We start from the raw sequence: 57,671 nt of genomic DNA on the forward strand, positions 1-57,671 counted from the left end.
ATGCCTTCACGACATCCTCGACCTGCACCTCCAGCATGACGTTCATACCGCCCTTGAGGTCCAGACCCAGGTTCAGCTCCTTCTCCTTACACTCCTTGTAGGTGAATTTGCGGAAACCCAGGTTGTAAACCGGCAGGTTCTGCACCGAATCGAGGTAATGCTGCTCCGCATCGGCCCGCTGGTCGATGGGGAACTGCGCGGCATAAGCAGCCGCCTTCTTCTCTACGCCACGTGTTTTGAACGTAAACGAGAGTTGATAAACACAAGCGAGAGCCAGCAGGACCGCAATGAGTTTAATGAAACCTTTACTTTGCATTTGAGTAAAAAATAGTTGTTATTATTTGTTGTAATTGTTGTCATTACGCACAATAGCACGCAAAGATAGAAAAAAAGAATTAAATAATAGGGCCCGCAAGGGAGGAAAATGGCGTCAAACGGCAAAAAATCCGTATTTTTGGAGCCGCATGACAAAATACACGGAATACAAATACCACATTGCGGCGCTGTTCACGGTGACAGTGTGGGGCGCGACGTTCGTTTCGACGAAGGTCCTCATCGCCAATTCGCTGACCCCGGCGGAGATCTTCTTCCTGCGCTTCGCCATGGCCTACGTCTGCATCTGGCCCTTCGCCCGCAAGCGCCTGTGGGCCGCGAACCTGCGCGACGAACTGTTGCTGGCAGCCGCAGGACTGAGCGGCGGATCGCTCTATTTCCTGACCGAAAACATCGCCCTGGAATACGCCCCGGCCTCGAACGTCTCGCTGATCGTCTGCACGGCTCCGGTATGGACCGCCGTACTGCTGAGCCTGCTCTACCGCAGCGAACGGATGACGCGGCGGCAAATCGCAGGGTCGGCGCTGGCATTCGCAGGCATGGTGCTCGTGGTGTTGAACGGCCACTTCGTGTTGCGCCTCTCGCCGCGGGGCGATATGCTGGCGCTCTCGGCGGCGTTGCTGTGGATGGTCTATTCGCTGGTAATCAAACGCATCGGCGGCCGCTACCCCGCTATTTTCATCACCCGGAAAGTCTTTTTTTACGGACTTCTGACGATCCTTCCGGTCTTTGCTTTCCAGCCTTTCGACGTGAGCCGGGAGGTGCTGTCGCGCCCCCTCGTATGGGGCAACCTGCTCTTCCTGGGCGTCGTCGCATCGATGCTCTGCTATGTGCTCTGGAACGCCGCGATGCACAAGCTGGGAGCCGTGCGGACAACCAACTATATCTACATCAATCCGCTGGTAACGATCGTCGTGGCGGCACTCTGCATCGGCGAGCGGATTACCCTCGCGGCACTGGCCGGCGCGGCGCTGATCCTCTACGGAATGTGGCGGGCGGAACGAGCCTAGTGCACCATCTTCAGGCCGACGATGCCGATGAAGACCAGCGACAGGAAAAACATCCGCCAGAAGGTCACGGCATCGTGGAAAAAGACGATCCCGAGGATCACGGTCCCCACGCCGCCGATACCCGTCCAGATCATATAGGCCGTACCCATCGGAATCGTCTTCTGGGCCAAGTACAGCAGCCAGCCGCTTATGCCCATCGAAACGACCGAAACGGCCAGGAACAGAAAATGGTAACGCGGATTGAGGTCCGCCAATTTAAAGCCGAGGGGCCATCCCATCTCGAAAAGCCCCGCAAAAATCAGATACAACCAAGCCATCGGAATCAATTTTTGAAGGCGAATATAGCGATTTTTACCTCCCCGGCAAAAAAAGAGCGCAGTCCCGTTTCCGGAACCGCGCTCTTCGCGTTATGATTGGCGGGGTGTTGCCCCGGAGGTTTTACTTAACCTCTTCGAACTCCACGTCCTCGGGCTGGCCGTCGTTGCCGCCGCCCTGCTGGCCGGCATTGTGCGCCTCGTGGCCTGCGTCGGCTCCGGGCTGTGCACCCTGCTGGGCCTGCTGCTGGGCGTAGATGTCCTGCGAAGCTGCCTGCCATGCGGCGTTCAGCTCGGCCATGGCGGTATCAATAGCGGCTACGTCAGCATTCTTGTGCGCCTCCTTCAGCTTGGCCAGAGCGCCCTCGATGGCGGCCTTCTTGTCGGCGGGCAGTTTCTCGCCGTACTCCTTGAGCTGCTTCTCGGTGGTGAAGATATTCGAGTCGGCGGCGTTGACCTTGTCGATACGCTCCTTCTCGGCCTTGTCCTTCTCCTCGTTGGCCTTGGCCTCGTCGCGCATGCGCTGGATCTCCTGCTCGGTAAGGCCCGAAGAAGCCTCGATGCGGATCTTCTGCTCCTTGCCCGTGCCCTTGTCCTTGGCCGAAACGTTCAGGATACCGTTGGCGTCGATGTCGAACGTGACTTCGATCTGCGGCACACCGCGCGGTGCGGCGGGAATGCCGTCGAGGTGGAAGCGGCCGATCGACTTGTTGTCGCGGGCCAGCGGACGCTCGCCCTGGCAAACATTGATCTCCACCGAAGGCTGGTTGTCGGCAGCCGTCGAGAAAACCTCCGACTTGCGGGTCGGGATGGTGGTGTTGGCGTCGATGAGCTTCGTCATCACACCGCCCAGGGTCTCGATACCCAGCGACAGCGGCGTAACGTCGAGAAGCAGCACGTCCTTCACCTCGCCCGTCAGGACACCGCCCTGGATAGCCGCACCGATAGCCACGACTTCGTCGGGGTTCACCGAGCGGTTCGGAGTCTTACCGAAGAACTCCTCGACGATCTTCTGGATCGCGGGAATACGGGTCGAACCACCCACGAGAATCACTTCGTTGATCTGCGAGGCATCCAGGCCTGCATCGCGCAGCGCCAGCTTGCAAGGTTCGATGGTCTTGCGGATCAGGTGGTCGCACAACTGCTCGAACTTGGCGCGGGTAAGCGACATCACGAGGTGCTGCGGAATGCCGTTGACGGGCATGATATACGGAAGGTTGATCTCCGTCGTAGTCGAGGACGAAAGTTCGATCTTCGCCTTCTCGGCAGCCTCCTTCAGACGTTGCAGGGCCATCGGGTCCTGGCGCAGGTCGATCTGGTGCTCGGCCTTGAACGCCTCGGCCATGTAGTCGATCAGCACGTGGTCGAAGTCGTCGCCGCCCAGGTGCGTGTCACCGTTGGTCGACTTCACCTCGAAGACGCCGTCGCCCAGTTCGAGGATCGAAATATCGAACGTACCGCCGCCGAGGTCATACACGGCGATCTTCTGGTCGTTCGACTTCTTGTCCAGACCGTAGGCCAGTGCGGCGGCCGTCGGCTCGTTGATGATACGGCGGACCTTCAGGCCGGCGATCTCACCCGCCTCCTTCGTAGCCTGACGCTGCGAGTCGGAGAAATAAGCCGGAACCGTGATGACGGCTTCCGTAACCTCCTGACCCAGGTAGTCCTCGGCCGTCTTCTTCATCTTCTGCAGGATGATGGCCGAAATCTCCTGCGGAGTGTACTGGCGGCCGTCGATGTCGACACGCGGGGTGTTGTTGTCACCCTTGACGATCGCATAGGGAGCGCGTGCGATGTCGGAGGTCACCTTGTCGTAAGCCTCGCCCATGAAACGCTTGATCGAGAAGACCGTACGCTTGGGGTTGGTGATAGCCTGACGCTTTGCGGGGTCTCCGACCTTACGCTCGCCGTCGGCGGTGAACGCCACGACCGACGGGGTCGTGCGGTGTCCCTCGGAGTTGGGGATTACAACGGGCTCGTTGCCCTCCATCACTGCTACGCAGGAGTTCGTGGTTCCTAAGTCAATACCAATAATCTTTGCCATAATAATAAATATGTTTTAATTGTTTATTTTTCGGTTTCGTATTCGGCAGGCCCGGGCTTCTTCGGACTCCGGCTGCCGGTTACGCCCTTAAATCGAACAAAGGTCGTACCAATCGGCAATCTCTGCCAAATTGTCAGCCGGATGGCAGAAAGAATGCCATGCAGCGGGTTGTCGCACGGCATTTTGACAGCCCGCTTAAGAAGCAGGGTTCAGGCGAGCAGGAGAATTGAAAACAAAAAGGCCTGCTCAACGCAGGCCCTTACCGGCAGATGCCGGACAAATAAATCGTATAGCTGTTACTGCTCGCTCAGGATGCGCATCGCAACGTCGAGAATCGTCGTATCGTCCAACGTGACAACACCGCCGTCCGGCCCCGCTTCGAAGTGCACACCGACGCATTCCTTTGCCTCATGCTTGCCTCCGAAGTAGTTGCGGACTGTGTCTACATCGATTCCTAACTCATCTGCAATGCGCTGCGAGCTGCCGCTGGGCAACCGGTCCTTGATACGGCGCAACTCGTTAAATGTGATAATCATATCCGTTGAATTTTTGGTTGATAGTTCTGCACAACTAAGTTAATACAATTTTGCGGAACTGCAAAATTTCTGCCTGAAAAAGTGCAATAAATATAGCCGCAGAACGAAAAAAAGCGGAAGTCCCACAGTTACAAAACAAAAGCCCCTGCCGAAGCAGGAGCTTTTTATTTTCCCGGGGCACGGAAAACTTTCCGCAGCCGGCAGAAGATTTATTCCTCGGGCTCGATGTAGAACTGGAAAATCATCGGCGTGAAGGGCGGAATATCCGTATACACTTCGGTCGTGGTCGTAGTCTCGCCCGAATCGTAGTAATCGCCGTAACCGCCGTAATAACCGCCGCCGTAACCATAGCCGCCCAGACCGCCGTAACCGTAATAATCGCCGTAATAACCGCCGTAATAGCCGTTATTGCCGTAATAGCTCTGCGAATAGTTCAGGTAGTTCAGGTAATCGTAGTAGCTCGACGTATAACCGCCCGAAGTGGACGTATTCGTACCGCCGCTTTTGCCGGTCGTACCGTAGGCATTGGTCGACGTGGTGATAAACGCCGCCCACTGGCCGTATTTGAGGTTGGGAACGGTATAATAGAATGCGGTTATCAGATCGGGATTCTGCACGTCGTACGAGTGCGCCGAACCGGTTGAGCGCACCTCGCCGTAGATAATCTGCTTCACCTCGTCGATATTCGTATCGAAGATGAAACCGTCGAGGAAGCGGCCGATATACCAGATCTTGGCCGTGCCTTCCATTCCGACAGAGTCGGCTTCGAGGTCCGCAACGCCCTTATAGGCTTCGTAGTCGTCGCCCTCGCCGTGGAACCGTTTTACGAGCGCCTCAGCGATCTTCTTTTCCAAGTCGGAACCGTTGTAAGGCTCGAAGCCTACGTTGTACGGCTCATTGCGTTTCGTTCCGACGGGGAACGAGAAGGAAAACTTATCGCCGGCAATCTCCTTGGACGGATCGTAGCGGACATCGACATAGAGCTGTGCCACGGTGTCGCAGGCGCTTACCCAGCGCTCGGCGCGTTTGTAGGGATGCTTTTCATCGTCGGGATCGGTCGGGCGCTTCTCCGAATCGTCCTCGCCGTCCTTGGTGAACATCACGACCCCGCCGTTGGCCTCGCAGAATGCGTCGACCACCGTACCCTCGGCTTCCAGCGGATTCTTGACCGTATCGCAAATCTCCATTTCGACGATGAACGGACGCTTGGAGCTGAGCGTAAACTGGCCCTCATAGCCGCCGTCGCCCTCCACGCCGCCGGAACCGACGATGCGCGAAGGCATGTAAAGCCGGATCTTGGAGCCTTCACGCAGCAGGAACTCGGGATCGACCCCCTTCGAAGCGGCATAGCCCGGATCGAGGTGCAGCGTATTGCGCATGGCGAGGTAAGTCCCCTCCATCAGGCTCGTATTCTCCGTACCGCAATAGCGGTAGAAAGGTACGTAGTGGGTATATTTGGTGAACGTTCCGACCTGGTAGGCCTCGCCGGCACGGCGCGTGAGAACGATATTGCCGCTCAGGTCGCGGCCCGAGAAATCGAATTTCACCCAGCAGGCGGTATCGTTTACCGGGGCAGCCTGCGCATCTCCGGCCTCAAGGACTTCGACGTAGTAACCGCCTTCGGATTGGTAGTTCTTCAGCAGGTCCTTGCGGTGCTGCGTCATCCACGCCTCGAGGGCCTGGTTCTCGAATTTGTCGTACGACTCGGTCTGCTCTTTGGCGCAGGATGTCAGCAGCATGATGCCGGCTGCCGAGAGGTAGAGAAAACGGGTGATCAACTTCATATCTTGTTCTGCAATTCTATATATTCGGTGTTCTGTTTATTCGTCGTATTCCACTTGGCTGATCTCGAAAAACCAGGCAATAGGGCTCTCTTTCGGAATTACACTCACATATTTGTCCCCGAAAGCCATGTTATAAGTCATGTAAGCTTCGACCTGGTCATTCTCGCGACAACCAAGTAACGCATGCCGGAGACCGTTTAGTATGTCGCCGCGCATATCGAGTGTAATCGGTTCGAACGACCACGCTCCGGGCGTCAGCCCCGCATCCTCCAGGGCCTTCTGCCAGTTCGGATCGTTCGTGTAGAAAGGCGCGGTGGTATCGGAGATAGTCGCATAGTTGAAAATGTAGGCCCGAAAGGTAATGGTCACCTTCGCCGAGGCGGTAACCTCCGGATTGCTGTCCCGGTTTTCCCGGTAGAAATTATCGATATACCTGTATACCGTATTGCCTGAAACCGTGTAGAATGCCTGCGTGCTGCCCTCTTCAAGCTGCGAATCCGGAATCAGCGTCGGCGCATGGCTCTTTTCGAGGAACGACACGATCTTCGTACGCTGTTCGGGAAGGATGTCCTCCTCCTCCGAGCAACCGCAAAACAGCAGGGGCAGGGCGCAAAAAAGTGTAGTGAGTATTCGTTTCATCAGCATACAATCGTGCAAATTTACAAAAACAATCCGATTTACGAAGAAGAAACGTAAAAAATCGCCCGCTTTGCATGCGGGCGTGTCGAAAAAAGAGGAAAAATCGGTTATTCCTTTTTCCTGTAATAATCCTTACGCGGGTTGGTAAGTCGCTGCAACTTGCGCTGCTTCCACGCAATAGCAATGATAGTCAACACAATAGCAACGGCAAAGAAGCCGAGCAGGATAAAAATAAATCCAAACGGAATCCCTTCCATAGAAATTAAAGAGGCTTATTTTGTTAGGCGTCGCAAAGATAAGACAAAATCCAGCCAAAACAAAGTTAAGTCAGACTTTCGGAGGGTTATTTTCGAATAAATTAAATTTACAACTACACAAATGGTATTTTTTTCGGCTATCCGGGCTTTTTTTAAAGATTTTTGAGCGCCATGCGGATCAGCTCCTCGACCGAAGCGGAGGGCGAAGAGCGCAGGACCGAACGCAGCACCTTTTCGGCCGAGGCGCGGGCGAAGCCCAGCATGACCAGCGCGGCGAGGGCCTCGTCGAAGTTGCCGCCGACAGCGGGCAGCGCCTCGCCGGCATCGGCCCCCAGCGCCACGAGCTTGCCGCTCAGTTCGACGATGATCTTCTGCGCCGTCTTGAGGCCCAGCCCCTTGACATTCTTCAGCAGCACGGCATTGCCCGCCGTGATGATCCCCTGCAACTCGCGCGGCGAGTAGGTCGAGAGGATCATGCGGGCCGTATTGCCGCCTACGCCCGAAACGCTGATCAAAAGGCGGAACAACTCGCGTTCGGCCTTCGTCGAGAAGCCGTAGAGCAGCTGCGCATCCTCGCGCACGACATAATGGACGTAGAGTTTGGTCTCGGTATCGTGTTCGATCGCGGCGTAGGTTTCGAGCGAAATATGGAGGTAGTAGCCTACCCCGCCGGCGTCGATAACTGCGTATGCGGGAGCCACTTCGGCGACTGAGCCTTTGATGTATTCGTACATGGATTTCAAATTTTATTGCGGGTTGGGCAAAAGTAAAGATTTTTTTTTACCTTTGTGTCTCAAATGCTGAATAATTAACTAACAAACAAAAATTCAATATGAAAAGAACTCTCTTTCCGGCGCTGGCTGTAGCCCTTGTCCTCGCGGCCTGCGGCACGAAGACCACGGAGCAGGCCGAAGCTGCGGCTGAAACCGCGGCGCAGCAGGTTGTTTCGAGCGACATAGCTTATGTCCAGGTCGAAGCCGTGCTGGCTCAGTGCGATCTTTACAAAAACGAAGGCGTAGCGCTCCAGGAAAAGACCGAAAAGGCACAGAAGAGCTGGGCCCAGCGCGAACAGGGCCTCCAGGCCGAAGCCGCCCAGTTGCAGCAGAAATACGAGAAGGGGCTGATTACCTCGCGTGACGCACAGGCACAGCAGGAACGTCTCCAGCAGCGCGCCGCGTCCTACCAGACGAACGCCCAGAAGGAAGCCCAGACGCTCGACGAGGAGAACTATGTATTCACCAACCGCGCACAGGACCTGCTGCACCGCGCCGTGCAGGAGATCAACAGCGGCAAGCAGTACAAGCTGATCATCAACGCCTCGGCGCTGATCGACGCCGACTCGACGCTCAACATCACGCCTACCGTGCTGGCTAAGGTCAACGAGCTGTACGCAGCCGACAAAAATGCCCCGAAAAAGTAGCCCCGCCCACGGAGAATAAAAACCGGCTTCCCCATAAGGTGGAAGTCGGTATTTTTTTAGTACATTTGCAAAGATAAAACGCTGCCCGGGCAGACGCACCCGGCAACGCCCGAATAAATTTGGCATTGCAGCAGGCAAGCATTATCTTTGTACGATAACTGAAACCTGATAAATTTTCTGACACACGATGGGATTCGTTCCGTTTACATTCGTCGACCTGATAGACATCATCCTGGTGGCTGTGATCATGTACTGGATATACCGCATGACCAAAGGAACCAATGCGCCGTATATCCTTTCGGGGATCATCGCCGTCTACCTGCTGTGGGTAGTCGTACGGGCCCTGAACATGGAACTGCTGTCGACGATCCTCGGGCAGTTGATTTCGGTGGGAGCCATTGCGCTGATCATCGTCTTCCAGCCCGAACTGCGGCGGTTCCTCCAGATGATCGGCATGCGCCAGAAACATTTCAACTTCATCACCCGCATCTTCTCGACGGGCGAGGACACCGTGCAGACCAATGTCGTGCCGATCGTCACGGCCTGCCGCGAGATGTCGGACACGAAAACCGGAGCGCTGATCGTCATCGGCCAGCAAAGCGACCTGCGGCTGATCGCCGAAGGCGGCATCGCCATCGACGCCAAGGTTTCGACGGCGCTGCTCAAGAACATTTTCTTCAAAAACGCCCCGCTGCACGACGGTGCGGTGCTGATCGAAGGCGACCGGATCGTGGCGGCGAAGTGCATCCTTCCGGTGACGCAGAGCGACGTGCCCAAGTCGTTCGGCACGCGCCACCGCGCAGCGATCGGCATGAGCGAAATTTCGGACGCCATCATCGTCGTCGTCTCGGAGGAGACGGGCGAAATATCCATCGCCCAGGCCGGTGAAATACGCCAGCGGATCGACCCCGTCCGGTTGCAGCAGACCCTGCAACGCTACCTGACCATCAATTCGCGCAAACGCTCGAAAAAGGAGGTCGCCGAGTAACCGGAGCAAAGCGCCGGATTTCAGGGGAGAGGCAATGAAGCAACACGGTTTCGGTCTCGCTCCGCAGGCATAAGGCGCCGGATTCGACAGACGACAGAACGACATAAGACCGATCCGCCCTACACCGCTTAACCAAAATACCGATCGGCAATATAACGACAAAACAGGGATTATCCGGTTCATGTTCCGCCGTTTTACCAGAAGGACAGGAGGTTCCGAAAAATACGCAACGATGTTATTCCCACCCAAAACGCCCCGCCTCGCGCTGCGCGCATGGCGGGAGAAAGACCTGCCCGAATTTGCTGCCATGAACGCCGACGAGCGCGTCATGGAGTTTTTTCCCGCACCGCTCACCCCCGAAGAATCGGCACAAATGCTCGACCGCATCCGCGACGAATTTTCGACCGAAGGATTCGGAGTATACGCCGTCGAACGCCTTTCGGACGGTGAACTGCTGGGATTTACGGGCCTGCACCGGATCACGTTTTCCGGCGGCCTGGAGGGGCAGATCGAAATCCTCTGGCGCCTGCGCTACGACGCCTGGGGACAGGGCTACGCCACAGAGGCCGCCCGGGCCTGCGTGGCCTTCGCCGCGAAACTCGGCATTCCGGAACTGAGCGCCTTCGCCTACGTCGGGAACGAACGTTCCCGGCGCGTGATGCAGAAGATCGGCATGGAGTGCGTCGGGGAGTTCAACCACCCCGCACTGCCCGAGGGGCATCCCCTGCGGCGACACGCCTTGTATTACATTCTTACGGAATAAAAGAAGTCCGCGGCCCCGAAGGGTCGCGGACTTTTCATTCGAGCCTGCCGGCTATTTCAGTTCAAACCCGGCCGTGCCGCGGATATCGTCCGAAGCGACGCCGACATAGGCCGTGAAGGCTCCCGGTTCGCAAACCCACGCACCCTTCGTGTCGTCGTAGTACTGCAACATATCGGGTGTAATCTCGAAAGTCACCGTCTGCGTCTCGCCGGGGTTCAGCGATACCTTTTCAAAGCCTTTCAACTCTTTCACCGGACGCGGCAGCGACGACTCCTCGTCGCCGATATAAAGCTGGACGACCTCTGCACCGGCACGGTCGCCCGTGTTGGTCACCTCGGCCGAAACCCGGATGCGGCCGTTCGCCGCAAGCGTCGCGCGGTCGGCTTTCACGTTGCCGACGGAGAAAGTGGTATAGCTCAGACCGTGGCCGAAGGCAAACAGCGGCTTGAGCGCCTGTTTGTCGTGCCAGCGGTAGCCGACGAAAATGCTCTCGTTATACCGCACCGAATCCGTACCGGGATATTCGCCCAGCGCATGCGCGCTGTTGTCCTCCAGCCGCACGGGGAACGTGAAGGGCAGCTTCCCCGAGGGATTCACCGCACCGAACACCACGTCGGCCAACGCATTGCCCGTCTCCGAGCCCGAGAACCAGGCCTCCAGCACCGCCGGAACGCGTTCGATCCACGGCATCGCCACGGCATTGCCCGAAATGACCACTACCGCCAGGTTGGGATTCGCGTCGGCAAGCGCCTCGATCACCCGGTCCTGTGCATAGGGAAGGCCGTACTGGGTACGGTCGTCGCCCTCGCTGTCCTGGTGGCCGCTCTTGTTCAGACCGCCGATGAAAAGCACGACATCGGCTTTGCGGGCCGCAGCTACGGCATCGGCGATCAGCGCCTCCTCGGAACGTTTCTCCGAAAGGTCCTGACCCGTTTTCACGCCGTTGTAGTCGCCCGTCACGTCACCGACGTAACCGCGCTCGTAAATCACTTCGGCCTTATCGCCCACAGCGGCACGGATGCCCTCGAGCGGCGTATATTCGTGGCGGACCTTGAGCGACGAGGAACCTCCCCCGACGGTCATCATCTTGACGGCGTTCTCACCCACGACGGCGATCGTTTTTACGCTGGCAAGGTCGATGGGAAGCACTTTATTGTCGTTTTTCAGCAACACCATACCCTCGCCGGCGATGCGGCGCGCAGCGGCCGTGTGTTCGGGCGAATTGAGCGATCCGAAGGGTTTGCGCGAATTCATCGCCGTGCGGAAAATCAGGCGCAACACGCGGCGGGCCTTGTCGTCGAGCACGTCGGCCGAAGCCTCGCCCTTGCGAAGCAGGTCGAGGTAGGGATTGGCGAGGTAATAATTATCGTAGGCGTTGCTGGCTCCCCAGTTCAGGCCGTTGGTCCACGACCCGAACTCCATGTCGAGACCGTTCTCGACAGCCTGTTTCGTATCGTGCACACCGCCCCAGTCGGAAATAACCACGCCGTCGAAGGCCCAGTCGCGTTTCAGGATGTCGTTCAGCAGGTACTGGTTGTGGCAGCAATGCTGGCCCTTATATTTATTGTAAGCGCCCATAATGGCCCACGTGCCGCCCTCTTCGACCGCGGCTTTGAACGCCGGAAGGTAGATTTCGTTGAGCGCACGGTCGTCGACGATAACGTCGATGCCGTGGCGGTGCACCTCCTGGTTGTTCAGTGCGAAATGCTTGACGCAGGCGGCCACGCCGTTCTGCTGCACGCCCTGGACATAGGGAACGACCATGCGCGACGAGAGATAGGGATCTTCACCCATATATTCGAAATTGCGGCCGTTGAGCGGCGTGCGGTAGATGTTCACGCCCGGGCCCAGCAGGACATCTTTTTCGCGGTAGCGGGCCTCTTCGCCGATGGATTTGCCGTAAAGGGCCGACATGGAGGGATTCCACGTCGCGGCCAGACACGTCAGGGCGGGAAAAGCCGTACACGAGTCGTTGGTCCAGCCGGCCTGGTCCCACTCGTCCCACAGCACTTCGGGACGGATTCCGTGGGGGCCGTCGGTGCACCACACCTCGGGAATGCCCAGCCGCTGAACGCCTGCCGACGAAAATTTCGACTGGGCGTGGAGCAGGCCGACTTTCTCTTCGAGCGTCATGCGCGCGAGGGCGTCCTCGACCCGTTTTTCGATGGGCTGCGACTCGTCGAGGTAAACCGCAACGCCGCTCTGCGCCTGCTGTCCGCCGCCGCAGGCGACGGCCGTAAAGGCACAAAGCGCAGCAAGGCCCTTTATCAATGTTCTGTTCTTCATTTTGGGAAAAAGATTATGTGTTTGCAAACGGAGTGCGCAGTCGAGAGGCTGCGCACTCCGTGATGCAAAATTAGTAATTATTTCTTAACCATCGACAGAACGGGCTTGTCATTTCCGGCCGTCACGTCGAGCGTCAGGCAGTAGGTCGCACCCTCGTCGAGCGTAACTCCCGAAGCGATCTCGATATTTCCGTCCCCGGCGATCGACAGGAAAGCCTCCGTGCCCGGCGCCAGCGAGAACGTACCCAAGCCGTCCCAGCCGCGGTTCTTGAAGAACTTGCCGCTCCAGCCGCTTACGCGGAAGCGCTGACCGAGGGTCGTACTGCCCTCCAGTCCTGCCTGCGCCGTCATCTTATAGATACCGGGTGCGGATTCGGGCACGCAAACACCCTTCTCCGTAGTCCAGCCGGGCTGGTCGGCCGCCGCGGGCGAACCGATGCCGTAACCGATGAAATAGACCGCTCCGTGGCCGTCGTCGCCCAACGTGGCAAGCCCCGAACCGTCGGCTTTGAGCACCAGTGCGTCGATCACCTTGGTCGCAAGATTGGCCGTGATACGGTACTTGCCTGCGACGGGAACCAGTTTGACGCTCGTCGCGGAAACCGCTTCGAAGAAATCGGGATTAATCCACGCCGGGGTGAAAGCGTCGCCGCCGCCCAGCGTCAGCGTCTGGCCCTGCGTCAGGTCGAGTTCCAGTTGGTAGTTATCCACATCGATCTGGGTCATCTGCGTCCCGTTGACGGTGATGTCGGCAGGCGGAAGCTGCTGCTCACCCACCTTCTCGACGGTCAGCACAGCAGCCGTATTGCCGCCCGTAACGTCCACCGTGAAGCGGTAGATGCCGCCCAGGTCGAGCGTCTTGCCTTCGACAAGACCCAGGTTGCCCGAATCGCTGATTTTCACGATGTCGCTCGCGGTCGTAATGTCCTTGCCGCCGAACTCGCCGCCCCAGGTCTTCTGGTGGAAGAACTTGAAATCGAACGACGAAGCGTTGATCGAGATACCCGCGACGAGCGTCAACTGGTACTTCTTGTCGGCGACGCGCGCCAGACACATGCCGCCGTCCTCAGGACTCCAGCCATACGCATTTTTCAGCGTCGGTTTACCGACCTCCGTACCACCAATGGCCCAGATAGCCCCCGAGCCGTCGTCGTTGAGCGTAGCGAGTTCGGTTGCCGACTTCATGGCCTCGATCTTCAGGTAGCTGTGCTTGAAGTTGGCCGTCACCTTGTACATGCCCGTCATCGGCAGGAAGCTCAGTTCTTCGGGGTTCGAAGCGTTCTTGCGCTCGAAGAAGTCGAGGTCGACGTTCCAGTCGGCGAAATCCGCAACACCCGTCAGCGTGTAGGCCTGGTTCTGCGTCAGCGTGGTAACGATGTAATAATTGTCGTTATCGAGCATCGTCATCTCCGTGCCGTCGAAGAGCAGTTTGATAAAGGGCGAGCCTTCGAAGGTCTTCAGGTTGAAGGTGATCGTAAACTCCCCGGCGTTGGAATTGGCGTAAGGAATCGGGTCGGTCGAGTCTGCCACGATGCCGGCGGTCTCCGTATCGTAACCGAAAGTCACCACCGAACCCGCGTCGTCGAGTTCCGGCGTCGAAATATAACCCTGCGGCTTCTGCGGGAAATCGTCCGTCACGGCGTACTCGTAGTCGTTGCACGTAGGCTCCATGCGGTACTCCACGTCGTTGAGAACAAAATTCAGGTAAGCAGGTTTGGGACGCGACACGGCGAGCGGGCGCTCGACGGTCGTCTGTCCGAAGCGGATGTTCTGACCCACGAGGCGCAGCGTGGCCTCGCCGTCGGGAATATTCTTATAGAAGGGAAGCGTCACGGCTCCTTTATAGGTTCCGTCGGTCTTGGTGCGGATCACCTCCTCGGCGACCATTTCGTCGTCGAAGAAAATCTGCGCCTTGAGCGTCGAAAGCGGATAACGGTCGGTCATCGCCACCTCGAAGTCGACCTTGCCGCCGTAGACGCCCGACGCATCGACCGAAACGACGGTCATCTCGGGACCGATGTCGGTGGTTTGCAGTTCGGGATCGTCCTTGCACGCCGTCGTGCTGGCCGCAACGAGCAGCGACAAGGCAATGTATTTCAGCGTTTTCATGTTCTGCGAATTTTAAAGGTTAGTTTTCGGCCCCTGCTCCCCAGCGGAACGAGGCGATCGACTTGGCCGGGATGGTGTATTTGAACGAGCGGTCGGCGGTTTCGTATACGGCGACGGTCTGCTCGGCCGTGCCCTTGTTGAGCGCGATGAAAGCCTTCGAGCCGTCGGGATTGCTGAATGCCAGGTAGCTCAGTCCCGAAGCCGCATAGCCCGATGCACCGATACGTACGGCCCCCGGCTGAATGACTTTGGCGCATTGCGCCAGGTCGTAGTAGTGGCTGTTGTACTTGAGCGTCTTGTAGTCCGACGAGCTGATCTCGATAGCGCCGTAGCAGGTCGTGCAGCCTCCGGGGCGGTTGGGCGCGCCCTTGTCGTCGAGCATAAGGTTCCACAGCAGCACGCCCTTGCCCATGCGGCTCAGCGTCCCCATGAAGATCGACTCGAAATCGTCAATCACGCAGCTTTCGAAATTGTAGTTCCACGTGCCGATCGAAGCCTCGGTGAAGTAAATCGTCTTGTCGGGAGCCGCCCGCAGGATGTTGTCCAGTTCGGAGACGCTGCCGCCATAGTTGTGCCATGCCGAACCGTCGATCCACTGTGAAGCATCGCCGTCGGCGTAGATGTTGAGCGGATAGTTCTCCTGACCCGAAACGCCGTCGTAGTTATAGTTGTGGTCGTAGCAAAGTATCTTGGTCCCGATGCCTGCCTTTTGGAATGCGGGGCCGAGCTTCCTGACGAAATCCCGCTGGTCTTCCCACGGCATGTAGAGCGACATCGAATTGCCCTTGTTCAGCGGTTCGTTCTGCATCGTGACGGCGTAGATCGGGAAGCCGTTTTCTTCCATCTCGGTCACCCACTGCACGAAGTACTCGGCATAGTCGTCGTAATAGGCGGGATTCAGGCGACCGCTGGTCCACGCGTTGTAGGGCTTCGAAGGATCGGTGAGCGTGCCTTTCATCCACCGGGGACACGACCAGGGCGAACCCATGATCTTAACGTCGGGGTTGATGGCCAGAATCTCTTTCAGGACGGGGAAGATACCCTCCTTCTCAACGGCGGGAATGGCGAAGAACTCGATGCCTTCCTGGTCGCAGCAGGTGTATTCACCCATCGAGAAGTCCGAGCCGCCGATATGTACGCGGATGAAACTGAATCCGGCGCCGGTCTCGGGATCGAAGCATTTTTTGAGAATCGCCGTGCGGTCGGCCTGCGACATCTTCATCAGGTTGTAGCACGTGGCGCCGGTGATGGCCGGACCGAACCCGTCGACGGTCTGGTAGGTCGTCGAAGGATCGAGCGTCACCCGGTAGGGCGACATCGAGACCTTCGAATAGTCGAGCCTCTCCTCCGTGAAAAGGCGGTTACCGTTGGCCGAAGTGACATAGGAGTAAACGTCGGACCCAGCGGGTACGGGATCGGGTCCCGGCGTAGGGTCGTCGCCGTTTCCGCTGGAGCAGCAGACCGCTCCGGCAAGCAACAGCGAACAGGTCAGCAGGCGCAGGTTGTTATTGATCGTGAATTTCATGGTTGAATCGTATTTTTAAGGTTAATAGCCCAGGTTTTGCTCGATGTTGGTATTGTCCTCCAACACCGAAGTCGGAACCGGCATCAGCACGCGGTTGTCGTTCATCGCACGGCGGGGCTGGAAATAAGAGTCATAGGAAGCGGAACCCTTGATGTTGACGCCATCGCAGATTTCGAACAACTTCGAATAATTGTCGCCGTAGCGCATCAGGTCGAACCAGCGGAAGCCCTCCATGGCCAGCTCCAGGCGGCGTTCGTGCAGCACGGCTGCGCGCATCAGGTCGGCCGAAGCGCGCTGCGACGCGGTCAGTTTGTCGATACCGGCGCGGTCGCGAATCTCGTCCACGATGTCGGCGGCGCCGCCCGGATCGTCCGTGTTGGCCAGCGCTTCGGCGTGCAGCAGTTTGATCTCGGCCAGACGCATCACATAAACCGGCGTCACGTTGGTCGGGAATTTGTGCATGAAGGCATACGCATCGCTGGGATACCGGTATGACCAGCCGCATTCGTCGTAGATAACCGAAGCGTCCTTGCGCTCGGTGTCGCCCTCGGCATCGTAGGCCTTCGTCAGGTTACGCGACGGCGTACTCCACTTGCCCCACGAGAAACTGTCGCTCGGAACGTAGGCGTTGCGGTGGAACATCATCCACATCCACGAACCCGAAGTCTGGCTGGTCCACTGCACTTCGAAAATCGACTCGCGGGTGTTTATGGCCGCCATACCCGTATCGCCGGTGGTGTAGGCCCACAGGTCGCCGTACTTGTCGCAGAGGCTGTACCCCATGCCCTCGACCGCCTGGCAGGCCGTGATCACCTTCGACCAGTCGCGGAACTCGCGCATGGAGTAGAAGCGGGCCATCAGGCCGTAGGCGAAGCCCTTGGTAATCCTGAATTTGTTCGAGGCGTCCATGTCCGGGGCATACTTGCAGGCATACTCCTCGATGTCCTTGACGATCTGCTCGCCGACAGTCTCTTTCGACACGCGTGCAGGAAAATAGAGCGGATAGACCTCCTCGATGTTCCCGGCGTTGATGGCGGGCGGAATCTCGGTCAGCATCGGAATTTCGCCGAAGAGCTGCATCATGTTCATCCAGATATAAGCGCGCCAGCAGAGCGCTTCGGAGAGCCACTCCTGGTACTCCTTCTCGGTGAGCGACGGATCGTTCTCCTTCACCACGTCGATGTTGCAGATAACCTGGTTGGCATAGTCCACGGCATTCATCGAATAGTTCCACAGGTTCGAGGCGAATTCGTTGTCGCTGTCGATCAGGTTCTGTTCGATCGTCATGGTCTTGGCTTCGTTCGCCGCTCCGTAAGCATTGTCGGCACGGCTTTCGGCCAACGTGATCAGCTGATACCAGTAGGTCTGAAGGTCGCCCTTCATGTAGTTGTACATGGCCGTAAGCTGGCCTTCGAGCAGTTCGCGGGTGTTGATGGCCGTCTCGGCATCACCCGTACCGGACGTATTGTTCTCGGCATACATCGTATCGGGGAATTTCTCAAGGCTGCACGACGTGGTGGCAACCCCCAGCGAGAGACCCGCGACAATTAAAAATATCTTTTTCATAATCGGTTCTGTTTTCTGTGGTTAGAAAGTGAGGTTCAGGCCCACGACGACCGTGCGCACGTTGGGATAGGTTCCCCAGTCGATGCCCATCTGCGTCGCGCTTTCCGACTGGCTCACCTCGGGGTCGTAACCCGAGTAGCCGGTCCAGGTAATGAAGTTCTGGAGCGAAATGTAGGGCTGGATACGCGTGATATTGATGCGCTTGAGCTTGGGCGAGGTGATGTCGTAGGACAGGGTGATGTTCTTCACCTTGAGATAGGAGCCGTCCTCGACCCAGTAGGTCGAGTTCTTCACGTTCCACGAAGGGTTGTTCGAGCGGAACACGTCGGTCTGCTGTCCCGGAATACGCCAGCGGCGCAGCACGGTGGTCGTCTGGTTGTTGCCCGAAGCCATGCCCTCGGTCTCGATGCGCGAGGCATTGAAGATGTCGTTGCCATAGGAACCCGTGATCAGGATGTTCAGGTTGATGCCCTTCCACGAGAAGTTGTTGGTCATGCCGAACGTGAACTTGGGATTGGCGTTGCCGATCCAGGTCTTGTCGAGCGGCGTAATCTCGCCGTCGCCGTTGCGGTCCTCGTAAACGAGGTCGCCCGTTTCGGGATCGACACCCTTGGAGACGTAGCCCCAGAACTTCGAAAGCGACTGGCCCGGCGTCATACGCACGACATTGTCGTTGGTGGCGTCGGAGGTCGTAGCGTAGTAGTAAACCTGCTTCAGTCCGAGTTTTTCGAGTTTGTTGCGGTTGACCGAAACGTTCAGGTCGGTCGACCAGTTGAAATCCTTCTTGGCGATGTTGACCGACGAAAGCGTGATCTCGAAACCCTGGTTCGACATCTCGCCGTCGTTGCGCATGATGTTCGGATAGGGCGACGGCAGGGGCACGCTCATCAGCATATCCTTGGTATACTTGTAATAATAGTCGAGCGAAAGGCTCAGCCGGTTATTCAGCAGGGCGAAATCGACGCCGATGTTCGTCTGCGAAGAGGTCTCCCACGTAAGGTCCTCGTTTTTGATGTTGCTACGTCCGCCGACGGTCGGCACGGCCTGGGCGTTCTCGGTCAGCGTCCAGTCGTAGTAGTTGGTTCCGTACTGCTGCATCCAGCCGTACTCCGTAAGGCCTGCCTGGTTACCCGTCTGGCCCCAGCCGGCGCGCAGTTTCAGGTCGTTGATCCAGCTTACGTCGCGCAGGAACTTCTCGCCCGAAATGCGCCATGCGGCCGAGAACGAGGGAAAATAACCCCAGCGGTGGCCGGGAGCCAGTTTCGAGGAACCGTCCGCACGGAAGTTGGCCGTCACGAGGTACTTGCTGTCGTAGTTGTACGACACACGGGCCAGGTACGACATGATCGACCACTCCGACTTGCCGTAGCCCTGGCCGCGGACGCCGCCGTTGTTACCGCCGTTCAGGTTGGGAATGGCGTTGTTGTTGGTCGACGAGAAATAGGTGCGCGAACCGCTCAACTGCTCCCACACCGAAGTCGTGGCCGACGTACCGGCCATCACTTCGAGGTTGTGGCGGTCGAAGGTCTTGTTCCAGGTGAGAATGTTGTCGTAGATCATGCGCATGTCGTCGGAACGGGTATCCGAAGCCGTGCCGTGCAGCGTGCGGCCGTAGGTCGTACGGATCGGGTCGAGGAACGACGACGAGTGCACCCAGCGGCGGTCCATCGAGACCGTCGATTTGAAGGTCAGGTTCTTGGCCAGGTAGAACGTCAGGCCGCCGGAGAGCAGCAGGCGGTCGGTGACATCCTGGTTATAGTCCGTACGGGCCATATTTTCGAGCGGCGAAGTGAGGTTGGCGCCGTAAAAATTGTTGTAGTACTGCTGGGGATTCTCGGAGTCCCAGATCGGCGCATAGGTCGGCGTGGTGATGGCCGAAACCACGACGCCTGCGCGGTTGGCGCCCTGCCCCGAGATGATCGAACCCTTGGAAGTGTAGTGCGAAAAGGTCGTCGAAGCGTTGGCCGAAATCCATTTGAATATCTTCTTCTCGAAGCTGGCTTTCACGTTGTAACGCTCCGAAGAGGTGGTGTTGATAATACCCGTTTCGTCGGTGTAGCCACCGCCCAGGTAGTAGGACGAATTTTCATCGCCGTTGGAGATCGAGAACTGGTAGTTCTGGTTGACACCCGTCGAGTAGGTCTCGTCGAACCAGTCGGTCACGTCGGTCAGCGTGGCCGGAAGTCCCGCCACGGCGCCATTCTCCTCCATCAGGTCGCGGTACTGCCGGGCGTTGAGCACGTCGTAGCTCTTGGTCACCTTCGATACGCCGACGAAGGTCGAGAACGAAATCTCGGGGCCTTTTTTCCGGCTGCCCTGCTTGGTGGTGATGAGCACTACGCCGTTGGCGGCGCGTGAACCGTAGATGGCGGCCGACGAGGCGTCCTTGAGCACCTGCATCGACTCGATCTCGTTGGGAGAGAGGTAGGCGATGGCGTAGTTGCCTTCGCCTACGGGAACGCCGTCGACCACATAGAGCGGGTCGTTGCTCGACGTGATGGACGAAGCGCCGCGGACGCGGACTACCATGCCCTGGCCGGGCGCACCGTTGGGCTGGATGACCTGCACGCCGGCCGCTTTGCCCTGGAGGGCTCCCGAAGCCGAGGTGATCGGACGCCGCGCGAGGTCGTCGGTCTTAACGATCGACACGGCCGTCGTAAGGTCCTTCTGCTTGACCGTACCGTAACCGATGGCTACCACGGCATCGAGCGCCACGGCATCCTCGGCGAGTTTTACGTCGATCTTCGTGCGGCCGCCGACGGGAATCGTCTGCGAAACGAATCCGAGCGACTGGAAAACCAGGCTAGCAGAATTCCCCCCCCCTCTGAGTTTCAGGGTATAAGAGCCATCCACGCCCGTCGTAGTTCCGTTCGTAGTTCCCTGCTCGATGATCGTGGCTCCGATAACAGGCTGTCCCGACTGGTCGGTGACGGTTCCCGTTACTGTAAGTTGCTGCGCGACGGCAGCCGGTGCGAAGGCGGTCAGCATCGCCGTCAGCACCAGCATCCATCCGATCCGGCAGCCCGCTTGCAGTTTCATGCAAAAATGTGCCATAGGAATTTAAAGGTTTTAAGTTATAAGTTAATATAAATAGGTAAGGCGCGGTTCTTAAAATATTAGCGTTTAATCGCCTTGTTTCCGTTTAAATAAAATTAACCAACCTGAATGACATGAAAAAAAATTAAACAGGAAATTGTAGATCGAAAACCCATTCACCAAAATATAATTTACTAATAATCAGCATATTAATTATTTTACGATTGTAAAAAAAAGTAGACGGATCGGAATCCTTGCGAACCGATCCAATCGCCGGAAAAGTCTTATAAACCATTTTAACCCTGCAAAATCGGCCCGTTCGACGGCAAAACCGGACGACCATCCCGGATCCGAATCCGGGTTTTGAGGACATCCGTTGATTTTCCGGAGATTATTGTTATCTTTGTTTAGATCAAACTTGAGAACCGTCCGCACATGAGAAACCTTCTGTTTACCGTACTGCTGCTCGCCGCAACGCTGCCTGCCACAGCCCAGGACGACCTGAAAAGCGTGCTCTCGCAACTCGACGCCACCCTCTCGCACCGCGACTCCTACATCGCCAGCCGCGAACAACGGATCGAATCGCTGAAAACCATCCTCAAAAAATCCGATTTCTCGGACGCCCAGCGTTACATGCTCAACCAACAACTGATCGACGAATACACCCCCTACCAGGCCGATTCGACGATCGACTACCTCTACCGCAACATCGAACTGGCAAAGCGCATGCATGACACGGGACACCTCAACGAGAGCCGCATCCAACTCGCCTACCTGTACAGTTCGGCGGGCATCTACCTCGAAGCGGCGAACATGCTGCAACAGATCGACACCACGACGCTCGACCGCAAACAACTGGTCGATTACTACGTAGCCCGGCACAAACTCAACGACGAACTACAACTCTACTCCCACGATTCGATGCAGGGACACGAGTCGTGGCGGCTCACGGTGGCCTACGCGCAGTTGATCGTGGACAACACCGATCCCACGTCGGTCACACACCTCAATTTCCGGCTCCGGCAGGCGATCAGCGATCGCAACTATCCGCAGGCCGTCGAGATTTCCGAGCAGTTGTGCAACACCATCCAGCCCCTTACGCGCGACTACGCCGAAGCATCGTACATGCGGGCCCTCGTCGCCGACCTGATGGGAGACACACCCACGGCACAGGTGTGGTTCGCCCGTTCGGCGATGACCGACATTCAACTGGCGATACGCGACAACGCCGCGCTAAAAAGCCTTGCCAACACGCTTCTCGACGACGACAACATCCAGCGCGCCATGCGTTATATGCGCATCGTGATGGACGACGCGCGGTTCTTCAACTCACGCCTGCGCCCTTGGCAGGATGCGCTGGCGCTCCACGTCATCGAAGAGGCCTACCGGGTCCGGCGGCAGCGGATGGATACCATGTACAACATTTTCGTCGTGTCGATCGCCTGTTTCATGCTGCTGGCCCTGGGCGGCGTGATTTTCGTCCTGCGCCAGAACCGCAAACTCAGCCTCGCCCGGCTCGAATTGCAGCAGGCCAACAACCGTCTCAACATCTCGAACAACGACCTCAAACACATCAACACCCGGCTCGCCGGGCTCAACAACCAAATTTCCGAAGCCAACGAAGTGAAGGAGGAATACATCGGCATTTTCCTGACGATGTGTTCGGAATACATAGACAAGATCATCGACTCGCGGCGGCACGTACGCCGCCTGCTGCGCGACGGACGCATCGACGAACTGCGGAAAGAGTACTCCCCGACCGACGGCGACAGCCGTGAACTGGAGGAATTTTACCGCAACTTCGACACCACGTTCCTACAGCTCTACCCCACCTTTATCGAGGATTTCAACTCCCTGCTGGACAAAGAAGCGCGCATCGAGCCGAAAAAGGGCGAACTGCTGACAACCGAACTGCGCATCTTCGCGCTGATCCGGCTGGGTATCAACGATTCGTCGAAGATCGCCGCCCTGCTGCGTTACTCCGTGAGCACGATTTACAACTACCGATCGAAGATCAAGGGACACACGCTCGTCTCGCGCGACGATTTCGAGGAACGCATCAAAACCATCGGGGCATTCAGTCCCCAGCACCTTTGATCACTCACCGGAAACATAAAAAGCCATGGATTTTCCATCCATGGCTTTTTATTTAAAGGTCGCTCCGTTGCGAAAATCGGTCCGGCAGAAAAACCGCCCCGGATGAAAGTCTCGACAGCTCCGTAGCGGGAAGCTCCTTCGGTCCCGAAGCATTCTGTCCGGCAGAAAAAAAAGACCGCGGAAAAACCGCGGTCTTCTATGATGGGGTCTGCTTTGCCGCCCCGGGGAACTACTGGGCCTGCTCCTGCTGCTCGGTCTGTCCGGCAGCGGGGATCTCAGCCTGCGGCATCGTAGCGGGAACCTCGCTCTCGAGCACACGCTCCTGAAGCGCCTTGGCATCCTTCGAAATCTCCGAATTGCTCTCGGCAACCAGGCCGCGGTCCATAGCCAGCGTAGCAGCGAGGCTCAGCACCACGATGGCGATAGCCATCGCCCAGGTGAATTTCTCCAGGAAGTTCGTAGTTTCGCGCACACCCATTACCTGGTTCGACGCGCCGAAATTGGCGGCCATGCCGCTCTTGGGGTTCTGCACCAATACCGCCAGGATCACCAGTACGCTCGCAACGAGTATCAGGGCAATGCAAATCGTGTATAACATATTACTTAAATTTTAATATTGTTTTCTATTTTGCCAATAAGTTCGGCAAAGTAAACACTTTTTTCGGGATTTCGCAAACTTAATTTGCGATAAATCGCTACGGACTTGTCACGAAGGCCCTGAGCGAGATAGATTTCGGCAAGTTCCTCGGTAACAACCTCGTCGTCGTCATCCAGTTGGGACTGCATCACGATCTCCTCCTCGGGTTCGCCGTCACCGGCGACGATGCGCAGATCCTCTTCCTGCAGGAAGCGGTCGATGATCTCGTCCGAGGTCGGCCGTCTGAGCACCGAGACATCGACGGCAGGCCTGCGCAGCGAACTTTCGGCACGCCACGGAGCCATCAGCGCGACCCGCGGATCGGATTCGCCCGTAAGCCCTTCGCGCAGGATACGCGCCGGGAGAAACCACGGGAAGCGCGCCACAAGGGCGTCTGCCTCCGCAACAGAGGGCGCTTCCACCGTAGCAGGCGCCGCAAAGCAGTTTTTCAGGTCAGCCATCTTGCATCGGGGATTACCAGTTGGAGGCCGCGGCCTGGAAGATGTCGGTCACGATCTTGTCGACGATCTGCGGAATCAGTTCGCCCTCGACCTCCGTGAGCAGTTTGGTCGAATCGTAGTCCTCATAAGCCGTGAAGGTGCGGTTGAACGACATCTTCTCGTCCAGCGCATTCGTGAAGCGCACCTTAACGGTGATCGTCAGGCGGTTCAGCAGGGCGTAGTCGTCGCTCGACACCGAAGTCGTCGTCGAAGTGTAGTTGACGATCTCGCCTTCGAAAGCGAAGTCGCCGCCCTCGTCGACCTGCATCAGGCGCGTGCGGCGCGTGAACATGTCGACCAGCGCCTCGGTGAGCGTAGAACTCAGGATCGGCGTAACCATGGTGGCGTTGTTGGGGAAGTAGGCCACCGAGAAGGTCTTGGCGTCGGGCGGAATCGAAGCGCCCGACAGCGAATATTTGACGGTCACGCCGCAACCCGCCACAAACGCGACGCAAAGCGCCAGTATAATAATTCTGATCTTCATAAGCTAATTTTCCTCTATACCTAACTCTTTTATTTTGCGGTATAGTGTACGTTCCGACATAAATAGTTCGGCGGCAGCCTCCCGGCGGCGGCCGTTGTTACGGCGCAGGGCGCGGATAATCTGTTCGCGCTGCATGTCGGCCTTGGTCATCTCCCGCGGCGGCTCGTCGGTAACTTCCTCGCTCTCGGCATAAACCGGGGCCGAAGACTGCGAGTAGTCCGCAACGGCCGGGACATAGCTGCTCTGCGCCGTAGTCGGCAGCAGGCCCTTGATGTCGCGGACCGGCTCGGCGCAGGCCACGCCGCCCTTCAGCAATTCGGAAATCATCCGCTTGAGGTCGTTGATGTCGGCCCGCATGTCGAAAAGCACCTTGTAGAGCAGTTCACGCTCGGTCGACATCGTGTCGTCCATACGCACCGACCCGGCAGGCATCGGAGCGCCTCCGCCCTGCGGGGGCAGGTATTTCGCCAATACCTCGGGGGTGATCACCCGGGTTTGCTCGATAGCCGAAATCTGTTCGGCAACGTTCTTCAACTGGCGGATATTCCCCCGCCAATAGTAATTTTTCAGCATTTCGCGGGCCGCATCGTCGAGCGTCACGGCGGGCATGCGGTACTGCGCGGCTACGTCGGCGGCGAACTTGCGGAACAGCAGCGGAATATCCTCCGGACGTTCGCGCAGCGAGGGGACCGTGATGGGGACTGTCCCCAGGCGGTAGTAGAGGTCCTCACGGAAACGACCCTGGACAATAGCCTCCTGCAGGTTCATATTCGTAGCGGCGACCACGCGGACATTGGTCTTCTGCACCTTCGACGAACCGACGCGGATGTATTCGCCCATCTGGAGCACGCGCAGCAGGCGCGCCTGGGTCGAATGCGGCAGCTCGGCCACCTCGTCCAGGAAAATCGTGCCCCCGTCGGCCTCCTCGAAATAACCTTTGCGAGCTTCCACAGCGCCGGTAAAGGCGCCCTTCTCGTGGCCGAACAACTCGGAGTCGATTGTACCCTCGGGAATCGCCGCACAGTTTACGGCAATATATTTATTGTGCTTGCGCGCGGAATAAGCGTGAATCACCTGCGGGAAAAACTCTTTACCTACGCCGCTTTCGCCCGTGACGAGCACCGTCAGGTCGGTCGGAGCCACACGCAGGGCCACCTCCAGCGCCCTGTCCAGAAGCGGGGAGTTGCCGATAATGCCGAAGCGCTGTTTTACGGTGGTGATCTCTGTCATTTATTCGGGTTGTTCGGGTTGGGATACAGCGACCGGGGTTTCTGCGGCCGCCTGAGGCTGTTCGATATATTCCGCATCGGCCTGCTTTTCCCGGGCGTCGCGCCAGAGGCCGAAAGCGATAGCCGCCACAGCCAGCACTGCGGCGATCACGGCGATCCAGATAAAACGGTCGGCGCGGCGGCGCGGCGCACGGTCGACATAACGGTAGGCATCGGTGCTCTTCGGCGGTTTGCCGTAGCGCAGGCCGCGTACCGAAGGATCGGGATTCATCTTCGCCGAGGTCGACACGCGCGGTTCGGCAAACGCAGTCTTCACGGCTTCGGCCACCTTCTCGGGCTGCAACGACGAACGCTTCGCACCGGCAGGTTCGTCCTCCGCAGCGGGCTCAGCCTCGGGCTGCGGCTCGTAGGCGAAGGCGATGGTGGCGTTAGGACCGGGTTTCATCACCCCGAATCCCTCCAGCCGGAACTCTGCGCCGTGTTCAACGGCATGGCGGATCTCGAAGACGAAGCGGTCGATTTCGCCCGCAGCCTCCAGTTCGCCCATCCCTTCGGCGCGGAGAAGCCCTCTCAGCACACCGTCGTCGCGTTTGAGCAGTTCCGAGAAGACAACGCTCCGGCCCGGCTCCTTGACGATGAACGTTCCGAGTTGGGGTACGACAAGCCGCTTATTCGACTTCAGATATTGTATGAGAGTATCTATCAGCACGGTTGAAAATCCTTTTAATCCGGGTTCAAAATTACCCTTTTTCAAAGAAAAAAGCAATAATAAAGGGGGCTTTTTCAAAATAATCGAACAAAGTGTTGGTTATCCGAAAAATATTCATCTACTTTGCATCCCGAAATTTTTAAAAATCCGGGCGAGCTACTTTCGCCCGAAAATTGCAAAGTAACCGAGCCGGATTGTAAAAACTTTACCGAACGAACCATGAAAGACAAGTACATCGACCTGATCGAACAATCGTTCGATTTCCCGCAGGATGAGTTCACCGTCGAGGACAACGAGCTGAATTTCCACGACATTCCGCTGATGGAACTGATCAAACAGTACGGAACCCCGCTCAAAATTACCTACCTGCCGAAGATCTCCCAGCAGATCAACCGCGCCAAGCGCATGTTCAACGTGGCGATGGCGAAGGTCGATTACAAGGGTTCGTACAACTATTGCTACTGCACCAAGTCGAGCCATTTCTCGTTCGTACTGGAGGAGGCCATGAAGAACGACATCCACCTGGAAACCTCGTCGGCCTACGACATCCACATCATCAACGCGCTCTACGAAAGCGGCATCATCGACAAGGACCGTTACATCATTTGCAACGGCTTCAAACGGCCGCAGTATGTCGAGAACATCGCCCAACTGGTGAACGACGGCTTCTCCAACACGATTCCCGTGCTGGACAACAAGGAGGAACTGGAGCTGTTCGAGGATTCGTTCACCAAGAAGTGCAAAGTCGGCATCCGCATCGCCTGCGAAGAGGAGCCCAAGTTCGATTTCTACACCTCGCGGCTGGGAATCCGCTACAACGACATCGTCGACTTCTACAAGGCCAAACTCAAAAACAGCAAGAAGTTCCAGCTCAAGATGCTGCACTTCTTCATCAATACCGGCATCAAGGACACGGCCTATTACTGGAACGAGTTGTCGAAGTGCCTGAACGTCTACTGCGAACTCAAAGCCATCTGCCCCGAGTTGGACAGCCTCAACATCGGCGGCGGTTTCCCGATCAAGAACACGCTCAACTTCGAATACGACTACGAGTACCTCACCGAGGAGATCATCAGCCAGATCAAGAACATCTGCGAGCGCAACGGCGTCGAGGAGCCCAACATCTTCACCGAATTCGGTTCGTTCACCGTCGGCGAAAGCGGCGCAACGCTCTACTCGATCGTCAACCAGAAGCAGCAGAACGACCGTGAAAACTGGTATATGATCGACTCGTCGTTCATCACTACCCTGCCCGATACATGGGGCATCAACCAACGCTACATCATGCTGGCCGTGAACAACTGGGACAAGGAGTACCAGCGCGTGCTGCTCGGCGGACTGACCTGCGACAGCGAAGATTTCTACAACTCGGAGTGTCACACCAGCGCCATTTTCCTCCCGAAGCTCGAGGCGGGCAACACGCAGTACATCGGATTCTTCCACACGGGAGCCTACCAGGAGTCGCTCGGCGGCTTCGGCGGCATCCAGCACTGCCTGATTCCCGCGCCCAAGCACGTGATTATCGACCGCGACAAGTCGGACAACGAGTATTACACGCGCCTGTTCGCCAAGGAGCAGTCCTACCGCTCAATGCTACGAATACTCGGCTACTAAATAGGACGCAGGACGAAGCGCGTGTAATACACCGGGCAGACAATCCTCCCAAACCCTCCTTTGAGAAGGAGGGCTTTCGCGGGCGGCCTGTTTGCCAAGGAGCAGTCCTACCGCTCGATGCTACGAATACTCGGCTACTAAATAGACCGCAGTACGAAGCGCGGGTAATACACCGGGCAGTCCTGCCGCCCGATGCTACGAATATCCAAATCTCCAAAAAGCCCTCGCCGACACATCGGCGGCGGGCTTTTTTTATTATTTATAAGTCCTCAATAGATTAGTTTAAGGAAAATTTCGTAACTTCGGCGGCAAAATGTGAATTCGAGCCTCAATGGAAAATAAAATACGGATATGGAAAGCGGCAATTCTTGCGGGAGGCCTGTTTTTCCTTTCCGCCAAAGCCGGTGCAGAAGAACTGCCGTCCGGAACTGCCCATAACGACCAAACGACCGCCAGTGCGCCCGGAGCGAAACCGGACAGCATCGTCTACCGCGACAACTTCCGTAACGACGACTACCTGAGGGGATACAAGGCGGGTTACCGAGCCGGGGTCCAGGAAGGACAGCAACGGCGCAACTTCCGCCCGGAACGCCGCTACGCCGATGGAGCGATCGTCCGCAGCCTCGACACAACCGCCTCCGGGCGCCGTTTCATGCACCGTCTCAGCGCGGAATTCCGCCCCGAACACATCTTCCCGACCAACCCCTTCGTCGAAGGCGAGAACCGGGCGGGACAGCCCATCGACCTCTCGCTCTCGGGACACCTGCGCTATTCGTTCCAGTTCCGCCCCGGATCGCTTCCCGACCAAATTTACGGCGGGGCCTACCAGGGCATCGGCGCGGCTTACTACGACTTTGGAAATCCCGACGAGCTGGGCAGCCCGATCGCCGTCTACCTCTTCCAGGGAGCGCGCATTGCACGGATCAGCCCGCGGCTGTCGTTCAACTACGAGTGGAATTTCGGTCTTTCGTTCGGCTGGAAGCCTTACGACGACATCGAAAACTCCTTCAACAAGATGATGGGATCGAAGATGAACGCCTACCTCAACGCCGACTTCTTCTTCGACTGGCGGGTGACGCGCGAAGTGGATTTCACGGCGGGCCTGAGCCTCACGCACTTTTCCAACGGCAACACCAAATTCCCCAATGCGGGGCTCAACGCCATCGGACTGCGGGCGGGCCTGAGTTACAATTTCGGCCGGAAATCGGCCGAGATGGCCCCGCGCATCCTAAGCCCGGCATTCCCGCGCCATTTCAGCTACGACCTCACGCTGTTCGGCTCGTGGCGTCGCAAAGGAATCGAGGTCGGCGACAAGCAGTACGCCGCGCCGGACGCCTACACGGTCCTGGGATTCAACTTCGCCTCGATGTATAATTTCGGCTACAAGTTCCGCGCAGGCGTATCGCTCGACGGCGTATACGACGGCAGCGCCAACCTGGTCATGGCCGACCAGATCGTGCCGATGGGCGGCAGCGCGGACCTTGAAGTGGAGAAACCCGGCATCGACAAACAGATGGCGCTCGGCGTTTCGGCCCGTGCGGAGTTCGTAATGCCCTATTTCAACATCGGCGTAGGCCTGGGAACCAACTTCCTGCACAAGGGCGGCGACCTGAAGGCCTTCTACCAGATGCTGACGCTGAAAATCGCCGTGACGCGCAGTTCCTACGTCCACATCGGTTACAGTCTCCGCGACTTCCACATGCCCAACTTCCTGATGCTGGGCGTCGGTTACCGCTTCAACAACAAATATCCGCGACACCGCTGACACGAAAAATCCCCGGCCGACTGGCCGGGGATTTTTTTCATTCCTGCGCCGGGACGTTACACCCCGAACAGGAAGACGAAGGGTTTGGCGCTCTTGCGGAATTTCGCCGTAGCGTCGCCCGTGCAGGCCGGGGCTCCGACGAGCGTGAGGGTCCGCTCGCCGCTGCCTTTCGAGAAGTCGATCGCCGCGAGGTCAACCCAGAAAGTCTCCATAGCCAGCGTCGGCTCGAAATAATAGACCCTATTCTTCTGGTCGCAGACCGTGCGCCAGCGTGTCGAAGAGATGTGCGGCTTATCGGGTGTGGAGATGCCGTAGGGAACCGAGACATTGCGCATGACCGACATTACGGCCGGCACGGCGATCTTCGGATCGGCAGTCTGCACAACGGCGTTGATGTAGAACGACGCGCGCACGAAACGGTCCGGGGCGCGGTTGGTTCCGGGCAGCATCGTAAGTCCTCCGATCTGCTGCCAGTAGCCGAGGATGGCCAACTGGTCGTCGTAGAAAGGCGAATTGGTCATCACCTGGTACTGCCGCCCGTGGTGAACTTCCAGCCGCCCGTCGCGGTACTCGAAGATCGCACTGTCGCCCGAGGCGTCGGAGATGGCCAGGTGCAGGCGCGACTGGACGCCGTTGGGCAGGTCGGGGGCGTCGATACGGAACTTTTCCTTCGACAGTTCGGCCACCGCCTCGTCTACCGTCGCGAAATTGTCGAGCACATACTGCGTCCAGATACTCAGGCCCATGACGGGGCGCGTATCGCCTGAACGGTCGTAGACCGACTCGGGCAGGAACAGCAGGTTGGCGACCAGCCCGGCTTCGTTCATGCCGTCGGTAATGCCGATATCGTAGCCGGCAGCCGAGAGCGTACCGTATTTCGAAGTCCAGAAAACGGTGTTGTCCGTATTCGCCCCGCGGCGCTCCGTCCCGCGCGGGAAAATGTAGAGGTTGGTGAGCGGGTCCTCGCGCCAGTCCATGGTGCGGCCCGTAACGGTCATGCCGTCGGGCCCGAGGTAAACGGCGCGGGTGCAGGCATCGGCCTGCGGAGCAAAGACGGCCAGCGCACCGGCGCACAGCATCGTCAAAGAATGGATTTTCATAGACAGAAACATTTTAATATTAAACGTATCGCTTCAAATTGAGTGCAAAACCTCGGTTTCCGGAAGAAAAAATTTGGCGTTTCATCCGGTTTGCCCTACCTTTACGGAAAACTACATTTTCCGAGATGAAATCATTACTGCGTATTCTTTTGCCGGTCACCTGCTGCAGCCTGCTACTGGGCGCCTGCGCACAGCGTCCGACGACCCTGAAATTCATGAGTTACAACATCCGCAACGGCCGCGGCATCGACAATGTCCAGGACCTCGGGCGCGTGGCGGAGGTCATCAACCGTACGGCTCCCGACATCGTGGCCCTGCAGGAGGTGGACAGCGTGACCGGGCGCATGTCCGGGCGCTTCATTCCCGCCGAGTTGGGCGAAATGACGGGCATGCACGCCCGGTTCTGCCGCGCCATCGACTACGACGGAGGCGCCTACGGCATCGGCCTGCTGTCACGCAGCGAACCGCTCGCCGTGCGCCGCATTCCGCTTCCGGGACGCGAGGAGGCCCGGGTACTGCTCGTCGCCGAGTTCCCCGATTACGTGGTCTGCGTCACCCACCTCTCGCTCACGCGCGAAGACCAGCTTGCTTCGCTGCCGATCATCCGCACGGTCACCGACACCTGCCGCAAACCGGTACTGCTGGCCGGAGATTTCAACATGAAGGTCGCCCGAACCGTACTCGACGGACTGGGCGGCGAATTCCGGCCCCTTTCGGACACCACACAGATGACCTTCCCGTCGGACAAACCCTCCATCCGCATCGACTACATCCTCGGCCGCGGACTGCCCGTATCGGCTGTCGTCACCGAGCCGACCGTGGATCACACGACTACGGCTTCGGACCATTGTCCGCTGTGGGTAACGCTCGCGTGGGAATAAGAACCGCATCGTCCCGCTTTCTACAAATATAGGCAAAAAAGCATGACTTTCAAAATGAGCTGCCGGGATGCGGCGGACGGGGATTTCGCAACGATCTGCCGTTTCCCGCGCACTCCCCGCGCACTCTTCTTCATGTATCCCCAGGGCGATTTTCCGCTTTGTACCGCCTGTCCTCCGGCTCCCTGACAGCCAATCCTCCGACCGCCGTTCCCGGCCTTCGAATACCGCCGCAATCTCTTCGACCCGATTCCTACCATAGATCCCGGCTCCCCCGACCAACCATCCTCGAATCCGGCCCCCGTCGGCCTTCCCGGCCCCGACCTAACCGTTCCCGACCTAATCGCCCCGACAACCCGGCCGGCCGGGCTCCGACCGCCACCAGGCCGAATCCAATCCAGTCAGCCGCCCCGCCTCTTGTCCTCCGCCGACGCCCCCTCCCTCCCACAAAAAAACACCGGAAAATTTGCAATTCCGGATTTTAGCTTTAACTTTGCATCACAAAGTACTTTTTACTATGCAGCAGAAAGAAGGCAACGAGGTCTATTCGACCCTGACAGAGATACGAACGCTGATGAACCGTTCGTCGCGTTTCCTCAACGTGAGCGCCTATGCCCCGATCGTCGTCGGGATACTGGCGCTGGCGGCCGTGTGGGCCGTCAACCGGGCTTTCAGCGGCGGATGGGACATCGCCCCGATGCTGACGGTCAACACCTATGCGCGCATCTATGCCCTGCTGAGCGCAGCCGTCCTGCTGATCGTCCTCTGCCTGGCGACCGCCGTAGGGCTGAGCTACTACGAAGCACACCGCAACGGCTCGAAAATCACGATCGACGCCACGGCGCGCCGCCTGTTGTGGAACTTTTTCCTGCCGCTGATCGTCGGCGGCATCTTCAGCCTGGCGCTCTTCGTCAACGGTTATTACGGGCTGACCTCCTCGATCATGCTGATATTCTACGGCATGGCGCTTATCTCCGCCTCCAACCACACGTTCAGTTCGATCCGCTACCTGGGTTATGCGGAACTCGCACTGGGACTCGTCGACAGTTTCTACCAGGGTTACGCCCTCGTTTTCTGGGCGGCCGGGTTCGGCGCGCTGAACATCCTTTACGGAGTCGTTTTCCTCGCAACAAAGAACAAGCGGTGAACCTGAACCTCGAAAATATCGACAAGACGCTGGAAAGCAAGGTCCGGCTGGGCATCATGGCCGTGCTGATGGTCAACGACAGCATGGACTTCAAATCGCTGCGTTCACTGCTCAACCTGACCGACGGAAACCTGGTGACCCATACGCGGACACTGGAAAACGCCGGCTACATCACTTCGTCGAAGCAGTTCATCGGACGCATGCCTAACACCACCTACCGGGCCACGGACCAGGGACGCGAAGCGTTCCGGCGCCATTTGCAGGCCCTCGAATCGTTTATCGACGCCACTTCACGGCCGGCCGGAAAGTGACCGTCTTTTTTTTTTCGCCAATCCACTTTGCAATTAAAAGTACTTTCTAAAAATCAAAACAATTATGGAAACCACTCCCGAAATCACCCCGGCTCCGCAGGTTGCGGCCCCCGAACCCGAAAAGAAAGCGAAAGCGAACCCGCTGACCCTGAAAATCGTCTTTATCGGCATCATCATGCTGATCCTGCTGATCCCGGGCGGCATGATCATGTCGCTGATCGTCGAACGGCGCGAAATGATGGAAAGCGCACAGGAAGAGGTCGCCCGGATGTGGAGCGCCGAACAGCACATCACGGGCCCCGTCGTGACGATCCCCTACGAATACACCGTAACGGACGAATCCGGGAAACGGACGACGGCCCGCAGTTGGCTCACCGTCCTGCCCGAGAAGCTCACCGTCGACGGCAACGTCGCCTGCCAGCAGCTCCGGCGCGGACTTTACGACACGAATGTTTACAATTCGGAAATCACCCTCGCGGGAACGTTCGCAAGCCCCGAAGAGCTGCGGACCCTGCTGGACAAGGGGGCCCGGATCGACGCCGAAGCAGTAAGCGTCGGCGTCGGAATCTCCGACCTGCGCGGCATCGAAGAGAGCATCGTGATCAACTGGAACGGCAAGGATCACCCCACCGTCACCGCCGCAGACAACGACTGCTTCGAAGTCGGCGTCGCCGCAAAAATCGCCCTGGGCGAATGGATCAGAAAACCGGGCGAGACCATTCCGTTTACACTAAAAATAAAGCTCAAAGGCTCGGTTGCGCTCTATCTCGCGCCCGTCGGCAACCAGAACACGATCCGGCTCGGCTCCGACTGCCCTACCCCGAGTTTTATCGGCAACTTCCTGCCCTCCTCACGCGAAGTGACCGAAAGCGGGTTCACGGCCGAATGGAAGGTCGTGGCGCAGAACCGCAACTATGCACAGGTGCTCGGAGTCGGCAACCACCAACGCACCATCTCCCGGAGCGAGTTGGGCGTAAACCTGCTCGTGCCCGTCACCCAGTACCAGCAGGCCATGCGTTCGATCAAATACGCCGTGCTGGTGATCCTGCTCACCTTCATCGGGGTACTGTTCGTCGAGATGACCCGCAAGAAAAACATTCACGCCTTCCAGTACCTGCTCGTCGGACTGGCACTCATCCTCTTCTACTCGCTGCTGGTCTCGATCTCCGAGCACCTCAGTTTCGGACTGGCCTACCTGATCGCCGCGGTGATGACTACCACCCTGATTACGGCCTACATCTACGGCGCCATCCGCATCCGGGGCACGGCGCTCTGCATCGGGGCCCTGCTGGCGATCCTCTACACCTACGTTTACGTGCTGCTGCAACTGGAGACCTATGCGCTGCTGGCCGGAAGCATCGGACTGTTCGTCATCCTGGCCGCCGTCATGCGTTATTCGCTGAAAATGGAGTGGACGGCCGGGAAGTGAAAACCGTGAAAATTTGGTTCGCCGGAGGGATTGCACTATCTTTGCACAAAACCAGAGACCGATGCAGATCACCAAAGCCGAATTCAAATGCTCGTCCGAGCGCATTTCACAGGTTCCGAAAGACGACCTGAAAGACATCGCCTTCATCGGGCGGAGCAACGTCGGCAAATCGTCGCTCATCAACATGCTCACCTCCCGCTCGGGGTTGGCCAAGGTATCGGGAACGCCCGGGAAAACGCGCCTAGTAAACCATTTCCGCATCAACGACACCTGGTATCTGGTCGACCTGCCGGGCTACGGATATGCCCGCACGTCGAAGTCGCAGCGCAGCGAATTTTCGAAGCTGATCACCGACTACGTGCTCAAATGCGAGAAAATGCACTTCCTGTTCGTGCTGGTGGACATCCGCCTCGAACCCCAGAAGATCGACCTGCGGTTCATCGAGATGCTCGGCGAGAACGGTATTCCGTTCGGCATCATCTTTACCAAGGCCGACAAACTCTCAAAAACCCAGTGTGAGAAGAGCATGGAGCGGTTCCGCACCACACTCGCCGAACAATGGGAAGAGCTGCCGCCGATGTTCGTCTCCTCGTCGGAGAAGGGCGCCGGACGCGAGGAAATACTCGCATTCATCGGCGAATGCCTCCGGGAAAACTAAGCCGGAGGGGATACGGGTAAAAAGATCCCGGCGCGCCGGCGCAGGACAAAAAAACGCCTGCCGCCTATAAAGTTTAACCGAATGTTGAAAAAACACGTCCTCCGGGGCGTGTTTTTTCGGCGTATTGTCCTATCTTTGCAACGTCAAAAAAAATCCTCGAAATCTATGGCTATCCACAAAATCAAAATTTTCACCGGTCGCGATTCGGAGTATCTGGCCAAAAAGATCGCCGCAAGTTTCGGCACGACGCTCGGACAGTCGGAAGTCCTGCGTTTCAGCGACGGCGAGTTCCAGCCCTGTTACAACGAGTCGATCCGTGGCTGCACGGTCTTCATCATCCAATCGACCTTCCCGCCCTCGGACACGCTGATGGAACTGCTGATGATGATCGACGCAGCACGCCGCGCTTCGGCCCACCAGGTCGTAGCCGTAATGCCCTACTTCGGCTGGGCGCGCCAGGACCGCAAAGACCGTCCCCGCGTGCCGATCGGCGCCAAACTGGTGGCCAACATGCTGATGGCCGCAGGTGTCGACCGCGTGATGACGATGGACCTGCATGCCGACCAGATTCAGGGATTTTTCGATGTCCCGGTCGACGCCCTCTACGCCAGCGGCATTTTCGTACCCTACATCAAGAGCCTCAACATCGAGGATCTCTCGATCGCAGCGCCCGACATGGGCGGCGCCAAGCGGGCAAACACTTATTCGAAACTGCTCGGCACGCCGATCATCATTTCGCACAAGGAGCGCGCCAAGGCCAACGTCGTGGGTAAAATGACTGCCATCGGCGATGTCGAAGGCCGTAATGTGCTGATCGTCGACGACATGATCGACACCGCCGGCACGATCTGCATGGCAGCCGACATGCTCATGGCCCGCGGAGCGAAGAGCGTTCGCGCCGCCATCACCCACCCCGTGCTTTCCGGCCCGGCCTACGAGCGTATCAACGAGAGCGCCCTCGAAGAGGTGATCGTGACGGACACCATTCCGCTCAACCCCGACAAGGACCTGCACAAATTCACGGTGCTGTCGGTCGCCGACCTCTTTGCCGACGTGATCGAGCGCGTGCACAACTACAAGGAAATCTCTTCGATCTTCTCCAAATAGAAGAACTCCCATATCATAAAAAACAGGACTTTTTTCAAAGTCCTGTTTTTTATTGCCAGTCTGCCGGAAATACTACTTTAACGGCGAATCCGGCTCCTTGGACATCACCAGGTAGAACATACGGTCGAGGAACGCAGGGGCGAATTTTTTGACGAAGTGCGTCGCCCGGCCTTCGTTCTCCATCAGGCAGAGGCGTTTGCGTTTCAGAATACCCTTCGCCACAATGCGGGCCACCTCGTCGGCAGTCATCATCTTCGCCTCGTCGCGCGGGGTTTCGCCCTGCTGCGAACCGTCGGCCGTGAGGGCCGAAAACCGAACGTTCGAAGCCGTGAAGCCCGGGCAGGCGATCATCACGTGGAGACCTTTTTTGAGGTTCTCGATGCGCAGCGTTTCGAGGAAGCCCGTCATGGCGTATTTCGATGCCGAATAACCCGTACGGCCCGGCAGTCCGTGCAGGCCCGCAACGGACGAGATACCCACGATCGAACCTTTCGACGCCTGCAGGTAGGGTAATGCGAATTTGCAGCAGTTGACCGTCCCCCAGAAGTTGACATCCATCAGTTGATGAAGCACGTCGAGGTCCACGTCGTCGAAGATGGCGCGCATCGAAATACCCGCGTTACAGATCAGCACGTCCACCCCGCCGAACTCCCGCACGGCGGTTTCGATCAGCTCCCGGCACTCCTCAGGCTTCGTCACATCCATTCCGCAGTAAGCGGCCTGTCCGCCCTTCGCGCGGATATCGCCCGCAAGAAGCTGTAATTTCTGCACGCTGCGCGCCCCGAGCACCACTTTTGCACCCTGCGCGGCATATACCTTGGCCATCGCCTCGCCGATACCCGACGAAGCGCCCGTAATAACGATGGTTTTATTTGCTAATGTCTTCATGTATCTGTTCTATTAACTTTTCATAGTTCCAACCGCTGTTTTCGCCGCCTTCGGCGTCGTTTACAAGTCTGCCCCACCCCAAACCCCTCCCTCGGGAGGGGCTTATCGCACGCGACCGGAATGCGGACCTAAATATCAGGGATATCCACCTCAAGCATATCGTAAGCCAGCCGCACGCCCGGCGGAAGCGTCGGTTCCGTCGCGGCATGCAGGCCGATTTCGTGGGACATGTGCGTAATATAGGCTTCGCGCGGCCCGATGCGGCGGATCAGCCCCAGGGCCTCTTCAAGGTTGAAATGCGACGGATGGACAGCCATCCGCAGCGCGTTGACCACCAATACCTCCACACCGCGCAGTTTCTCTGCTTCGGCATCTTCGATGGTTTTGAAATCCGTCAGGTAAGCCAGCGGCCCGATACGGAAACCCGTGACTTCGAAGCGCTCGGAATGGTGGCCCGAAACGGGTACGATCTCCACCTCCCCCACCCGGAACGGCTTCGCGGTGTCGATCTCGTGTAATTCGATCTCCGGAACGCCGCGGTATTTGTCCTGCGCGAAGGCGTAGTCGAAATCCTTGCGTACGCACTCCAGCGCCCGCGGAGCGGCATAGATGTGGACCTTGTGGATGGCGGGCGGATAATCGACGAAATTAAAGGCCCGAACGTCGTCCAGTCCGCCGATATGGTCCTTGTGCTCGTGTGTCAGCAGGATGGCGTCGAGATGCCGCACGCCCGTACGCAGCATCTGGTAACGGAAATCGGGCCCGGCGTCGATGACGATGCGCACGCCGTGCGTTTCGACCATCGCCGAAGTGCGCAGGCGGTTGTCGCGCCGGTCCGCCGAAGTGCAGACCTTGCAGCGACACCCGATGACGGGCACGCCCTGCGAAGTACCGGTTCCCAGAAAGGTGAGTTTCATGAATGCAAATGTAGAAAAATTAGCGCAAATTGCTGCATTTTATAAAGCAATGCTTCTTGAAAATATGCCGCAAATGGCGCGCATCGTAAAAAACGGGGCGGATGGACAGTGCCCGAAGTACACTCCATCCGCCCCGTTCGGGGGATATGCGGCAGTGCGCCGCAATCAGCGGAATCAGAAACCGCTTTCGACGTTCCAGACAAACGCCCGGGAACCCTGCATCTTGGTCGCGGCGTCCAACTCACGGAAGGCATCCATCAGCGGAGCCACCTGCGCATCGTCGACGATAGCCAGGATCGAAGCGTTCATCGAGGGCCACGCATGTGTGCCGTAGTGGGGTTCGCCGTCGACCGAACCGCGGCCCTGGGTCAGCGCCCATTTGGTGAAGCCGCGGATGCCCTGCTCGTCGAGAATGGCGTTCACGCGGTCGGTCAGCGCCTGGTTGTATGACAAAAATACTGCTTTCATAGTCGTAATTTCAATTAATGGTTGCTTGCCTGGTGTTTGGCAGCCAGTTGCGCCAGCTTCTCCTTCTCCTTACGCTGCGAGCGGTTGACGAGGATCGAGTAGAGCACCGGAACGATAAACAGCGTCAGGATCGTCGAGAACGTGAGACCGCCGATCACGGCGATACCCATCGGTTGCCAGGTCTCCGATCCGGCTCCCGTGCCGATTGCCAGCGGCAACATACCCAGGATGGTCGTAAACGAAGTCATCAGCACCGGACGCAGACGGCTTTTACCGCCGGCGATCACCGCGTCGAAGACGCCCGAGCCGCGCTCGATCAGCAGGTTCATGTAGTCCACCATCACGATACCGTTCTTGGTCACGATACCCACGAGCATGATGGCTCCGATCAGGGCGATCAGCGACAGCGGCGTGGAGGTCATCCACAGCGCGAGGAACACACCCGTAAAGGCGAACGGAATGGTGAACATGATGATGAAGGGGAATTTCAGCGACTCGAACTGCGTGGCCATCACGATATAAACCAGGATGACGATCAGGATGAGCAGCGTTCCCAGGTCGGAGAAGGCGTCGCCCTGATCCTCGACCGTACCGCCCACTGCGAGGTCCACGCCGTCGGGCGTAGGATATTCGCCGATCAGTTGGTTCACCTCGGCCACCACGTCGCCCAGCGCAACGCCGGCTCCCAGCGTCGACTTGACGGAAATGACGCGCTGGCGGTTCTCGCGCTCGATCATCGGCGCGGCATACTCCTCCTCGACGGTTCCCACCTCTTTGAGTTTCACGGGGCGGCCCTGCGCATTGTAGAGCGTAATGTTCTCCACGTCCTCGATACGGTTGCGGAACGGCTCGGCATAGCGCACGACGATGTCGTACTCGTCGCCGTCCTCCCGGTATTTCGAAGCCACGAGACCGTCGATGCGGTTGCGCACGGCCTGCGACGCCGTAGCGCTGCTGATGCCGTAATACGACAGGCGGTCGCGGTCGAAGACAACGTTGTACTCCGGGCGAAGGTCGTCGCGCGAAAGCTTCACATCGCGTACACCGTTCAGTTCGCCCATCTTCTCCTTCAGGTCGTTGGCAATGGCGTTCGTAACGTCCATGTCATGGCCGAAGACCTTGACATCCACGGTCGCCGAACCGCTCATGCTGCCCGACATACCGCCGGGGGTCACCGTATACTGGCGCACCTCGGGAATCTTGTCGAGCTCCTCGCGCAGCAGGTCGGAGATGACGTAAATCGAGCGGTCGCGCTCCTCCACGTCGGACAGGCGCACGTTGTAGTTGATGATATGCGAACCGGTGGTCTGCATCGCCGCAAAGGCGTCGTCGGAAGAGTTGGCGCCCGAGGAAGCCGACACGAGTACGATTTCGGGGTATTTCGCATACATGATGCTGTCGATCTGCCGTGCGATACGCGCCGTATATTCCACGGCGATATTCTGCTCCAGTTCGACGGTAGCCGAAATACGGTTGTTGTCCGAAGGCGGGAAGAACTCCGTCGGAACCTGCGTCAGCAGACCCAGCGACACGATAAAGATTGACATCATCGAGAAGAAGGTGATACGGCGGTGGCGTACGACCCAGTTGAGCGAACGGGCATAAGCGCCGTCCAGCCAGGCAAGCGCCCGGTCGATGGGTTTGTATATCACGCCAAGGCCCTTGTAGTCGTGCACGCCGCCCTCGAGTTTGAGCATGTAGGCCGACATCATCGGGGTCAGCGAAATAGCCGCCAGGGTCGAAACGCAGACCACGATCGTCACGATCCAGCCCAGTTCGCGGAACAGGATACCCGCCATGCCCGGGACCATCGTCAGCGGCAGGAACACCGCAACGACCACGAGCGTCGTGGCGATAACCGACAGCCATACCTCGTTGGTAGCGTAGATGGCGGCCTCCTTGGGGTTCGAACCGCGTTCGATATGCGTCGTAATGTTTTCGAGCACCACGATCGCGTCGTCGACGACCATACCGATGGCGATCGAGAGCGACGAGAGCGAAATAATGTTCAGCGTGGAGCCCGTAGCGAACAGGTAGATGAACGAACAGATCAGCGACACGGGGATCGTCATACAGATGATCATCGTTGCACGCCACCTGCCGAGGAACACCATCACCACCAGCACCACGAAGATGAAGGCGTAGAGAATGGTCTCCGAAAGCGATCCGATGGCGTCGGTGATCTCTTTCGAGCCCTCGAAGATAAGCTCCATCTTGACATCCTTCGGGAGGGTTTTCTGAATCTCCGGCAGGCGCGACTGGATTTCGTGGACGATATTCACGGTGTTGGCGCCCGACTGCTTCTGGAACATCACGCGCACACCCAACTGGCCGTTGACGCGCTCGTCCATCGTCGCTTTTTCAAGCGTATCGCGGATTTGGGCCACGTCGGAGAGTTTCACCGTGCGGCCTCCGGCGTTCGACACCACGACCTTGCGCAGTTCGTCCGAGAGTTTGAACTCGCCGTCGGCCTTGATATTGAACGTATTGTTACCGATATCGATCGTACCGCTGGGGATGTTGACATTCTCGGCGGCGATGATCTGGCCCAACTGCTCGACAGTCAGGTTGTAGGCTTCGAGTTTGGCGGGATCGACGTTGACCTGCACCTCGCGTTCGGGCACACCGATGATCGACACGGCGCCGACGCCGTCGACGCGGTTGAGCACGTTGACCAGTTTGTCGTCGAGAATCTTGTTCAGGGCCGGATAACTCTCCTCGGCCGTGACGGCGATCATCATCACGGGAATCATCGAGGTCGAGAACTTGAAGATCGTCGGATAGTCGATGTCGTCCGGCAGCATCGACTGCACACGCGACACCACGTCGCGGATTTCGTTGGCCCCTTCACTCAGGTCGGAACCGTATTCGAACTCGACGGTGATCATCGAGACGTTATCCTGCGACTTGGAAGTCAGCTTCTTAAGGTTGCTCACCGTGTTGAGGTTGTCCTCGAGCACACGGGTGATGTTGGTTTCGATATCCGCGGCATTGGCGCCCGGATAGAAGGTGATGACCGAAATCTGGGGTATTTCGATCTCGGGATATTGGTCTACCGCCAGGTTCATCAGCGAGAAGAGGCCCATGACCATCACGCCGACGAAAAGCAGGATCGTAGAGATCGGTTTGCGGACCGCGCTTTCGTATATTTTCATTGAAAAGGGTCTTTTTTAGTCTTTCTTAACTTCCACTTTGGCCCCGTCGAAGAGTTTCGACAGCGCGGTGACAGCCACCTGCTCGCCGGGCTCGACGCCCCGCAGGATGTCCACGCTGCCGCCGATCTGACGGCCCACCTCCACCGAACGGCGGGCGGCAACCGAATCGCCCACGATGACATAGAGGTAACGCTCGGCCGAGCCGACCTGCTTCTGGATGGCTACGTCGGGAACCATCACGCCCTGCTTGCTGCCCATGTCGAAGGTCGTGCGGGCATACATGCCCGGACGCAGCGTGCGCTTGGCATTGGGAACCTTGACCTCGACCTTGAAGGTGCGGGTCGTGGGGTCCAGCGCCGGATAGATCAGCGACACGGTCCCCGTAAACTCCTCGTCGGGGAAGATGTCGACAGTCAGTTTCACCGGCATCCCGACCTTCACGTTGGGGAAATACTGCTCCGAAATATTGGCGATGACCTTCAGCGGGTCGATCTGCATGATGTGCAGGATCGGCTGCTGGGCGAACAGGTCGCCCGACTCGTAGTTGCGGGCCGTGACGACGCCCGAAATGGGCGAACGCACCTCGATATTCTTCTTGAGGTTGGCGACCACCTCGCGCTGCACGTCCAACTGAGCCTTGGCCTGTTCGATCTGCTGGGCCGAGATACCTCCCGCCTCATAGACGGGCAGCAGGCGGTTGTAGTCGTCCTCGACGGTCTTCAACTGCACCAACTGCTGGGTGTACTGCGTGGGGTCGAGCGACACGATCAACTGGCCCTCGCGCACCGGATCGCCCACCTCGACCATGATTTTGTCGATGTGTACGCCCGAAGCCGCAGGAGTGATGTCGTTCTCCTTGTAGGGTTCGATCTCGGAGGTGAAAACCTCCGTCAGCCGCACCGTAGCCTCCTCGGCGACGGCACTCTTGGTCAGCACGCCTTTGTCTTCCGTAACGACGGCGTTCTTTTTACCCGTGCAACCGACAATCGTAGCGGCGGCAATTCCTAAAATCACGAATCTTTTCATACGTTCTTATCCTGTTTTTTTATTTATTTGTCATGTTCGCGTCCGATGATCCGGTCGTACTCGGCCTTGGCCGAAAGGTAGTCGTAGATCGCCTGCGAGAAATTCAGTTGCGCCTGCGTCTGCGAAAGCTGCGCGCTGTTGAGTTCGAGGATCGTTCCCGCGCCCGCACGGTAGCGGGTGTCGGAAATCTTGTAGGCCTTGCGCGCCTGCTCGACCGTGAGTTCCTGGGCGTACATCGTCTCGCGGGCGGTCATCAGGTCGTTGAGCGCCGAGCGCACCTGCACGTCGACCTGCTGGCGGGCATAACTACGCTGGAGCGAAATCTGCGAAATCTGATTCTTCAGCTCGCGCGACTTGTTCATCTTGGTCAGGCCCGAAAAGATGGGAACCGAGACCCGGATGCCGGCAGAAAGCGGATTCTGCCAGAAATAACCGTCCTTGACGCTCGACATGCCGCCGGTCGCCATATCGAACTTCACCGAACCCATGTTGTTTCCCGTAAGCGTAAAGTTTCCGAAGGCCCCGATCGTCGGCAGGCGGCTTGCATTCTCGGCCTTGAGCTGGAGGCGAAGCATCTCTTCCTGCAATTCGAGCGTGCGCAGGTCGGAGTTGTCGGTCACGTCGGTCGTCAGCCCGTCGGTCCCCGCCAGCACGTCGTCGCGCAGGGCGTCCAGCTCGCCCACTACCTCGATCGCCACGTCCTCGGGAATCGAAAGGTACATCTTGAGCATCAGCTTGGCCAGCTTGATCGAATTCTCCGTCTGGAGGATCGTGGGCTTCAGGTTACTCAACTGCACCTGGGCCGTCAGAAGGTCGTACTCCGAACTCAGTCCGTGTTTGTACTGCACCTCGGTGTCGTCGACCGTACGCTGCACCGTGGCCTCCGATTCGCGGAGCACCGCGAGCGACTGCTCGGCCAGCAGGATGTTGTAGAAGGCTTTCTTCACCTCGGCCGTCAGGTCGATACGCGACGCGCGCGCCGATTCGACGGCTGCGGCCATCTGTTGGTCGTTGAGTTTCATCAGGCGGTAAACCTGTGGTGCGAAGAGCGGCAGCGAAGCATCGACCGCACCGCTCAACGTCGTATAGGGATCGCTTCCGAGCGAAAAACCCTTGGACATCTGCTGTACGATGAACTGGTGATTAGCCTGCCCGGTTACCGACACCTGCGGCAGCAGGCTGCCCCACGTCTGGCGTTTCACGTAGTCGTAACGCTGCACTTCCATCTCCGCGACCTTGATGGTCGGGTTCTCGCTCAGGGCGAGTTCCAGGGCCTGGGGCAGTGTCAACCGCATCTGGCCCGAAGCGCCGGCGATGCCGGCCGCACAAAGGCCTAAGATTAAAAAAAGTCGTTTCATCATTATTCAGAAAAATTATATTTCGTTATTATTTATGCAGACGAACGGTATGGACGAATATTTTAAAGGACCTCTTCCGGCCCTTTCCACACGGGTCACTGCTTTTTATTTACGGTTTTAGCCGGTTCGTAACGTTTCACATAGTCGTCGACGAGCAACAGCCCCTTGGTCGTGGAGATACCGCGAAAAAAGTTACTGATAATCTGGACGAACGCCTCTCGCTCCGGCATGCCCTCGGGCAGCATCAGGTCCTTGCGTACGGTGAGGGCCGAGGCCGTGTAGTAAAGTACCGAGATCGCCAGATCGATGTTGAACGTATCGACGAACAGTCCGTCGGCAATTCCCGTTTCGAGCATATCCTGCAAGTCGCGGCGGCTTTTGGCGGAGCCTTCACGCACCATCTTTTCGTAAACGGCCGGGTAAAACTTGCGCAGGTTGTTCAACAGGCGTTGGATAACCTCGGCATTGTCCATAACGCCGCCCAGTACCATAAACATCGCTTCGAGTACGTTGCGTGCATGAGCGCACGCCGCCGAGCGTTCCAGGCGGCTCTGCTCGAAAAAGCGGTCCATCGCCAGGTAGAGCAACCCCTCTTTGTCTCCGAACAGTTCGTAGAGCGTCCGTTTCGAGACGCCCAGCTGCTGTGCGATGTCGTCCATGCGCACCGACTTGATGCCTTGCGACACGAACATCTGCATAGCCTGTTCAATGATTCGTTCCTTCTGATCCATGATCTAATCCGATTGATACGGTCGCAAATATATACAAGAAAACTCGTGAAACAAAAAAAGTTTTTCGTTTTTCTGCGTTTTTTAACAAAAACGACAAAAAAGGAGCCTAACAGGACTCCTTCGTGTAAGATATATCTGCAAAAACAATTTATTCCGGCAGGTCGACCGGCACTTCGAGAATCATGCGGCAACCGTCGGTGTAGGCGGGATCGACCCACAAACGGCCGCCCAGTTTGACTGCGGTCAGGCGGCAGGCAGGCAGCCCGAGCCCCGTGCCCTGCGAGAAGGTGTCGAGTTTGACGAAACGTTCGAAAACCGTCTCCTGGTCGGCAAGCGGAATACCCGGCCCGGTATCGGTCACCGTGAAGCGCATCAGCCGTTGCGGAATCAGGCAGTCGTAGGTCAGGATGATCTCCCCCTCGACGGTAAACTTCGCAGCGTTGAGCAGCAGGTGCTGGATAATCTGCATCACCCGCTTGAGGTTGGTATGCACCACCGGGTCGGCCGACGACGGTTCGAAGATCATCGTCACCCCGGGCCTCACCTGCGAGAGGATTTTGGAGACGCATTCGTGGCAGTGGTTGTTCATCGCCGTATGGTCGGTGCGGGGCAGCGTATCGGCCTGGTCCAGATAGGCGACGTTCAGCACGTCGTCGACCAGCCGCAGCAGGTTCATGCTGCTCGACACGATGATCGAGGTGTATTCGGTCGCAGAGGGATCGTCGTGGTACTTCGAGGCGAGGACCTGCGAGAAACCCACGACCGAATTGAGCGGCGTCCGCACTTCGTGCGACATGTTGCGGATGAAATCGCTCTTCATGCGGCTCGCCTGCTCGGCGCTCTCCTTGGCCCGCAGGAGTTCTTCCCCGGCAGCCACGAGGTGCTCGTTCTGCGCCTTAACCAGCGCTTCGGACGCTTTCAGCCTGCGGTTCAATTTCATCGCACGGGCAAAGAAGAGTCCGCCCAACACCAGCACGCAGCCCAGCAATGCAATGATGAAGTAGGTGCTGCGCAGCCGTTTCTGCTGCAGGACCAGTTGCAGTTCCTTGGTCTCGTTCTGCAGGCGGGCGATCTCGAGAATACCCGAAAAGTCGTCGGTCGAACTGCGCATCTCCGCGCTGCGCACCGAGTCGGACAGATGGATGTAATCGCGGTAATTCGCTGCGGAACGGCGCATGTCGCCCTTGAGCCAGTAGATATTGCCCAAGTCCTTCAACTGCGTGTAATAGAGATGCCCCGTCTCCCGCCGGACGGTGTCGGCAAGCGATTCCTGCAAGACCGTCAGCGCCTTATCATACTGCTTCGTGGTCTTGTAATATTCGGTTTTCAGGAAACGCAGGCCCGAAATATGGAGTTGCATCGAGGGCTCGCCGCGAAACTGCATTTCGGCGGAATCGACATACTGCCGCGCCAGGTCGAAATCTTCGGTTTCGAGGTAGCAGAGCGCATAGGCTTTATAAAGCGAAAATCGCTGGAAAGGCTGTTCCGGATCGAGCGCCCGCCCCTTGCGGAGCACGACGAGCGCCGTATCGGGCAGGTCGAGTTCGACGGCGCATTGGGCCAGCGAAGCGTACTGCGTAGGCAGGTTGACATCCTCGATTCCATGACGTTCCAGGACATCGAGTTCACGGCGGAAATTCTCGTACGCCTGCCGGAAGGAGTCCTGCACGAGGTAGAGGTTAGCCAGTAGGCGGTAGCAATCGGCAACGCCGCGCTGGTAGTCGTCGGCCTGCGCTTCGGCAAGCATCTGGCGCGTCTCGTACACCGCAACGTTATGCTGGCTTTGCTTGATGTAGTAGGTGATCAGGCGTCCGCCCCAGACGAAATAATAGAAATAACGCAGCTCCTCCGACTTGCCGTGCGCCAGGCAGAAATCCCGCACGCGCTTCGTACCTTCGAGGATTCCCTCGCGGTCGTTGCGGAAATAATAATAGTCGAGTTTGAGGCACAGCGCAATGGCCTGCATCTGCACCCAGCCTGTTTCGCTTGCGCGTGTGAAGAGCGTATCGCACATCTGCAGCCCCTCGGGCGTACTCAGGCGGGCTCTGACATCTTCGTAATAAAGTTTCAGGATACTGTCGGCAGGTGATTTCCCGCGGTCCTGCGCAGCCTGTACGGGCAGACAGCCGACAAGCACGGCCAAAAGAAACATCCCTAAAAGAGAGTTGCGGATGCGCAAAGACATGATACGATTAATTGGATAAGGCACAAAGTTAATAATATCCGCCCGAATACCAAACTTATCGCCGCGGATAAACAAAAAAAGGTTGCCGCAGGATATTGCGGCAACCTTTTCCAAAACGGGGATACCCGTCTATTTCGTAACCCGTTCGAGCCACCGGACCATCGACAGCATGACGAGCATCGACAATCCGCAGGCGGCGACGAACACGGCCCACGTAGCCCACATCGGCGTGTGGAGGTAGAGCCATCCGCCCACGAACAGCAGGGCGTTGCCCACAGCCGTAGCGGCCAGCCAGAAGCCCTGCATCAGGCCCTGCATGTGGGGAGGCGCAACCTTCGATACGAACGCGAGGCCCAGCGGCGAAATGAACAACTCGGCCACCGTAAGGATAAAGTAAAGACCCACCATCACCCACGGGGTAACCAGCAGCGACTGCATCTCGTCGGCGCGCATGCCGGCCAACTCGGTCTTCGTAGGCAGGGCCAGCGAGAAGAGCATCAGGAAAACGTAAGCCAGGGCGGCGATACCCATACCGATGGCGATCTTCATCGGGGTCGAAACCTCGATGTCGCGCTTGCGCAGCCAACCGAAGAACCACATGATGATCGGCGTAAGGAACACGACGAAGAAGGGGTTGACGCTCTGGAAAATTTCGGCGCCCTTGATGGTCGTGAAGCCCAGGTCGATGTTGATCACGTCGAGGTTCACGTAGTCGCGGGCGAAATAGGTCAGCGAATAGCCGTTCTGGTGGAACGAAACCCAGAAGAAAATCACGACGCCGAACACGGCGAAAAGCGCATAGATACGCTGGCGGATCTCCTGCGCCGACATCTTGATCTCCGCGGCCGAAGCTTTGGCGCCTTTGGCTGCGGCTTTCTGCGACGGGTCGGGGAAACTGTTCTTGTTGACCATGTAGATCGCCAGCGAGATAAGCATCATCACGATAGCGGCGATAAAGGCATAGTGGAAACCGCGGTTGAAAACGTCGAGGTAGTTGTTGCAGAATGCGTGCAGGTCGCTCACGGACGTACCGTCGAGGTGAACCGCACTGGCATAGGAATTCAGGTTGGCAAGGCCCTCGCCGGCCATCTGCTCGCCTTTGGCCAGGTATTCGTGGCAGAGTTCGGGCAGTTTGGCGTTGTAATCGAAGTTGTTGACCTTGAGCCACCAGTTACGCACGCCGATAGCGACGAACGGCGCGAAGAACCCGCCGACGTTGATGAACATATAGAAAATCTGGAAACCCGATTCACGCTTGGCGCTGAATTCGCTGTTGTCGTACATCTGACCGACGAGCGCCTGGAGGTTGCCCTTGAACAAACCGTTACCGAAGGCGATCACCAGCAGACCCAGGCAGGTCAGCGTCAGGTAGAGCGAAAGGTTGGGAACCGGGGTCGGGGTCGGGATGGCGATCAGGCAATAGCCGATACTCATCACGATAAGGCCCCACATAATCGTCGCCTTATAGTTCTTGGTCCGGTCGGCGATGATACCGCCCACCAGCGCCAGCAGGTAGATCGACGCATAGAAACCCGAATAGATATAACCCGCCGTAGCTTCGTCCAGGCCGAACTTGGCCGAGATAAACAGGGTCAGGATAGCCATCATGATGTAGAAACCGAAGCGTTCGCCCATATTGGCCAAAGCCGCCGCGATCAATCCTTTGGGTTGATTTTTAAACATAGAAATTTGGTGTTAGTAAATGATATGATTTTATGTTTGCTGACAAAGATAGAAAAATTTTTAGTATATTTGTATAAATTCGAACATCCCCTATGGAAAAAACGACCCGAAGACTTCCAATCGTCGAACGCGACGAATGGCTGCACCCCGTCGAGGAACAGATGAACCGGCGCGTCGAACGCTATACGCAGAAACTCGCCGCTATCGAACGCTCGTCGGGGTCGCTCGTCGACTACGCCAACGGCTACCGTTATTTCGGCTGGCAGTGGGACGACGCGCTGGACGGCTGGTGGCTGCGCGAATGGCTGCCGGGGGCCCACGACGTTTACGTCTTCGGCGATTTCAACAACTGGCAGCGTACCGAAATCCGCATGCACAAGGATGCAGCGGGGGTTTGGAGCGCCTTTTTCCCGGCGGCGATGTACCGCGACCGGCTGCGGCACGGCTCGCTCTATAAAATCCATGTCCACGGCGACAACGGCTGGATGGACCGGATCCCGGCCTACGCCACGCGCGTCGTACAGGACGAGGCCACCAAAAACTACACGGCGCAGTTCTGGAACCCCGCACAGCCGTTCGACTGGCGCGGCGATGCCTTCGACGCCTCCGCGGTCGGCAGCCTGCTCATCTACGAGGCCCACGTAGGTATGGCGCAGGAGAAGGAGGGCGTGGGAACCTACCGCGAATTTACGGAAAAAATACTCCCCACGATCAAAAAAGAGGGCTACAACGCCGTACAGCTCATGGCCATCGCCGAGCACCCCTACTACGGATCGTTCGGCTACCATGTGTCGAGTTTCTTCGCCCCCACGTCGCGCTGCGGCACGCCGGAGGAGCTGAAGGAGCTGATCCGCCGGGCCCATGAACTGGGATTGGCGGTGATCATGGACCTCGTGCACGCCCACTACGTCAAAAACCTCAACGAGGGTATCAACCAGCTCGACGGAACCGACTGCCTCTACTCGCTGCCGGGCGACGCGGGCTACCAGCAATACTGGGACTCGAAACTCTTCGACTACGGCAAGGAGGAGGTGCAGCATTTCCTGCTGTCGAACGTCAAATACTGGCTCGACGAATTCCATTTCGACGGCTACCGCTTCGACGGCGTAACGTCGATGATTTACCACCATCACGGCTATGTCACGTTCGACTCCCGCGACCGGTTCTTCGACGAGGGGGTCAACGAGGACGCCCTTACGTACCTCACGCTGGCCAACCGCCTCGTCCACGACTTCCTGCCCCCGGCCGTGACCATCGCCGAGGACGTGAGCGGCATGCCGGGCATGTGTATCCCGATCGCCGACGGCGGCATCGGCTTCGACTACCGCCTGGGTATGGCCATCCCCGACTTCTGGATCAAACAACTGAAGGACGTTCCCGACGAACAGTGGGACATCTGGGAGATGTGGTCGGTGATGACCAACCGCCTGCCCGAAGTCAAGACCGTGGCCTACGCCGAATCGCACGACCAGGCGCTCGTCGGCGACAAGACCATCGCTTTCAGGCTGATGGACAAGGAGATGTATTTCCACATGGACCGCTCGTCGGAAAGCGTCGTGATCGACCGCGGCATGGCCCTGCACAAGATGATCCGCCTGATGACCCTTTCGACGGGCGGCCAGGCCTACCTCAACTTCATGGGCAACGAATTCGGGCATCCCGAATGGATCGATTTCCCGCGTGAAGGCAACGGATGGAGCTACGCCCACGCCCGGCGGCAATGGTCGCTGGCAAAAAACGGATTTCTGCGTTACGCCTGGCTGGGCGACTTCGACAAGGCGATGCTCAAACTGGCGAAAAAATACAACGTGCTCTCGGACGGCTATGCCTGGAACCTGTTGATGGACGAGCAGAACAAGACGATGGTCTTCTCGCACGGCGACCTGCTGTTCGTCTTCAACTGGCATCCCGCAGCCTCGATCCCCGACTACGAACTTCCCGTGCAGGCCCCGGGCAAATACGTTCCGGTGCTCTCGACCGATGAGAAGCGTTTCGGCGGCCCCGAACGGCAGTCGATGGAGGCGGAGCACTTCTCGTTCAACGTCCCGGACAGCGACGGCACGCCATGCCCGCGCATCCGCGTCTACAACACCTCGCGGACAGCAACGGTCTACCTACGCAAAAAATAGTTACGCAACTATTCTATATTTTTTATTAATCAAAACAGATTTACTATGCCCAATGAAAACAGCAATGAAGTGTCTTTAAAGGAATTAAGAGAAGGATTCTACAAATGTCGGACGTTCGAAGTCACGAACCTGTGGCGCAGATCGTTCCTCCTGTCCATCTTTCTGGTCTTTTGTTTCATCGTTTACGGACTGCTGGCGTCCAAAATCCTGAACGCCGAACCCGGGGCAGCCAACCTCCTGGTGCTGCACGAAGCGGCCTGCGCGGCAGCGCTGCTCGGAACGTCGTTCGCCCTGATCTGGATCATGATGGCCAAGGGGTCGAAAGCCTGGTACGAGGTCTACGAAAGCTACATATTCGAGATCGAACGGGATGAAACGGAAGGTCTGGTAATTCCGGAGCGCTATCGGCTGGGAGCTTTGTGCCGCCCGTGGGAGATGGACAGCAACCTCTTTTCGAAAAAAGCAGGCCGCTATTCTCCCTCGCGGCTCAATATCGCGATCGGTTCGGTGATGCTGACGGCCTGGCTGGCCATCGGCCTCATCCACTATATCGCCGGCATCGTCCTTTACGCCGAGGGACCCTCCGCCTGCTGGCAGCCGCTGATCCTCGCGCTCATCCCTGCCGCGTTCATCGCCGTCCTCGTCTCGGCGGCGTGCAACAAATGGGCACGAAGCCGGTCGCTGATAAATTCCTGACCCTGAATCCACTACATTAGAAAAAGGAGCGAATCGTGAGATTCGCTCCTTTTTTCGGGCCGCTGGGGAGGGTTACTTCGCCAGTTCGCGCGCCATGTCCAGCGCCTTTTCGTAATCGGGTTCGTGGGTGATCTCGGGCACATACTCCACATAGCGCACCACGTCGTCCTTGTCCACGACCACGACGCCGCGTGCCAGCAGGCGCAGTTCGTCGATCACGAAGCCGTATTTCATGCCGAAATCCAACTCCTTGTAGTCCGAAAAGACATGCACGCGGTCGATACCTTCGGCTGCACAGAAGCGTTTCTGGGCGAAAGGCAGGTCGACCGACAGGGCCACGACGACCACGTCGTCGCCCAGTTTCGACGCTTCGCGGTTGAAGCGGATGTTCTGCAACGAGCAGACCGAAGTGTCGACCGACGGGAAGACGCTGAAAATACGCACCTTGCCGTGGAAAATATCCGACGATACGGGTTTCAGCCCCGCGTCGATAACCGTAAATACGGGGGCCATCTCCCCCACTTTGCAGCGATTGCCGACAAGCGTCACGGGCTTGCCGCCGAAAGTTACCTTGTGTTCCATAATTCAATCGATTTAATCAGGTGGTTAAACGCAATTCCGATGCCACCCGGCAGGAGCCGGGACGCCGGAACGATACGCAATGCAGTGCCGATCCGCCCTTTTCAGCTTTCGGCTTTGATCCGCGCCACGGCTTCTGCAGCCGCAGCATACAGCTTCGGCAGGTCGACGCCCGCCACGCGGCGGTTCTCGACGACGATCCGACCGTCGACGACCACCGTGTCGACATCCGACGCCTTGCCGCAGTAAACGAGGTTGGAAACGACGTTGTGAATGGGTTGCAAGTGCGGTTTCTGAAGGTCTACGACGACGAGGTCGGCCAGCGCCCCCTCGCGGATCACGCCCAGTTCGCCTTCGGCATAGCCCATCGCACGCGCGCCGTTGACCGTCGCCAGCCGCAGCGCCTCCCAGGCCGGAAGGGCCAGGGGGTCGCCCGTCGCCGATTTTTGCAGGAAGGCCGCCGTGCGCACCTCTTCGAACATATCGAGGTCGTTGTTCGAGCAGGTTCCGTCCGTGCCGACCGTCACCAGCGCACCCGCGGCGCGCATCCGTTCGACAGGAGCCACGCCGCTCGATATTTTCATGTTGCTCTGCGGGTTATGCGACACGGCGACACCCCGCGCAGCGAGGGTCCCGATGTCGCTCTCCGTCACATGGACGCAGTGCGCGCCGATGGTCTTCGGGCCCAGCAGTCCCAGCCCGTCGAGGTGTTCGACCGAGGTTTTCCCGTACTTTTCGCGTACGATGCGGACCTCGTCCTGCGTCTCCGAAATATGGGTCATCAGGTGCAGGCCGTATTTGTCCGCCATCTGTTTTCCGCGCAGGAGGTTTTCGGGCGACACGGTGTAGGGCGAATGGGGCGCGAGGGCGATCTGCACCCGGTCACACCCGGCAGCCAGCCGCACGGCTTCCTCCGCCTGCGGCAATACCTCGTCGACGTTCGAATCGAAGTAGTTGCAGCCCAGCATGGCGCGGATGCCCAGCCGCTCGACCGTCTCCACACAGCGGTTTTCGAAATAATACATGTCGACGAACGACGTAACGCCGCCCAGCAGCATCTCGACGATACCGAGCGTCATGCCCAGCACCACGTCGTCCGCGGTCTGCCGCGCCTCGAAAGGCCAGATATAGTCGTGGAGCCACTCCATCAGGGCGATGTCGTCGGCATAGCTGCGCTGAAGGGTCATGGCCGCGTGACAATGGGTGTTCACCAGCCCCGGCATCACGAGCTTGCCCCGGCAGTCGATCTCCCGGAGCCCGGGGTGCGCCGCGCGAAACTCCGCGGCAGCCGGCTCCGACTCCGTAACCAGTGCGATGCGGTTGCCGTCGACGCCCACCCAGCCCGTAAAGGTCGGGGGCTGCCCTCCGGCGGCCGTCATCGGCAGCACCGTTGCATTTGAAAAAAGGATTGCCATAAAAAACGGTATTTTATTTATATTTCACTTTCACACGCTCCGTCTTGACCTTCCCGCGCGGCTGCCCCTCGATCGAGTTGCCCTGCACGGTGATCACGTCGCGCCCGTCCACCGAATTGGAGTAGATCTGAATCACCTTGTTAAAGGCTCCGGGCTCGCTCTTGTGGGGCTCGTAGGTGATACGGATCACCCCCGAATCGGCCGGTTCCACGGGACGCTTCGAGAACGACGCCTTGAGGCACGAACACGAGGTGATGACGCGCACCAGCACCAGCGGCGCCGTACCGTCGTTGACAAACCGGAACTCACGGACCAGGTCGCCGCCCTTGCGGGGCACGTCGCCGAAGTCGTAGGTCGGATTTTCCATTTTCAGGTGCGCCCCCTTGGCGGGTTTACCGGCATCAGCCGCCGTAAAACACAGGCAGCCGAGGATTATCAGCAGTAGTATTTTCATCATTCAAATTCTATTCCATGCGGAAAATATAGGTTATCGTACCACCCTGCACCGCAGCGCGGCTTTCGGTGAAACGCGCCTTGCGGGCCGCGGCCTTTGCCGCCTCGATCAGCTCGGGGGCATCCGTCGTCGAGCCTTTGGGTTCGAACGAAGCCCCCGTGACCTTGCCAGAAGCGTCGACCGTCACGCGTACGACGATCTTACCGCTCTTCGTGCCGGGATACGACGGTTTGGGCAGGTTGCCCACCAGTCCGCGTCCTTTCAGGCCCTGGTCCAGTTGGTCCAGTCCGTCGGGATTCAGCCCGGGGCCCGTGCCGCTGGCCTTGTCCTCGCCCTCGGGGGCCCGCGGGTTGCCCGCATTGTCGGGTTCGTCCGCCCCGCCCTTGTTCATCTTGAAGAGAGCTTTGGGATTGGGCGTCTGCGTCACCTCGTCCTTGCCTGCAACCTGCGCCGTCTGCTCCACGGGAGCCGCGACATCGTGCACGCGCGGTTCGTTGGCCACCTTCACAGGCGGCTTGGGCGGCTCGGGAACGGGCGGCTCCGTAAAGTCGACGAGGATCGTGTCGCCCGGTTTGTCCAGTGCAGGCGCGAAATCGAACGACACCAGCGCGAACGAGCCGGCAAGCAACAGCACATAGGCCGCCGCCGCGATCATCGCCCACCTGCGCGGGGATTTATTATCGGGATCGTAGTAGTACATTGGCTTCCCAATTAAAAATTAAGAATGAAAATTTAAAAATCGTTCATCGGACAGACTCTGCCAGGTATTCGAAACGCCTAATTTTCAATTCTCAATTTTTCATTTTTAATTCAACTTATTTCGGCGAAGTAGCCAAAATAAGCTTATAATTATTGTCCTTGGCGATGTTCATCACCTTCACCACCTCGTCCACCGCGACGGACTTGTCGCAATGCAACGACACCGTAGCGTCTTTCTGGCCGTCGAGGCGCGCCTTGAGCGCCCGCTCCACGCCCTCGATACCCTGCACCTTCTGCAACTCGACGTAGTAGTTATACGAGGGGCCGCTCTGCTGGATCGACACCGTGGTCATCGCCTTGTCCTTCAACTGGTTCGAGCTTTTCGGGAGCATCAGTTTCAGGGCGTTGGGGTTGATCAGCGTCGTGGCGATCAGCAGGAACAGCAGCAGCAGGAACATCAGGTCGGTCATCGACGAGGCCGAGAACGATTTATCGACTTTCGATCCGTGTTTGATTGCCATAATATGCTATTTTTGAACAGGTTGATTCAGAATATCCATAAACGCGATCGAGTTGGCCTCCATCTGGAACACCAGCTTTTCGATGCGCGCCACGAGGTAGTTGTAGCCGAAATAGGCCGGGATACCGACGATAAGACCCATCACGGTGGTCACCATCGCCACATACATACCGCTCGACAGCAGGCCCAGGTCGACCGTACCGCCCGCAGCGGACATGTCCATGAAGGTCTGCACCATACCGAGCACCGTGCCGAGGAAACCGATCATCGGGGCGCCGCCGGCGATCGTCGCCAGGAACGGAAGGCCGTTTTCGAGTTTCGAAACTTCGAGGTTGGCGACATTCTCGATGGCGGTCTGCACGTCGCTCATCGGGCGGCCGATGCGCTCGATACCCTTTTCGATCATGCGCGCGATCGGCGTGTCGGTCTTCTTGCAAAGGTTCACAGCCGTCGAAATCTTACCGTCGGAGATGTAGTCGCGGATACGGTTCATGAAATTCATGTCCAGGACCGAGGCTTTGCGGATGGCCATGAAACGCTCCACGAAAATAAAAATCGTCACGCCTCCCAGCGCCAGCAGCGGCCACATCAGCCAGCCGCCTTTGGTAAACAGGGTCCACAGTCCCATACGGGTTTCCTCACTAACGACCACCGCCTCGGCGGCCTGCAAAAAAGTTGTCATAGATTTTTACGTTTATTTAAAATTTGTTGTCTGTCTCGTTATTTGCGTGTCTGCGGGCAGGGCCTTACCGAACACGATCAATTCCCCGCTCATTCATCCCCTTCATCCTTAACGTATTCGAAGGGCGAAAGCGTATCCGCCGGCTCCCGCAATCGTTTCTTTTCCGCCTCTTCGGCTGCTTTTTCGGCCGCACGGGCCGTCCGGCGGGCGATGCGCTGCGCCTTGCGTTTCTTGTTGGTAAAGCGCTCCCTGATCCGCTGTCGCAGGTCGCGCAGGTTGTTGAAGTCCTCCTTGAAGTAGACGCCGATGCCGGTCTCCTGCAAACCCTGGTTCTCGTCGAAACGGTCGATAGTCTGCGTAAAGGCTTTCAGTTTGAGTGTCCCGGCCCGGTCGATCAGGTAGGTGATGTAGGCCTCGCCCATGAAGTTGGACATCGAACTGTTCACGGCCTGTTTGTTGTCGATCAGGTAGTTGCCCTCGACCTCGACAAACAGCCGGTTGTTGATCAGGCTCTTCGACAGCCCGAAATCCACCTCGTCGCTCGTCAACTCCGACTTGGGCCGGTAGCGGATCACGACGTTGTAGTCGGACGACGAAAGCCAGTTGCTGACCATGTTGGAGACGAACTCCAGGCCCGTGGCCGCCGAAACCGAACTGCCGATGTTCGAGGTGGCCTGCGACGAAGTCTCGGACATGAAGCTGTTGAACAGCAGCAGGTAAAGGAACTGCGTGTCGACCGTTTCGGGGGTCGAAAGGGCGTTGGCGATCAGGCTCTGCGTCTCGGGGTCGGAACCGGGAACCCGCACGTCGAAGGTGATGGTCGGATTCGAAAGGCGGTCCCCGAGGTGGATGATACACTCCACGGGAACCGAGCGGTCGCCCCCCAGGTCGGCCGTGCCCTGCAACAGCGGTTGCAGCGAAGCCTTGACCTTATAGGCGGCGTCGATATCGAGCATTGCGTTCATCGGCGCCCCGGTCCACTGGATCGACGAACCGCTCTCGATGGTGAAGCGTTTGTTGATGATCTGCTGGAGCGACAGCATGAAACTGCCCTCCGAGATGGTATAGTCGCCGTAGATTTCGAAAATATTGGCCTTGGGCCTGATCTGCAGGTTGAGCGAACCCTCGCCGCGGCCCTTCACCGTATTGCCCGCCACGTCGAGTTCTACCTCGGCATCGGGCCGCACGTCGAGCGCCATGTTGATGTTCATCTGGCTCCCGGCATCGGATTTCTGGCGCTGCTTGCGCTCGAAGGAGAGTTTTTTGCGCGCCACGTCGTCGAGCGTATCGGCCTTCTCGGGCTCTTCGAAGACCACGAAATCGGCGCTCGAAATATTCGACTTGCTCGACAGCGGCATCACGAACGAGGAGTTGCCGTCGGTCGAAGCCGTAATATCCATGTCGACCGCCCCCTTGTGGCCCGAGATGCGGGCCTGGCCCGTAGCGTAGACCTTTCCGTAGAAAACGTCGTTGTCGTCCGAATCGGTATTGAGCACGAGCATCTGCTGCGGAGCCACGCGTACGTCGTAAGAGATGTTCGAAAGGTGCTGGAGGCTCATGTCGAAATCGAAGCGTCCCCGGTGGCCCTGGGGGTCGAAGATCGGGACGTTCGACGCCCTGAAGCGGTTGTTCTTCACCGTCAGCATCGCCTCGGGCATCGAATAGGTCACCTGCGTGAAATCGACCGTCGTTTTCAACTGCGAAACGCGGATTTCGCCTTCGAGGTCGGCCTTGCGTCCCTGCCCCTGCAACACGAGGTCGGCCGAAGCCAGGCCCGTGGTCGAGGAGATAACGCCCGAGAGAATCGGGTTC

At 58.0% G+C, this 57,671-nt stretch carries 51 protein-coding genes (2 of these 51 cut by a window edge); 16 read left to right on the forward strand and 35 right to left on the reverse strand.

The features are described from left to right. Positions 1-316, reverse strand: the 5' end (the start) of a protein-coding gene (gene secDF / locus KG007_RS08280; RefSeq protein ID WP_195460866.1) for a protein translocase subunit SecDF. The gene continues 2,717 nt to the left of window position 1, outside the view; 316 of the gene's 3,033 nt are visible here — the first part of the coding sequence; its start codon is at positions 314-316; its stop codon lies off the left edge, out of view. Positions 317-464: 148 nt separating this feature from the next. Here secDF and KG007_RS08285 point away from each other — a divergent pair, with 148 nt between their 5' ends. Next, positions 465-1,343, forward strand: coding sequence for a DMT family transporter (locus KG007_RS08285; RefSeq protein ID WP_213348121.1), 879 nt, complete (start codon positions 465-467; stop codon positions 1,341-1,343). Here KG007_RS08285 and KG007_RS08290 read toward each other — a convergent pair. The 7 genes from KG007_RS08290 to ruvA form a co-directional block, all read right to left on the reverse strand. After that, entirely contained in the window at positions 1,340-1,660 is a 321-nt protein-coding gene (locus KG007_RS08290; protein ID WP_195460868.1) for a DMT family transporter, read from the reverse strand. The two genes, KG007_RS08285 and KG007_RS08290, sit on opposite strands and share 4 nt — an antisense overlap. Positions 1,661-1,781: 121 nt before the next feature. Next, the gene (dnaK, locus tag KG007_RS08295) at positions 1,782-3,701 is read right to left on the reverse strand and encodes a molecular chaperone DnaK (protein ID WP_195460869.1); all 1,920 of its coding nucleotides are present in this window, start codon (positions 3,699-3,701) and stop codon (positions 1,782-1,784) included. A gap of 296 nt (positions 3,702-3,997) precedes the next feature. Then, positions 3,998-4,237 carry a DNA-binding protein gene (locus KG007_RS08300; RefSeq protein WP_195460870.1) on the reverse strand — a complete coding sequence of 80 codons (240 nt, stop codon included), beginning with the start codon at positions 4,235-4,237 and terminating at the stop codon, positions 3,998-4,000. 209 nt (positions 4,238-4,446) lie between these two features. Beyond that, a complete protein-coding gene (locus KG007_RS08305) occupies positions 4,447-6,021 on the reverse strand; it encodes a hypothetical protein (RefSeq protein WP_213348123.1) in 1,575 nt (524 codons plus the stop codon). 36 nt (positions 6,022-6,057) lie between these two features. After that, positions 6,058-6,660, reverse strand: coding sequence for a hypothetical protein (locus tag KG007_RS08310; RefSeq protein ID WP_213348124.1), 603 nt, complete (start codon positions 6,658-6,660; stop codon positions 6,058-6,060). 107 nt (positions 6,661-6,767) lie between these two features. Continuing rightward, positions 6,768-6,917, reverse strand: a complete 150-nt coding sequence (locus KG007_RS08315; protein ID WP_195460873.1) for a hypothetical protein — start codon at positions 6,915-6,917, stop codon at positions 6,768-6,770. Between the two features lie 152 nt (positions 6,918-7,069). Then, positions 7,070-7,651, reverse strand: a complete 582-nt coding sequence (ruvA, locus tag KG007_RS08320) for a Holliday junction branch migration protein RuvA (protein WP_213348125.1) — start codon at positions 7,649-7,651, stop codon at positions 7,070-7,072. Between the two features lie 98 nt (positions 7,652-7,749). Between ruvA and KG007_RS08325 the strand changes: the two genes are divergently transcribed. The 3 genes from KG007_RS08325 to KG007_RS08335 all read left to right on the forward strand — a co-directional run bounded on the left by KG007_RS08325 (position 7,750) and on the right by KG007_RS08335 (position 10,088). After that, positions 7,750-8,337, forward strand: coding sequence for an OmpH family outer membrane protein (locus KG007_RS08325; RefSeq protein WP_195460875.1), 588 nt, complete (start codon positions 7,750-7,752; stop codon positions 8,335-8,337). A 187-nt stretch (positions 8,338-8,524) separates the two neighbouring features. Beyond that, complete coding sequence (cdaA, locus tag KG007_RS08330; RefSeq protein WP_195460876.1) at positions 8,525-9,325, forward strand: diadenylate cyclase CdaA; 801 nt, start codon at positions 8,525-8,527, stop codon at positions 9,323-9,325. A gap of 232 nt (positions 9,326-9,557) precedes the next feature. Then, on the forward strand, positions 9,558-10,088 hold the full coding sequence (locus tag KG007_RS08335; protein WP_213348126.1) for a GNAT family N-acetyltransferase: 531 nt from the start codon (positions 9,558-9,560) through the stop codon (positions 10,086-10,088). A gap of 51 nt (positions 10,089-10,139) precedes the next feature. Here the strand turns inward: KG007_RS08335 and KG007_RS08340 are convergent, their stop codons facing one another. The 5 genes from KG007_RS08340 to KG007_RS08360 form a co-directional block, all read right to left on the reverse strand. Next, entirely contained in the window at positions 10,140-12,374 is a 2,235-nt protein-coding gene (locus KG007_RS08340) for a glycoside hydrolase family 3 C-terminal domain-containing protein (RefSeq protein ID WP_213348127.1), read from the reverse strand. A 77-nt stretch (positions 12,375-12,451) separates the two neighbouring features. Continuing rightward, the gene (locus KG007_RS08345) at positions 12,452-14,482 is read right to left on the reverse strand and encodes a DUF5125 domain-containing protein (RefSeq protein WP_213348128.1); all 2,031 of its coding nucleotides are present in this window, start codon (positions 14,480-14,482) and stop codon (positions 12,452-12,454) included. 19 nt (positions 14,483-14,501) lie between these two features. Next, a complete protein-coding gene (locus tag KG007_RS08350) occupies positions 14,502-16,007 on the reverse strand; it encodes a glycoside hydrolase family 30 protein (RefSeq protein ID WP_195460880.1) in 1,506 nt (501 codons plus the stop codon). Between the two features lie 21 nt (positions 16,008-16,028). Then, the gene (locus KG007_RS08355) at positions 16,029-17,573 is read right to left on the reverse strand and encodes a RagB/SusD family nutrient uptake outer membrane protein (protein WP_213348129.1); all 1,545 of its coding nucleotides are present in this window, start codon (positions 17,571-17,573) and stop codon (positions 16,029-16,031) included. A 21-nt stretch (positions 17,574-17,594) separates the two neighbouring features. Beyond that, positions 17,595-20,627: a SusC/RagA family TonB-linked outer membrane protein gene (locus KG007_RS08360; protein WP_249413283.1), complete on the reverse strand. Its 3,033-nt coding sequence runs from the start codon at positions 20,625-20,627 to the stop codon at positions 17,595-17,597. A 417-nt stretch (positions 20,628-21,044) separates the two neighbouring features. Between KG007_RS08360 and KG007_RS08365 the strand changes: the two genes are divergently transcribed. Beyond that, positions 21,045-22,706 (forward strand): DUF6377 domain-containing protein, encoded by a 1,662-nt coding sequence (locus KG007_RS08365; protein ID WP_213348131.1) that lies wholly within the window; start codon positions 21,045-21,047, stop codon positions 22,704-22,706. A 229-nt stretch (positions 22,707-22,935) separates the two neighbouring features. On the opposite strand, the gene secG is transcribed toward KG007_RS08365, so the two are convergent. Genes secG through KG007_RS08390 form a run of 5 tightly spaced genes read right to left on the reverse strand, consistent with a single transcriptional unit; the run spans position 22,936 to position 26,265 of the window. Beyond that, complete coding sequence (secG, locus tag KG007_RS08370; protein WP_195460883.1) at positions 22,936-23,304, reverse strand: preprotein translocase subunit SecG; 369 nt, start codon at positions 23,302-23,304, stop codon at positions 22,936-22,938. A 5-nt stretch (positions 23,305-23,309) separates the two neighbouring features. Then, positions 23,310-23,804 carry a hypothetical protein gene (locus tag KG007_RS08375; RefSeq protein ID WP_213348133.1) on the reverse strand — a complete coding sequence of 165 codons (495 nt, stop codon included), beginning with the start codon at positions 23,802-23,804 and terminating at the stop codon, positions 23,310-23,312. A gap of 13 nt (positions 23,805-23,817) precedes the next feature. Then, the gene (locus KG007_RS08380; protein WP_195460885.1) at positions 23,818-24,327 is read right to left on the reverse strand and encodes an LptE family protein; all 510 of its coding nucleotides are present in this window, start codon (positions 24,325-24,327) and stop codon (positions 23,818-23,820) included. A gap of 3 nt (positions 24,328-24,330) precedes the next feature. Next, entirely contained in the window at positions 24,331-25,557 is a 1,227-nt protein-coding gene (locus KG007_RS08385; RefSeq protein WP_213348135.1) for a sigma-54 interaction domain-containing protein, read from the reverse strand. Beyond that, on the reverse strand, positions 25,558-26,265 hold the full coding sequence (locus KG007_RS08390) for a hypothetical protein (protein WP_288237884.1): 708 nt from the start codon (positions 26,263-26,265) through the stop codon (positions 25,558-25,560). Positions 26,266-26,484: 219 nt separating this feature from the next. On the opposite strand from KG007_RS08390, the gene KG007_RS08395 reads away from it, so the two are divergent. Further along, positions 26,485-27,879 carry a type III PLP-dependent enzyme domain-containing protein gene (locus KG007_RS08395; protein WP_195460887.1) on the forward strand — a complete coding sequence of 465 codons (1,395 nt, stop codon included), beginning with the start codon at positions 26,485-26,487 and terminating at the stop codon, positions 27,877-27,879. Between the two features lie 331 nt (positions 27,880-28,210). Further along, the gene (locus KG007_RS08400; RefSeq protein ID WP_213348136.1) at positions 28,211-29,644 is read left to right on the forward strand and encodes an acyloxyacyl hydrolase; all 1,434 of its coding nucleotides are present in this window, start codon (positions 28,211-28,213) and stop codon (positions 29,642-29,644) included. Between the two features lie 56 nt (positions 29,645-29,700). Here KG007_RS08400 and KG007_RS08405 read toward each other — a convergent pair whose 3' ends face one another. Further along, positions 29,701-30,744, reverse strand: a complete 1,044-nt coding sequence (locus KG007_RS08405) for a linear amide C-N hydrolase (RefSeq protein ID WP_213348138.1) — start codon at positions 30,742-30,744, stop codon at positions 29,701-29,703. 125 nt (positions 30,745-30,869) lie between these two features. Here KG007_RS08405 and KG007_RS08410 point away from each other — a divergent pair, with 125 nt between their 5' ends. The 7 genes from KG007_RS08410 to KG007_RS08440 all read left to right on the forward strand — a co-directional run bounded on the left by KG007_RS08410 (position 30,870) and on the right by KG007_RS08440 (position 36,274). Continuing rightward, the gene (locus tag KG007_RS08410; protein ID WP_213348140.1) at positions 30,870-31,625 is read left to right on the forward strand and encodes an endonuclease/exonuclease/phosphatase family protein; all 756 of its coding nucleotides are present in this window, start codon (positions 30,870-30,872) and stop codon (positions 31,623-31,625) included. Between the two features lie 42 nt (positions 31,626-31,667). Further along, a complete protein-coding gene (locus KG007_RS08415) occupies positions 31,668-31,811 on the forward strand; it encodes a hypothetical protein (RefSeq protein WP_213348142.1) in 144 nt (47 codons plus the stop codon). 328 nt (positions 31,812-32,139) lie between these two features. Next, the gene (locus KG007_RS08420) at positions 32,140-32,769 is read left to right on the forward strand and encodes a hypothetical protein (protein ID WP_213348144.1); all 630 of its coding nucleotides are present in this window, start codon (positions 32,140-32,142) and stop codon (positions 32,767-32,769) included. Next, positions 32,766-33,080 (forward strand): winged helix-turn-helix domain-containing protein, encoded by a 315-nt coding sequence (locus KG007_RS08425; RefSeq protein ID WP_288237890.1) that lies wholly within the window; start codon positions 32,766-32,768, stop codon positions 33,078-33,080. The genes KG007_RS08420 and KG007_RS08425 overlap by 4 nt, the downstream gene beginning before the upstream one ends. Positions 33,081-33,144: 64 nt before the next feature. Continuing rightward, a complete protein-coding gene (creD, locus tag KG007_RS08430) occupies positions 33,145-34,509 on the forward strand; it encodes a cell envelope integrity protein CreD (RefSeq protein WP_213348146.1) in 1,365 nt (454 codons plus the stop codon). 61 nt (positions 34,510-34,570) lie between these two features. After that, entirely contained in the window at positions 34,571-35,167 is a 597-nt protein-coding gene (gene yihA, locus KG007_RS08435; RefSeq protein WP_195460894.1) for a ribosome biogenesis GTP-binding protein YihA/YsxC, read from the forward strand. A 165-nt stretch (positions 35,168-35,332) separates the two neighbouring features. Beyond that, positions 35,333-36,274 carry a ribose-phosphate diphosphokinase gene (locus KG007_RS08440; RefSeq protein ID WP_195460895.1) on the forward strand — a complete coding sequence of 314 codons (942 nt, stop codon included), beginning with the start codon at positions 35,333-35,335 and terminating at the stop codon, positions 36,272-36,274. 72 nt (positions 36,275-36,346) lie between these two features. On the opposite strand, the gene KG007_RS08445 is transcribed toward KG007_RS08440, so the two are convergent. From KG007_RS08445 to KG007_RS08485, 9 genes are all read right to left on the reverse strand, one after another. Continuing rightward, positions 36,347-37,162, reverse strand: a complete 816-nt coding sequence (locus tag KG007_RS08445) for an SDR family oxidoreductase (protein ID WP_213348148.1) — start codon at positions 37,160-37,162, stop codon at positions 36,347-36,349. Positions 37,163-37,290: 128 nt separating this feature from the next. Continuing rightward, on the reverse strand, positions 37,291-38,079 hold the full coding sequence (locus KG007_RS08450) for an MBL fold metallo-hydrolase (RefSeq protein ID WP_195460910.1): 789 nt from the start codon (positions 38,077-38,079) through the stop codon (positions 37,291-37,293). A 174-nt stretch (positions 38,080-38,253) separates the two neighbouring features. Continuing rightward, positions 38,254-38,547, reverse strand: coding sequence for a PG0541 family transporter-associated protein (locus KG007_RS08455; RefSeq protein WP_195461731.1), 294 nt, complete (start codon positions 38,545-38,547; stop codon positions 38,254-38,256). A 14-nt stretch (positions 38,548-38,561) separates the two neighbouring features. Then, complete coding sequence (locus KG007_RS08460; RefSeq protein WP_195461730.1) at positions 38,562-41,702, reverse strand: efflux RND transporter permease subunit; 3,141 nt, start codon at positions 41,700-41,702, stop codon at positions 38,562-38,564. A gap of 15 nt (positions 41,703-41,717) precedes the next feature. Beyond that, the gene (locus KG007_RS08465) at positions 41,718-42,728 is read right to left on the reverse strand and encodes an efflux RND transporter periplasmic adaptor subunit (protein ID WP_195461729.1); all 1,011 of its coding nucleotides are present in this window, start codon (positions 42,726-42,728) and stop codon (positions 41,718-41,720) included. Positions 42,729-42,751: 23 nt separating this feature from the next. Then, positions 42,752-44,089, reverse strand: coding sequence for a TolC family protein (locus tag KG007_RS08470; protein WP_249413284.1), 1,338 nt, complete (start codon positions 44,087-44,089; stop codon positions 42,752-42,754). Positions 44,090-44,181: 92 nt separating this feature from the next. After that, positions 44,182-44,817 carry a TetR/AcrR family transcriptional regulator gene (locus tag KG007_RS08475; RefSeq protein ID WP_195461728.1) on the reverse strand — a complete coding sequence of 212 codons (636 nt, stop codon included), beginning with the start codon at positions 44,815-44,817 and terminating at the stop codon, positions 44,182-44,184. Positions 44,818-44,965: 148 nt separating this feature from the next. Then, positions 44,966-46,969, reverse strand: a complete 2,004-nt coding sequence (locus tag KG007_RS08480) for a sensor histidine kinase (RefSeq protein ID WP_213348150.1) — start codon at positions 46,967-46,969, stop codon at positions 44,966-44,968. 162 nt (positions 46,970-47,131) lie between these two features. Then, positions 47,132-48,685 (reverse strand): peptide MFS transporter, encoded by a 1,554-nt coding sequence (locus KG007_RS08485; RefSeq protein ID WP_195461726.1) that lies wholly within the window; start codon positions 48,683-48,685, stop codon positions 47,132-47,134. Positions 48,686-48,777: 92 nt separating this feature from the next. On the opposite strand from KG007_RS08485, the gene KG007_RS08490 reads away from it, so the two are divergent. Both KG007_RS08490 and KG007_RS08495 read left to right on the forward strand, forming a co-directional pair. After that, positions 48,778-50,814 carry an alpha-amylase family glycosyl hydrolase gene (locus KG007_RS08490; protein ID WP_213348152.1) on the forward strand — a complete coding sequence of 679 codons (2,037 nt, stop codon included), beginning with the start codon at positions 48,778-48,780 and terminating at the stop codon, positions 50,812-50,814. A gap of 45 nt (positions 50,815-50,859) precedes the next feature. Next, positions 50,860-51,510, forward strand: a complete 651-nt coding sequence (locus tag KG007_RS08495; protein ID WP_213348154.1) for a RipA family octameric membrane protein — start codon at positions 50,860-50,862, stop codon at positions 51,508-51,510. A 72-nt stretch (positions 51,511-51,582) separates the two neighbouring features. Here the strand turns inward: KG007_RS08495 and tpx are convergent, their stop codons facing one another. The 7 genes from tpx to KG007_RS08530 form a co-directional block, all read right to left on the reverse strand. Continuing rightward, complete coding sequence (gene tpx, locus KG007_RS08500; protein WP_195461723.1) at positions 51,583-52,092, reverse strand: thiol peroxidase; 510 nt, start codon at positions 52,090-52,092, stop codon at positions 51,583-51,585. A 101-nt stretch (positions 52,093-52,193) separates the two neighbouring features. After that, the gene (locus KG007_RS08505; RefSeq protein ID WP_213348156.1) at positions 52,194-53,504 is read right to left on the reverse strand and encodes an amidohydrolase; all 1,311 of its coding nucleotides are present in this window, start codon (positions 53,502-53,504) and stop codon (positions 52,194-52,196) included. Positions 53,505-53,517: 13 nt separating this feature from the next. Beyond that, on the reverse strand, positions 53,518-53,958 hold the full coding sequence (locus KG007_RS08510) for a DUF1573 domain-containing protein (RefSeq protein ID WP_213348329.1): 441 nt from the start codon (positions 53,956-53,958) through the stop codon (positions 53,518-53,520). 10 nt (positions 53,959-53,968) lie between these two features. After that, positions 53,969-54,658 (reverse strand): TonB family protein, encoded by a 690-nt coding sequence (locus tag KG007_RS08515; protein WP_195461721.1) that lies wholly within the window; start codon positions 54,656-54,658, stop codon positions 53,969-53,971. 115 nt (positions 54,659-54,773) lie between these two features. Continuing rightward, a complete protein-coding gene (locus KG007_RS08520; RefSeq protein ID WP_195461720.1) occupies positions 54,774-55,178 on the reverse strand; it encodes an ExbD/TolR family protein in 405 nt (134 codons plus the stop codon). Positions 55,179-55,184: 6 nt separating this feature from the next. Next, positions 55,185-55,859: a MotA/TolQ/ExbB proton channel family protein gene (locus tag KG007_RS08525; RefSeq protein ID WP_195461719.1), complete on the reverse strand. Its 675-nt coding sequence runs from the start codon at positions 55,857-55,859 to the stop codon at positions 55,185-55,187. An 89-nt stretch (positions 55,860-55,948) separates the two neighbouring features. After that, positions 55,949-57,671, reverse strand: partial view of a translocation/assembly module TamB domain-containing protein gene (locus KG007_RS08530; protein WP_213348158.1) — the 3' end only. 2,873 nt of this gene lie beyond the right edge of the window; only the last 1,723 of its 4,596 coding nucleotides appear in the window; its start codon lies beyond the right edge, outside the window; its stop codon occupies positions 55,949-55,951.

It is taken from the genome of Alistipes montrealensis (assembly GCF_018362775.1).
Lineage (GTDB): Bacteria > Bacteroidota > Bacteroidia > Bacteroidales > Rikenellaceae > Alistipes > Alistipes montrealensis.

Excerpts from the sequence above, each read along its gene's own strand:
- KG007_RS08285 (WP_213348121.1), top strand. The coding sequence starts at position 465 with ATGACAAAATACACGGAATACAAATACCACATTGCGGCGCTGTTCACG.
- KG007_RS08290 (WP_195460868.1), bottom strand. The coding sequence starts at position 1,660 with ATGGCTTGGTTGTATCTGATTTTTGCGGGGCTTTTCGAGATGGGATGG.
- dnaK (WP_195460869.1), bottom strand. The coding sequence starts at position 3,701 with ATGGCAAAGATTATTGGTATTGACTTAGGAACCACGAACTCCTGCGTA.
- KG007_RS08300 (WP_195460870.1), bottom strand. The coding sequence starts at position 4,237 with ATGATTATCACATTTAACGAGTTGCGCCGTATCAAGGACCGGTTGCCC.
- KG007_RS08305 (WP_213348123.1), bottom strand. The coding sequence starts at position 6,021 with ATGAAGTTGATCACCCGTTTTCTCTACCTCTCGGCAGCCGGCATCATG.
- KG007_RS08310 (WP_213348124.1), bottom strand. The coding sequence starts at position 6,660 with ATGAAACGAATACTCACTACACTTTTTTGCGCCCTGCCCCTGCTGTTT.
- KG007_RS08315 (WP_195460873.1), bottom strand. The coding sequence starts at position 6,917 with ATGGAAGGGATTCCGTTTGGATTTATTTTTATCCTGCTCGGCTTCTTT.
- ruvA (WP_213348125.1), bottom strand. The coding sequence starts at position 7,651 with ATGTACGAATACATCAAAGGCTCAGTCGCCGAAGTGGCTCCCGCATAC.
- KG007_RS08325 (WP_195460875.1), top strand. The coding sequence starts at position 7,750 with ATGAAAAGAACTCTCTTTCCGGCGCTGGCTGTAGCCCTTGTCCTCGCG.
- cdaA (WP_195460876.1), top strand. The coding sequence starts at position 8,525 with ATGGGATTCGTTCCGTTTACATTCGTCGACCTGATAGACATCATCCTG.
- KG007_RS08335 (WP_213348126.1), top strand. The coding sequence starts at position 9,558 with ATGTTATTCCCACCCAAAACGCCCCGCCTCGCGCTGCGCGCATGGCGG.
- KG007_RS08340 (WP_213348127.1), bottom strand. The coding sequence starts at position 12,374 with ATGAAGAACAGAACATTGATAAAGGGCCTTGCTGCGCTTTGTGCCTTT.
- KG007_RS08345 (WP_213348128.1), bottom strand. The coding sequence starts at position 14,482 with ATGAAAACGCTGAAATACATTGCCTTGTCGCTGCTCGTTGCGGCCAGC.
- KG007_RS08350 (WP_195460880.1), bottom strand. The coding sequence starts at position 16,007 with ATGAAATTCACGATCAATAACAACCTGCGCCTGCTGACCTGTTCGCTG.
- KG007_RS08355 (WP_213348129.1), bottom strand. The coding sequence starts at position 17,573 with ATGAAAAAGATATTTTTAATTGTCGCGGGTCTCTCGCTGGGGGTTGCC.
- KG007_RS08360 (WP_249413283.1), bottom strand. The coding sequence starts at position 20,627 with ATGGCACATTTTTGCATGAAACTGCAAGCGGGCTGCCGGATCGGATGG.
- KG007_RS08365 (WP_213348131.1), top strand. The coding sequence starts at position 21,045 with ATGAGAAACCTTCTGTTTACCGTACTGCTGCTCGCCGCAACGCTGCCT.
- secG (WP_195460883.1), bottom strand. The coding sequence starts at position 23,304 with ATGTTATACACGATTTGCATTGCCCTGATACTCGTTGCGAGCGTACTG.
- KG007_RS08375 (WP_213348133.1), bottom strand. The coding sequence starts at position 23,804 with ATGGCTGACCTGAAAAACTGCTTTGCGGCGCCTGCTACGGTGGAAGCG.
- KG007_RS08380 (WP_195460885.1), bottom strand. The coding sequence starts at position 24,327 with ATGAAGATCAGAATTATTATACTGGCGCTTTGCGTCGCGTTTGTGGCG.
- KG007_RS08385 (WP_213348135.1), bottom strand. The coding sequence starts at position 25,557 with ATGACAGAGATCACCACCGTAAAACAGCGCTTCGGCATTATCGGCAAC.
- KG007_RS08395 (WP_195460887.1), top strand. The coding sequence starts at position 26,485 with ATGAAAGACAAGTACATCGACCTGATCGAACAATCGTTCGATTTCCCG.
- KG007_RS08400 (WP_213348136.1), top strand. The coding sequence starts at position 28,211 with ATGGAAAATAAAATACGGATATGGAAAGCGGCAATTCTTGCGGGAGGC.
- KG007_RS08405 (WP_213348138.1), bottom strand. The coding sequence starts at position 30,744 with ATGAAAATCCATTCTTTGACGATGCTGTGCGCCGGTGCGCTGGCCGTC.
- KG007_RS08410 (WP_213348140.1), top strand. The coding sequence starts at position 30,870 with ATGAAATCATTACTGCGTATTCTTTTGCCGGTCACCTGCTGCAGCCTG.
- KG007_RS08415 (WP_213348142.1), top strand. The coding sequence starts at position 31,668 with ATGACTTTCAAAATGAGCTGCCGGGATGCGGCGGACGGGGATTTCGCA.
- KG007_RS08420 (WP_213348144.1), top strand. The coding sequence starts at position 32,140 with ATGCAGCAGAAAGAAGGCAACGAGGTCTATTCGACCCTGACAGAGATA.
- creD (WP_213348146.1), top strand. The coding sequence starts at position 33,145 with ATGGAAACCACTCCCGAAATCACCCCGGCTCCGCAGGTTGCGGCCCCC.
- yihA (WP_195460894.1), top strand. The coding sequence starts at position 34,571 with ATGCAGATCACCAAAGCCGAATTCAAATGCTCGTCCGAGCGCATTTCA.
- KG007_RS08440 (WP_195460895.1), top strand. The coding sequence starts at position 35,333 with ATGGCTATCCACAAAATCAAAATTTTCACCGGTCGCGATTCGGAGTAT.
- KG007_RS08445 (WP_213348148.1), bottom strand. The coding sequence starts at position 37,162 with ATGAAGACATTAGCAAATAAAACCATCGTTATTACGGGCGCTTCGTCG.
- KG007_RS08450 (WP_195460910.1), bottom strand. The coding sequence starts at position 38,079 with ATGAAACTCACCTTTCTGGGAACCGGTACTTCGCAGGGCGTGCCCGTC.
- KG007_RS08455 (WP_195461731.1), bottom strand. The coding sequence starts at position 38,547 with ATGAAAGCAGTATTTTTGTCATACAACCAGGCGCTGACCGACCGCGTG.
- KG007_RS08460 (WP_195461730.1), bottom strand. The coding sequence starts at position 41,702 with ATGAAAATATACGAAAGCGCGGTCCGCAAACCGATCTCTACGATCCTG.
- KG007_RS08465 (WP_195461729.1), bottom strand. The coding sequence starts at position 42,728 with ATGAAAAGATTCGTGATTTTAGGAATTGCCGCCGCTACGATTGTCGGT.
- KG007_RS08470 (WP_249413284.1), bottom strand. The coding sequence starts at position 44,089 with ATGATGAAACGACTTTTTTTAATCTTAGGCCTTTGTGCGGCCGGCATC.
- KG007_RS08475 (WP_195461728.1), bottom strand. The coding sequence starts at position 44,817 with ATGGATCAGAAGGAACGAATCATTGAACAGGCTATGCAGATGTTCGTG.
- KG007_RS08480 (WP_213348150.1), bottom strand. The coding sequence starts at position 46,969 with ATGTTTCTTTTGGCCGTGCTTGTCGGCTGTCTGCCCGTACAGGCTGCG.
- KG007_RS08485 (WP_195461726.1), bottom strand. The coding sequence starts at position 48,685 with ATGTTTAAAAATCAACCCAAAGGATTGATCGCGGCGGCTTTGGCCAAT.
- KG007_RS08490 (WP_213348152.1), top strand. The coding sequence starts at position 48,778 with ATGGAAAAAACGACCCGAAGACTTCCAATCGTCGAACGCGACGAATGG.
- KG007_RS08495 (WP_213348154.1), top strand. The coding sequence starts at position 50,860 with ATGCCCAATGAAAACAGCAATGAAGTGTCTTTAAAGGAATTAAGAGAA.
- tpx (WP_195461723.1), bottom strand. The coding sequence starts at position 52,092 with ATGGAACACAAGGTAACTTTCGGCGGCAAGCCCGTGACGCTTGTCGGC.
- KG007_RS08505 (WP_213348156.1), bottom strand. The coding sequence starts at position 53,504 with ATGGCAATCCTTTTTTCAAATGCAACGGTGCTGCCGATGACGGCCGCC.
- KG007_RS08510 (WP_213348329.1), bottom strand. The coding sequence starts at position 53,958 with ATGAAAATACTACTGCTGATAATCCTCGGCTGCCTGTGTTTTACGGCG.
- KG007_RS08515 (WP_195461721.1), bottom strand. The coding sequence starts at position 54,658 with ATGTACTACTACGATCCCGATAATAAATCCCCGCGCAGGTGGGCGATG.
- KG007_RS08520 (WP_195461720.1), bottom strand. The coding sequence starts at position 55,178 with ATGGCAATCAAACACGGATCGAAAGTCGATAAATCGTTCTCGGCCTCG.
- KG007_RS08525 (WP_195461719.1), bottom strand. The coding sequence starts at position 55,859 with ATGACAACTTTTTTGCAGGCCGCCGAGGCGGTGGTCGTTAGTGAGGAA.